This is a genomic window from Paenibacillus sp. ACRSA (assembly GCF_022346845.1).
In the GTDB taxonomy this organism is placed as follows: domain Bacteria; phylum Bacillota; class Bacilli; order Paenibacillales; family Paenibacillaceae; genus Paenibacillus.
On record NZ_JAKRNP010000006.1, the window covers coordinates 230686 to 287419 of the forward strand.

Sequence of the window (56734 nt, forward strand, 5' to 3'; positions counted from 1 at the left end):
CCTATCATACCCACTTCGATCGTTACCTCGAATATTACAGATTAAAAAGCATGATTCCCTTCTACTGGAAGTATGTCCAATGGTTCCACCGCGGAGCCGACGCTACATTCGCCCCTTCACTGGAGACTCTCGAATCGTTGCACAAACAAGGCATTCAGCGATTAAAGCAATGGTCGCGCGGAATTGACTGCAATCTATACACACCGGATAAACGAAATTCAGAATTCCGTATTCGTCATGGGATTACTGCTCCGCTCATCCTGCTCTACGTTGGACGAATCGCGCCTGAGAAGGATATCGGCACACTTACTATGGCGATGCAGCATTTACCGGCTGAGCTGCAATCGCGTATTCACTGGGTCATCGTTGGCGATGGACCACTACTCCCCAAAATGCGCCAACAAGCACCAGCAAATGTAACATTCACTGGTTATTTGCATGGGGATGAGCTTGCTCATATGTATGCTTCGGCAGATCTATTTGTATTTCCTTCCTGTACGGAAACGTTCGGCAATGTCGTACTGGAGGCCATGGCTTCGGGCTTGCCTGTATTAGCAGCTAATGCTGGCGGTGTAAGGGATCTTGTGGCTGACCATCGAAGTGGCATATTGTTTGAACCGGGGCGTGCAGATGCACTGATTCGTGAGATAGGTCTGTGGGCAAATCACCCTGAGCAGCTTCAAGTCATGGGCATACATGGGCGAAAACTTGCACAGCAGCGGTCATGGGAGAACATCTTCGACCAGCTCATTGAAGACTATGAGAAGATTATTGAGCAGCGAAATCGGCGCTTCAAAACAACCTTTTCCTCCGCCTAGGTTCACCCTCCAATCTACCTGCGGCAGGTTTGCATTCAAACTCCTGACGCAGGTACAGATTGGGCTATTATGTGTTTATTATGCCACCTATGTTGCAGGAACCGGTTGGTAGCCTGGCGTGGTGTAGATACGATTCAGAACCGACGTTTGCTGCGTACCGTTAGGGCCATTCACAACCGTTTGTCCCCAACCGGTCAGTGCGCCCGCTGGACCATTATTCAGATCAAGGTACTCCACACCACCACCATTTCCATACCAAGACCACGCGAGCCAGCCTACTCCTTTTTGCTGAGCATAACTCATAATAGTCGCCTCATCCACATCACCACTGGTATGCTGGAAGCCAAACTCTCCAACGATAACAGGCACGCCAATAGCGAGCGCTTGATCAATGTTATTTTTTACCGTTGCTGCATCTCCGCCTGCATATTCATACATGTGAATGGAGAAGATCGTGTTCGCGAGTGGATCGGAGTTAAAGACATCTAATCCTTTGTCAAAGATCGCCGCTGGATACTGTCCCCAACCCGCTGTATCTACCACAAGGGTATTGCGAATCCCCGCCTGACGAAGCTCAGGAATGACCTGCTGATATCCGGTGGCCCATACATCCGTGCCCCATGAACCATACCACTCATTGGCAATGTTCACGATGACACGATCCTCCTTACCAATTAGCGCCTGCTTGATGCTGATAAAATAATCCGAAGCCTTCTTAAGCTCCGCTATACTATCGGAACCCGTTGCATCATGAACTTCCAGCATAACTGTCAGCTGGTACTGATCACAGAGTGCTAGAATTCGCTCCACATCAGCAAGCGAGTCCGCTGTCCAACGGCTTCCATTCGACAGTACGACTCGTACAGTGTTGGAACCTGTCGCCGCCATGGCTGGGATCGCAGTTTCCAGATCGTTCTTAAACCAGGTATGCGCATGGTTTATACCACGCATAACAAACGGAGCTCCCGTAGCATCCAATAAATTGGTACCGCTTACATTAAATCCTTGCACAGGACTTGCATTTGCCGAAGCCGGATGGGGTGAATACGCGACAGATACTAACATGAACGATAAGGTCAACAGAACAGCTTTTCGTAACCAACAACCAATAGGCATCAACTAAAACCTCCTTCATGGAATGGGTTAAGCTCCGCTTACGGTATGCATGCACATAGAAGCCATACAGATCACTAACGTTGCATTGTTCCTCTATCACCTCCCGAATATCTTAAATATACTATAAAGTGACGAAAAATACTGGAATTATTTAGAATATTTTAAATATTTTTATAAAATTATGTATGTACTCGTTCTATCGCTCGTGCATTTCACTAGTCACGGAGCTGAAAATAATAAAAAAGCATGATTCAGTTAAGAACCATGCTTGGTTAAGCCTAGTTTCATAGTCGTCATCTTGACTCTTAAACCTATTTGCTTATTTTGCTATAGGGAACTTTAACATCAACGAATCCTGCAGCGTATGGGGCAACTTCATAAGGATAGAAGCGAATTACGATCCCCTTATCATAGAGGTAAAATGCAGGCTCTTGATCTAATGGGAAATCATTAATATTTTCTTCAAAGATACCTTGATTCGCATTATACATCGCTCTAAGGCTGCTTGAGATCGAGTCTTCTAAATTGGCTAGTTGGTCATCATTTTGCACAAAATTTATAAACTTCAGTTCCTTGCCCGTTCTAAGATCATAGTTGTAGGACGTAGAGGATGGAAAACCATGTGCTGCTCCTGCATAGATATAATCCTCGTACACAACAGATATCTTTTCTTTCTGATTGAATTTCACTGTAGCACTTGTGGTGCTTACAGAGTACTTTTTATTTTCCTTTTTAATCTTTTTGTCTGAACTCACAATGTTAACTGCATGTACCTTAAACATCTTATTAAGCTTCGCTGTCACACTCTTGTTTCCACCTGAAAGCTCTATGTACGGTTGGCCTTTGTAATAAAGCACTTTCGATTTCACTGCAATCGTACCTGCTGCACTTGCATCTGCTGTAGGTAAGATGATTGTAGTGATTAAAGCAAGAATAAGAACATACACCCATCTGAATTTCATGATTCACCTCTAGATTTCCACATCGGCTGTGGGATTGTCTACTTACATATGCCAAACGTAATTATATTAACCATTCCTACTTTTCACAAATGAGATATCCATTAATTCCCATCCCGATATTTACTCCGAAATCCAGAGTTCTACGCTCGTGCCTTGTGCGTTAAGCTTAGTCTTGCCCCCAATAGGGAAGGTAAAGTGTGGTGCGGTATGTCCAAAATCGACATCTGCAATAACCGGAATCTGCGATAATTCCCGCTTGCTGTGAATGATTTTCTCTAATAAATGCATTGTCATCTCGGATGCTTTCTGAAATCTACCAATGACTAACCCTCTCACTTGTTCGAATCCAGGCTGATGAATAAGTGATTGTAGATCACGATCGAATGTAGATGGGTCGGCCATATAATCATCCTCAACGAATAGGACTGTCCCTTCTAGAGAAGGCATATATTCTGTGCCTTGAAGTAAATTCAGTGTGCACAGATTCCCGCCAATAATGGTTCCTTCCACCTGTCCTTCGTTCAGAATCACAGGCCCTTGGTTCGTAATAAAATGACGATTCTCCTGATCCCGATACCACGCATCATCACTCCATGTTGTAGAGGGTGTAACATGAATTGAATCCGCCGATCCCATCATCATTCTCTCGAAGAACTCGACGGTATATTCATTGCCATGAAGTATAGCAAACGTCGAGAACGCAGGACCCGAATAGGTTACCAGCCCTGTCTTCGTATATATAGCGGTACTCAATGCAGTTATATCGGAGTAGCCACAGAACCGCTTCGGATTGGCTTGAATAAGTGAATAGTCGATATATTGCAGCAACTGATTGGAGTTGAACCCACCGATGGTTGCCAGTATTCCTTTGACTTGCGGATCGGCAAAGGCTGCATGCAAATCTTGAATACGCGATTCAATAGAGGACGAAGCAAAATCATCTATCTCATATGCATTAGCCGAAAAAGAGACGATTAGACCCAAGGCCTCCAATCGTTCTTTGGCTAGTTTAATATGCTCCTCTTCTATAATGGAAAGACTTCTCGATGGGGAGATCACACGAATTTCGTCTCCTGGTTGCAGCTTAGGTGCAATCATGGTGTATATTCCTCCTATCTCTTTTTATAACTACTTTTTTCATAAATTCACCTTTCGATCGCGCCCTATGCTTTAGGGCTTAGTAGATTCCACATCATTCTACATGAAAATCCATAATTAGGATATCATCAGATGAGCTTAAATGCCTTTAATGCATGCGTAATCCCGTCCTCACTTGCTTTTCGTGTAACATAGTCTGCACTTAACTTAATGCGTTCTCCCCCGTTCCCCATCGCGACACCAAGACCAACATACTCCAATAGATCGATATCATTCTCCCCGTCTCCAAACGCCATCGCCTCATCTCGGGAAATGTTTAGATACGTGAGTACTTTCTCTGCAGCGACTGACTTCGATACTTCATTCTCTTCTAACACATTGGATACATACGCATGGAAACGCACAAAATTCAGGGATGGAAACTGCCTATGATATATCTCCGCTTCTGCTTGATCTGCATATAGACAGAGACAATAAATTTCGCTCTCTAACGAATTAATTCTCCCAGGGTACTCCATAATGCCCAACGTGTCTCTTAATGCATCCGTAATACGTACATCGGTTTCAAAGTCCCCGTTCATCTCAAACGTCTCTGTAAAATAGGAAATACCATGACCATTCTCCTGTGCAAATTCACTAAACGTTCTTACCATGTCGGGTGAGAGTATAGACTTATGGATCACTTGCTCTCCACTCTTAATGAGGGCACCATTGGCTGAAATGATCGTATCAATGCCTATTCTCCTGAATTCCTCACATAGATTATAGGGTCTGCCTGTTACCAAGGCGACTTGGATTCCTCGGCGAAGTAGCTCTTGAATCGATCGCTCTGTCCGAGGTGATAGGCTTCGATCAACCTCACTTAATAAGGTTCCATCTATATCTATAAATACAATTTTAATCATTTCATGCATGTGCTTTGGCTTGTCCACAAAAGAAACCTCCTAACATTTTTAAATGTACTGTAACATAATTGACATTGCCCCGTTGTCTTAAGAGAAGGAGGAGGAAACTTGAAATGAGGAGTGATCTATATGCCGAACTATTCAAGCAGTACCAATCCTCCCTGCATCTCTATCTCTACCGCATGTGTGGATCTCAGGAGACCGCTGAGGAGTTAGTCCAAGAAACATTCTACAGAGCTATGGTATCTATGAAAGCCGAGCATGCAAGCTACGCCAGAGCGTGGTTGTACAAAGTAGCCCGGCACTTATTTATCGATTGGTATCGTAAACAACGTGGTGAAATGCAAATGAATCGAGAGCTGGAACAGCAAGGCGCAGAAAATACATACCGTTCTCCAGAGGAAGTGCTTAACGCTCGTGAACGAACCATTCGTATTCAACAGGTGATGAAGAAGCTTCCCGAACAGTATCGAACCATATTGTTACTACGAGAAATGAACGAGTTATCTTACAAGGAGCTATGCGAAATTCTGGATATGAATATGAACCAGGTCAAGGTCACCCTTTTTCGTGCCAGAGAACGATTCAAAGCAGAGATGCTTCTAATGAAAGGAGACGATTGAGAATGTCTAATCACACAGAACATGATGAGCAGCGTGTCCTTCAAGAAGAAGATTTCGAGAATCTTCATCCTGAATGGGGTCAAAAGCAGTTCAAACGCATGGTATGGAAGACGAGATGGAAATTTTTCCTTAACGCAGGAGGTGCTCTATTTCTCGTATTTATCGTCTACCACATCTATGTATCATCACTACACATCTACTTCGATCAATCAAAAGTACGCAATGACTTCCTACGTTCCATCGTATCTGTCGTAGAGATGCACGGTGACGGACTTCGTGTTGAGAAAACATATATCCAACCCTTTGAAGTCACTCCGTTTCTAACTCAGAAAGCTAATCTGAAAATATATCGACACGTGGGCTCATCGGAAGTAATCACAGGAGAGATTCAAGCTGAACTAAGCATCACGGGTAAGTTTAAATATTCCATAACAAATACAGGAGCGTATATGAATGGCAACAGCCCCGGCCCTTTTTATCTTCCCTACTCTCTTATATCCGATAAGCCTGTTGAGGAAGACGCTAACGATAGTATGAACTTGAACAGGCTTGCTAAAATTGATGATGGGCATGTCGCAGAGTTATCACTGTCCGTGAAAAATCTAATATCTCCAGAACAACTGATGAAGCTTCTTGCCAATTACGATGTTGGGGTAACCGCTATGCCAGTCTATGCAGGTGAATTGAAGGAATTAGATATCTCCTATTCACGCTCGGGTATGTACGACTATATGACGCCTCATCTCACGCTCAAACCTCTTACCTTATTCGGAGAAACTGGTTCTAGTTGGTATGCCTACTTTGCACCAGACGAGGCAGAACAGATGCAAGAGCAAGTTCAAGCGATGATGTCTGATCTGGGATGGATGACTCATAATGTACAATACAATGGTTCGGATGTGGATCAGCAGCGTCTTGCCTATTTGAAAAAAAATGGTGTGCAAGTCTATGGCGCTGTCGTTACAGGACCTGTACGTGAGTTGGAGAAAATAACAAAGCTGCCGGAATTTCATCAATTCCAACTAAATCGCGTAGAGATATGGAATTGGAATTAAGCCATTGTAAAAAAAGAGATGATTCCTGTTCGACAGAGGATCATCTCTTTCTTGTTTATGTGTTATTGGGCTGCGAAATCCTTTACGTCACACAGCCAGATCATATGATCTGTGCCTTCTCCCCAGTAGTCTTGCAATACCTTGTGAGGCTTACCGAATTTTCGTTTCCAGCGCTGTTGGGCATGTTTATAACCGCTATCCAGACAGAACTTTTCTAGACCACGCCGCTGAAGTTCACCGATTAACGCCTGAATTAGAGCAGAACCGATTCCCTGACCTTGTAATTTGGGTAAAATGTACAACGTACCCAGTTCACCGATATCTGCCAGTTCCTGATTAGTGCCCTTACGAATGATCTCACCACAAGGCGCAAAGGAAATCGTTCCAACGACTGTATCTTCCCTCTTCGCTAAGAGAAAAAACATCGTTTCATCCTGATTATGGCGTTGTTGCAAGGCCATTTGGAGCAGTCTTTTTTTTTCATTCACTTCATCCCAGAAGTCATCGTGTAGAGTATTCAGACCTTCGTCCTGAAACGCACCTCGAATGGCTGTCTCAAACACAAAACTCGCGCTATCCACATCTGATGCCGTTAACGGATGAATGGTAATCAGGTGATTCATACGCCTTGTTCTCTCCGTTTCAATTCAACATTCACTCGTTCAGCTTGCAGCTGTTCAAATAACTGCGCTAGGTCTGTATGAAGCGCTGGCTGCTCTTGAACGAGCAGATCAATATAGGCTGAGCCAGTTGCATAGAAAACAAGCCGACTAAACGGTTTCTCTGTTCCCACACGATTCTGTTCCAATTCGAACTTTGCTCGGATTAGGTTCTCGATATACCGAGCATAACCTTCATTCCACTCCAGCCAGTTCCAGAATTCACTAGCTTCTACGCTAAGTGAGCTGAATAACTGTGTTCGAATCTCTCTTACCTGCTGGATGTCCTTACTTTGCAGTGCAAGGATAAACTCATCTATAATTCCAACAACCGTCTCATCGTCATAAGGAAACTCATAATCAATTTCCCAGCTTACCCGTTTCCGCTGTTCCATTGTGCTCTTGATACCGATACGCCCGCCAACTTGCTCTCTGTACTGTTCATACACATAACAATGGACGAATTCATGAAACAGATAGACCTTCTGTTCAAAGCTTTGGAACACCGCATCGGTAACGACTGCACATACGCGCCAATCCATATGAGGTATTGGAAATGCTGCCATACATTCCTCTGGAATGTTCATGTCATCTGGAACGGTTTTGACCCATTCATACTGCTGTGTATCTATAGAATAATCGTAGATATATAGAAGAGATTCGTAGGCTACAACCACCGGATAATACTCTGCAAACATCGGGTGTATGCTTACCAGATCTTTCTGAATCACCTGTAGCTCATTAATTTGTTCTAAAAAGGTATCCATATCATTAACCTCTCTTAAATGGAGTGATAATGCAATCATACCAATAAAAGATCAATAAAACACTGAGAGAAAAATGATAATTCTATTTCTATTGTCGATCTCCACGCTTCTCGCTCAAGTAGATATCGAGTGCCTTGATTCCCCGATGCCCAAGTCTAATAAATACAATAAGACCATATAGAACAAGCCCAGCAACTGCAAAATAATATAACATGACCAAAGATGTAATAAAGTCAAAACTCATCATAGTACCTCCTGCTAAAATATAAATTAAATCGTAGTGTTATATATTAGCACATTTTTCCTAATCAGGCATTTTGATATATCCTGTATTCTGTAATACATATGCCGTAATCGGATTGATCTCTGGAATCGGTTGGGATAGATCAAAGTAACGTAGCTCCAATCCTTCATCGTCCATAATCTGAGGTTCCCCTTCTACGTCCAATGCTTCATATACAGCCATCACATTATAGATCTCGTCCCCGTGTGGATAGCGATAATACATGTCTTGTCCAGAAAACACCGTAATGAGTCGATACGCCCCCGCTCTCAAACCTGCTTCCTCATACAATTCACGTGCTGCTGTTTCCTCCAAGGATTCACCCAGCTCCATTGAACCTCCAATCGTTCCCCAGTCCAGACTGTCGGTGCGTTTCTGTAAAAGCAAATGCCCCTGTTCGTTAAACACCAGCACACAGGAGCCTGTTAAAATTAATGGTCGCGAGCCCAATAGTGTCCTTAGTTCCGTGATATATCCCATAGGCTGTCTCCTTCCTCTATACCAAAACTACGTTTATTCTGAGGAAACCTGAGGCGCTGACTTCGCTAAAATCCCTTGATCGACAGAATCCTGAACAATCTCTTGTACGTATGCCCACAGCGTCTCGGAACCTCTCTCGACTTCACGGTTTCGATTCAATACCTGTTCGCTGGTGATGTTGTTCTTCATCCAGGTATCTCCTTCATTCTGATGATTATGTATAACTGGTTGCATACGATCCAGTGATGAAGCAAATGCAGCTTCCGGCGTTTCTTTTGCTTCAAACTCTAACCATAGATTCATTAATTCTTCTGCTTGAGCCTGTGGCAGCAGTCCAAATAATCGGTTGGCGGCCTGAATTTCCCGCTCATATTTATCCGCATAGCCCACCGTATCATAAGCAAATGTATCTCCCGCATCGATCTCTACCAGATCGTGAACCAGTAACATCTTCATCACTTTAAGCAGATCCACATCCTGATTCGCGTGACCTTGCAAGATCAAGGCCATCATTGCGAGATGCCAGGAATGCTCTGCATCATTTTCACGTCGATCACCATGAATAATTCGGGTCTGTCGTTCAATCGTCTTCAATTTATCGATCTCAATTAGAAACTGCATTTGCTGTTGCAACAATTCATTCATGTCCAATCTCCTTCACATAACAAAATAACGATACGCCCAATTATGACGATAATGGATACCAATACACGCTGTAATCAAAATCGAAAACCATTCCTACACGTTCAGCCAATCGGACAGAACCTGTATTATCCGGACTACAATCCCAATACGGCTGAAGCCCCTCACGCCTGCATTCTTCTACAAAAGCTTTTGCTACAACAGCAGCATAGCCCCTATTCCTATATACCTCTACAGTTTCAATATCAATAGCATGTATCTGTCCTGCAACAAATCCTGAGAGACAAATACTCATAATCTCATTGTTCCGTTCATGAACTAACATATAACCGAACCCATGCTTCAAAAAGTCATCTATCGTACTCCAAAAGTAAGTAATCTTGTCCTCCAGAAAGAATGAATTGCCGAACTTGCGATTATGTATAAGTGCAGAATCTACTCTCACAAGCTGGACAGCATTCTGCTCTAGATGTTGAACATTAGCATCGGTCTCTTCATTTCCTGCCACACGTTCCGTTCCCTGTGGTGAATGGAATCGATATACATGCTGATTATCACTGGAGAGTTCTCGCTTGCCTGCCATGTTACGCAGTATCCCTGCCCAGCGGCCATCCTGTGTCCCAATTTCCACGGAATCAAGTGTTAACTCTGCTAATTCAGGTTCAATATGTGTTGTCATAAATGCAGGCAATTCCTTCATAAAAGGTTCGCTCTGCGGATCCCCGATTAACTGAAAGCCGCTTTGCCCCTGAATCCAAACGAGAGCAGCCGTGATATTCGAAATATCATCAACATAAATTCGTCCCGGATTATAGCCGGACACTACAGCCCGTACCTCAAGTGTGCTAAAAGCGTCGATAATATGCTGCACCTTATCGAAGTCCTGCCGTTGAAGTTCAGTAATCATCTCGATCTCTCCAATCCTTCCTTCACGATGTTGAGGAAATAGGTTTGGTGCTCTGGATGGCATGCAATGAGGTAGGGCTCAGGTTGGCTTTTCTCAAAAGGCTTTCCTTCAAAGTCCATAACGATCGCCCCTGCTTCTTGAGCCATAAGTAGCCCCGAATATAGATCGTCCCCTTCCGAATTATAGAGGATGATGCCATCGATATCCCCTTTGGCGAGCATACACCACTGTAGTGTCGGTGCCCACAGTCTCATCATCCGTTTGAAACGAACATCCAAATGCTGACGTAAGTTAACCGCTTGCATTTCATTCTGTACTTGATGGCCTTGAATCCAGCCGATTGTACCTCTATGAATATCTTCTCTCTTGCTTACGACTAACTTGACCTGATTACAATATGCTCCTTTTCCTTTTGAAGCCACATACAAACGATCCACCAAAGGCTCGTAAATCACTCCAAGGACTGGCTCTGCGCGATACATTAACGTGATCGAGATAGAGAACACAGGTAATCCTATAGCGAAATTATTGGTTCCATCTAGCGGGTCGATCAGCCATAACCATTCGTTGCTCTGACCATTATGACCTCGCTCTTCACTGTGAATCGCATGATTCGGAAAAGCTTCGGTGATCTCTTCCCATATGATACGTTCGCTTTCATAGTCTACTGCCGTAACGACATCACCATAGCTTCCCTTTTGAACGACACAGGTTAATTGGTCAAACGAATCTCTGACAACCTGCCCTGCCGTCCGAATCACTTTCTCTGCCAACATTTGAGCTACATATAGGGTCTGTTCGATGGTCTCACTCCGTTCCACAGTTGGAATCACAGGATACAATATATATAGAATCAATCAACTATTGCTGTTATCCAACGTTCTTAATCCGATCAACCGATCACAGCTCTTAGTGAACTAAATGTTCATACAACAAAGTTTGTAATTGATATTCATTTTGATGTAACCATTGTACATTTCTCTCTAATTGTTGGAGGATAAAAATGAAGTTGTGTTCAACTGTAATACCCGCATAGTGCTGACCAATATAAAAGTGTAAAACTGAGATATAATATATCTGCGTTAGCAGCATCAGATGTTCGATCTCTTGAGAAGAATGTTTGCGTTCAGACGAATAGCCTTTTAAAAATGATTCTATCATCTCAAATGAGCCTTCCGATTCATGAATTAGATGATTGAGGCTAATCATGCATTCCATAAACGCAACATCCCAAGAGATAAAATCAAAGTCCAATACCCCAGTTACTTTATTGTTCTGAGCCAACAAATTATAGATTAATAGATCATGATGAACGAACTGATGCGGCAATACTTCTAATGTCTGCCCCGAACCCTCAACAGCTTCAATTATATCGCGATAAAACGCAAGTAATTTCGGCGATAATGGGAAAGGGGGATTCTCCACAAACGACCTAATCGATTGACTAGTAGCTAACGGATGGATATCATACATTTTCGTAAATGATGTCCCACGGTAGATGTCTTTATCCACACTAAATTCACGAACTCGGGCAGAAAAACCACCCACCAGTCGACCAAACTCTCTAGCCTGCTCTGCACTCATTAATTGTGGTACATCTCCCTGAAGAAATGTCGTAACGGCTCCTAATGACCCTTCTTCCAACTCGATATACTTCTCATTAGTTAGTGTTCGAAGAAATATAGGCACTTCGAACAAATCTACATTACTATCCAAAGTGGTGGTTATTTCAGATTCAAGTTCAATGCCTTCTATCGACTTTGTGTACTTATTATAGATCCGCATAATATATTTATGTCCGTCAATCTCCAGGATCTTTGTCGTATTCGTCTGACCATAAGGAACATCCGTTATGTTATATTCCACATGATTGAAGTATGCACATATTAAGGTCTCAAATGGAGTATTCATAAATCCGTGTCTCCTCATCATCTAGCAAATAACCTTTGCCGATATGAGTCCAGTTATTTTTCTCATAGTAGTCGGTTAGATCTGTACAGAGATATAACTTATCGTATCCCTTAGCCTGCACTTCGCGAATCGCATGGTTCTGTAGTTGTTCGCCAAGCTTCTTCCCTCGGTATTCTGGCTCTACATAGAGACAGGCAAACCACGGAAATAGATCCTGCCTGCTGTTCAGATCACTACGTAATAAAGCGTAACCTCCAATGATTCGATCCCCATCCAACATTACATAAAATCGGGGTACATCACTCTCCGTTTCAACCGAACGCTCCATACAATCTCGGTAGAAGTGGTAGCTCGTTTCGGTTCCCCACTGTTTCCAGAAATACTGCACAGCATCCTGTACCCGTTCTGGCTTCTGTCTAATGTCAATGATCTCAAACATCCCTAACCACTCCTTAATCATCTTCTACTTTTGTTCATTATTTCTCGTCTTTATTGCTCTCCACGTCCACAAACCAAACCATATCCCACCTAGCGAAAATATGACGAGATTAATGAAGAGACCCTTATAAAACTCATTGTTTAATGCAAACGGCCGATCATTAAATAACACCTTAATTAATGTAAAGATCAACGCCGTCGGAATGCCCCATCCAATTACTCCGTGAATAATAATATAATGGAGCTTTCCTTTTTTTATTTGACGTTCCCACTTTTCCTGTTTCGTTTCCTTCATATTGTCAGACTCCTTCTACACCTGCGTCTGCAAAAAATTCACTCTTGAGCACCGAGAAGAAATACTGATCTACATATTGTTCATTCCAAAATAATTCATCTCTAAAGATACCTTCCCGCTTCATACCCACCTTCTCCATCAGAAGAGCTGACCGTGTATTTTTTGCATTACACATCCCTACCACTTTATGAGCCTGTACTTCGGCAAAAGCAAATTGAAGCAACAACCTGGTGGCTTCGCTCGCATACCCTCGGCCAGTATAATCCGGCAGCATGCCGAATCCTAGCTCCCAACTCTTCCTAAAGTCAACGTAGCTCCACATCTGCACAAGTCCAATCGGCGTGTTCTCCGCATCATCTATGCGGCTAATGATAAAATCGTAAGCATATCGATCTACATTTGTAGGAAATTGTTCTCGATACTTCTCCCTTACCTTCTCTGCGTCTGACTCTATACTCTCTTCGTACACCCAGATGCTCGGATCACACTCCAGCCTACACAGAAAATCAAGATCTTCCTCCGTTGCTTGCGTAATGCGTACATGCTTACCTATGTATTCCATTGTATCCCTCCTTGTGTACAACTAGGCCTTCATCTTCATCAGTTAGATGGCCGTATTCTATTGAATTCTCTCCCGAACATCCACTTTTGCAATTAACGCGCTGACACGCCTTCAGTCCATCCATCCATAAATCCAAATATAAACGCAGGCCCCATAGTAATTACCATCAATACAAGACTTGCAACGCCCCACCTAAATACAACTTTGTTCTTTCTCCATTTCCCTATAATTAACAATAGAGCAGTTGCTACGATGACACTTAGTGCATAAATTGACATAATCGAACCTCCAAAATGTTAATCTAATACATATGTACAAGTTACATATCCCTATTAGCGGAACATGCAACTGACTTGCTACAATTAATCAATCCCAGCAAACTGCCAACGAGCAGAGTCTCCCTCGCCCTTGATTTTAGTGAACACATACATGCTCGGTGATTTCTTGCCACCAAATCTAATTTCTTCGAGAAATACGAGTCCTTCGTATAATGTTCGCTGCTCCTTAATAGTAAGATCACTCGTGAACGTAACGGCCTCTATCTTATAACTTGGCATGCTAGAAACGCCTGATTGTTCTTGGAACAATTGTAAATACTGCTGTTCATCCTCTTCCCATAAATAACGTATCCGGGCGTTGATTAGTTGTATAATTTCAAGTTCATCGCCTGAATAGTTCGCTTCATCCAGATATACAGGTTCTTCTATTACCGGCTCAACAACCACTTCGCTGGATGATTCGTTCTCGGAAGTGATCTGCTCTGTTTCATTATTGGTCGTTGGCGTTGAGCTTGATTCTCGCACACGTTCGCTTGTAGATTGAACTTGACAGGCAGTTAATACGAGAACAACGAGTACCAGTAAAAGCACACTTACCTTCCGCATCTCTCGATTCCCCCTTTTATAAAATGGAAAAGGTAACTTACCCAATAGCACTTCCCCCAACTATGGAACACACATTACGACCGGATCTAGGAGAAACTCTGCTATTTATCATTGCTACTGCTAAATTTTCACTATAAAACATCATAACCCATAATGTGGAATTTGCGAATATCTATACGATCCTGCCATATATGCCTTAACAAAATACGCCACGAAGCATGATTGTAATCATACTAAGGGCGTATGGCAGTTAGCTCTCTTTTTCAGTTTCATAACTAGGAAAATAAAAAAATTTATTCACTCGTCATTGATTAATTTTATTACCAGGACAGATTAAGATCGGTTAAATAGCATTTTCAGAATACCGAACGCCTTGATAGTTATATCGTTGCCGTCAGCATCCGTATAATGCTTGTCATAGATGGTATAGATTCCAGCATGCTGGATAGCACCCCAACGGTATTCAATCTTCTGATCCACACCATTCGTGGACATCACATACTCTCTACCCATCTCGGGAGAACTCGTATAATGAATACCGTGTTCCTCCGCCAACCACTGCTCATAATCTGCTTCATTAGGATTCGTAAACACTAGAATTAAAATGGCAAATAGAACAACAAGGATAACGTTTCTACCTTTTTTATTCATGTAACCTCCTTATCACGAAATTCCATAATAACGCTTGTAATGGCTTACCCACTCCGCCTTGGAGAATTGCACAAAATCATATGGCTCACACTGCCGAAGATATTGTAATTCTGCTACTGCGAGCGCATCATCCTGTTGATCTAGGTAAGAGATCGTTTCCTCATAACCTGCACCACAAAGGAGCTGCACATCAATGTAGCTGCCCGTATCCTGATTTTTGCGTTTAGCCTGCCAGATGAGCTGGTTATCCTCCACGTTCCCCATACAGAACAACATTATGCAAAGTGTTTTGAGATATTCATGGTCTTCGACATCCTGCTGATGAATCTCTTCTTCTAACTTTTGCCTGATCTGATTTCTATACTTCGGGTTCGGATCTAAGCCATATAATGCAAGTAGTTCATCTTGACGCATTATTACTCTCCTTACCTACTTCAGTATTCGATTTAATTCTTCCACTTTTTTCTTGTTATCCATTTTAGCATAAAAATAAAAAGCAAGGATATGCAGCACAATGGATAGTAACCACATTCCAGGGAACCAAGGTGCGATCACATCAAACATGTCTGGCGAATATAGCCAAACCATCGCCATTCCACCGAGTATATTCAACGTAGATGTAATGACAATATTCCATACCGGCTTAAGGGTAAAGTAGTTCCATAATGCATCATACATCACCCCGAATATTAGCGCTGCGATAACAGCAATCCCAGCAACATTCCATAGATAAGTCAACCGAATGGAATGGTTCGGATCAAAAACCGTTAACAGAAGTGTCACCCATAACGAAGTCAATGTGAATACTTGAAAGAACGATTGGCGTAGTTGTTGTATCATACTAATTTCCCCCTGAATTGTTTGATGTAATACCGACTGACATAATAGCTGGATCCGTCCACAAGCTCGACTTGAATTCTGGCCTGCTGGGTTGCTGCGAATGTTTGGATACAAGCTGTGTTAATAATTGTTTGATTATTAATTCTCACAAAATGCTGATCACTTAGATCCTCTTCCACAAATTTTAAGCGTTTGGGGAGCAAGTAGTGCTCACCTGTGATCAGACGTACATTGCACAACCGATCTTCCGACTGGATGACGGCGATCGAACTGAGCTTAATTTGCACATTGCGGTTGTTTTTAGCATTGATGACCACAATCTTTGTATCCATTTGATGAATAGCTTCTCGGATCGAATCCCAGTGCTGTTGTTCCTCTGGATGTGTAACAATCTTGGCTGTACTTCGGTCAAGCAATGAACTGATTTCAAATATAAGCTTCACGTAAATGTCCCTCCTCTTACGACTCATCATACATGCCGAACTAAGCTATAACTACGATTCCGTGTTTTGTTGCAAGAACTTGCAGGTTTGTTGCACTTTGCTTGCTCTCTATACCACAAAAGGCCACTCTACAGAGCAGCCTCTTAATCCTCATTCTCATCAAAAACATAACGACGATCCACAAAGTTCATGCTCATAGCTATCTCATCAACTTTACTAGCAGACACGCCATCCTTAATTAACTTGCCAGAAGTATCGTATACGCGGACGTTAGTCCACATCAACTCCAGTGCTTTGGCACTGCGATCTGCACTGGCTCGATCCTCATATGACCAACGAACGCGATGCCTTATGTGCTCGGGAATCCACTGAGACCTGAACTTCTTGAGTTTCTTGTATGAGATATACTTCTCAATGCGCTTGCCACCTTTGGCCATTCCATAGACCTTAGGACTCTCAGCCATCCCATGACAATATAAAATAAACACCTTGGCACCTGTTCGGAGCTGGTTGTCTATAATCACATTAGCAATGACAGCGTACATGATCTCCCCCTCATGTCATCTTCATTAGTATTCTGAAATCCAACGTTCACCTCGTTAGTTCTGAACATATCTCTCTATTTGTGTAAATCCACTCTGAGGAAAATCTCCACTCCACCGCTTTTTATACTCATCAAGCCCTAAATCTTTCATTTTCTTAAGTTCTCTGTACATTAATTTATACAATCTCACCCTGGTTACTTCTTCTGACATTAAACGGCGTCCCTCATGGACTGCTTCTGAGCTAAAGTTATCACTCATTTCATACACTTCAAATTGAACTCGGCTAGCCGATTGCTTCTTAATCCAGAATCGATATTCCCCTGGTTCTGTCTGGATCGTAATTTCGACATCGTCTGCTCCCTTTCTCAGGGCAATAAGTTTATCTACTAGATCACGAATGGCATCCGTAAGAAATGAAGCCGGGATCTCAATACGTTCACCAAATGTCGGTGTGATGAAGATATCCAGCCAACCATGGGGTTCTAGATTCATGACGATATCTATCTTCCTCACTCCTATCTCATTTTATAATGAAAAATAAACTGGAGAACTTGCCCTTTCATCATTCGTCTGCCTGTATCCACAAACCCTGCTTTGAGATATAACTTCTGGGCTGCAATGTTATCCTCATTCACGGCCAGTATGATCTCATTCATATCTGGAACAAGCTGTTGCACAAATGACGGCAATACTTGCATAGCTTCAAGGCCATACCCTTTCCCTTGATATTCGGTTGAGATCGATAACGCCCGGATCAGAAGACTTGTCTCACGATCAACGTGTTCATCTGCATATTCAGAGTATCGGTGCAAAATAAAAAAGCCAACTACCGTATCTTCATGCAAAATAACGATGGGGTATTTATTTTCATTCTGAATCGCTTCCTCGATCACTTCCGCAGGCATTGCGGTAAATCGAAACTGTTCACCTGTGAGAGAAAAATTCGCTAATGCATCATCATACTGCTGATCATACCGTGTGAGACGTATTGAATTTTTCATATTCTTAATCAGCGCTCCTTTATCTGACTTTTATGCGTTTAGTGAATTAGCTGATAGATGAATGCGCCTATGTTTCTGCCTAACGTATAGATTAGATTAATTGCGATAGCAGATAATATAACTGCCGATACCCTTGGATATTTGCGCATTAGATCAGTAATTTCCGTTATGTATTTCGTCATGTTATTATTTGTCCTCTCATTTCATAATTCCCCATGGCTGATATAGCTCCCTAATCTCATGGGCGGTATTCGTGATAAACTCATTCACTAGACTTAACGATATAACGCTTGGATCTTCTATTGGTTCATGTTCCGGTGTCTTGAGAAATTGCAGTTTCTCCTCTCGATATTGGTAGACTTCATGCTCTCGAAGACCACCTAAGTCGAAGGCTCGACCTACTTTTAGCTTATCTAGCCATTCGTTGGCACCATCCTGCTGTAGAATAAGGAATTCCAGCTTCGTGACATCTTGGGTATAGATCTTTCTCCCATCTGGAAGAGTCTCATATGGCGGATAGATATTGAATGTCCAGACCCGATCTGTGTAAATATGCGCAATGTACCCGCACAAGTAGTCCATAAATCGTTTATCCTGCATCGCTTGTTGTCTGTTCATCTCAAAATAATCCTTCAGTTGCTCATCCGTAACAAATACATGTTCTTCAATCATCAAGTGTGTTTTGGCTTTGTCAGCTCTAGTGATATTGCTTCTAACATGAATCGAATCTGGCGCAATACTGCCTAATAGAAATTCAGGTGATGGATTCGCTACTAGACGAGACGCAACGGCAAAATGAACCATCGGCCAAGGCATAGAACCACTCCTTTGTTCATAAATTATACCTTCTGTACAATGATATATCTTAAACTATATTTCTCAGTTTCCGTCTCACTATAGGTGATCTCTTCATCTAACAATCCCGTTTCAATAACTCGCATCCCAGCAAAATGCTGAATTAGGTCCTGTTCTGTAAAGAAATGAGCTGCTTTTCCCTCTTTATATTCATATGTATTGTCCTCCAGCACGCTTCCACGCCCATTGCGTTGATCCTGATCAGAGAAACATGTGAAATACATGATGCCTTGATCACGTAATTGTTTCATACTATTGCGGATCAGTTTCATCCGATCTTCCATTAGAAACAGATGTAGCACATTGTAGCAGTAAATTGCATCCCATTGAGTCTCTAGATTTATCGGTTCTAGAATAGAACACTCAATCATTCGGGTTTTCTCATCCCAATCCTTGGACATTTCAATTGCTGACTTAGAGAACTCCAGACCCACAACTGAAAAGTGGGAAGACAAATGTCGGGTATTGCGACCATATCCCGATCCGGGTACTAACACCGTTTGAACGTTATTTCTTGCAAATACGTCCGTCGCATGATAAACCGTTTGGCTTGGCTCCTCTCCCCATACCATCTCTTTGCTCTCGAATCTTTTGTCCCAGTATCCTTTCATTATTGATCTTCTCCTTTCTTGGAATTGCAGATCACACAACCCAAACAGGACAGATACACATCATGTTGTACACACTTAGGATAACCTACAGGAATTGTCGGTTCGTATTCATCTTCTTCATCAAGCGCAGTCCATTCTATATATTGTTGTTCATCGACATGACTCTGGTCGAACGCCTGAATCATTGCGGAGAAATGATCAAGTTTCACATGGCACCAATCTTCACTAGGCTCATAGTCTAACATCTGCCACTGGGTTTTCTTTCTCGCCCCATCAATCATCCGCAACGTAAACTGCTTCATAGGTTCAAGATCATGTTCTAACCAGGGCATTTCGTCCAGATCGAATCCCACTGTTCCACGTCCAACGATATTCTGATCTCGCTGAGCCAACCAGATGACAAATTCCTTCTCCCGATCTGTTTCCGCGATATAAGAACCACTGAGGACTAGAATTTCGATAAAAACAGAAGTTCCAGTATTGGTCATTCGCAACGATTCAACCAGATATGCTGCTGATCGGGGCATTGCAATTTCATTCATGCTATCCCGTCCTCCTCAGGTCTATTTCAGTTCGTGTAGGCTCACAATAAATTGCTGAATCTCCATTGCATACTTCTTCTTTTGTTCAAATCTTGGGAAGTGACCACTTTCTTCAATAGTAATGTAAGTTCTTTTCTCCCCACCTTGAAGAAAACAATTCACTTGATGGTCAGTTGTTACCAGATCACTGGTTCCATGAATAAGCAGCATGGGACCGTCGATCTGGGCTAATTGATCAGTTAACGATTCCAGTATGGCACCTTCGGATATCAGTTTACTCTGATGCACACTTGCTCTGCTCCACTCTTCTTCCGACAAAGGAGACGCACTAATCATTTGATCAAAAAAGTGCTTATCTGGCCCGTAAACATATAATTCATCTCGCCGATGACCTAACTGCTGTAATATTTCGGTACTCGCATGCCATAGTTCATACGAATTCTGCAATGCTATCACTTCCCTGCATCGCTCTGCTTCCACTACTCTATTATCTTGTTCAAATAGACGCGAGCTAGCATTCAATAAAGAACGCGACGAATCTACTAAGTCAAAGGTAGGACACTCCAAAATAATGCTATGTATTCGATCCGGATGTAGAAGCTTATACTTCACCGCCAGATAACCGCCAAAAGAGTGACCAATTAGTCCCCACTGCTGCAAGTTAAAATGCTCACGCACAGCTTCGCAATCTGCGATAATGTCCATAAGTCCGAACGATTCCTCGTTTGTAATTGCATCAGATCTCAGTACACCGCGTTGATCAATAGCAATAATCCGTATAAATTGAGAGAGCTGTTCTCCCTGGGTTAATAAGAAATCATAACATCCTGTACCCGGCCCTCCATGCAAATATAGAAAAGTAGGCAGATGTTCCTCGCCCATGGCTTCGACATATATCCTTTTCCCTTGATTCATAATATACGTAGTTATCTTAATCACCTGATCACTTTTTTCTTCATCATAACCCATGTTATGGAAAATGCGAAGTGGTTCTATCATCAACGTATACGATGAATGGAGAGTTTAGCATGCTTATATTACATAAAAAAACCCTCTAATGCTGCAGTTGGATGTTACCTCAAACTGCCCACTTCAGAGGGAAAGATTTCTATTACATATAAAGTTAGGATGTAACCTTAGACAATATTTATTTCGCGTTCAGTTTCCCATTCTCCAGATAGAGAACCCGATCACAGAGCGATAGGATGCGCTCATCATGAGTTACCATGACAGCACTTTTCTGTTGCTCCTTCGCTTGCTTCGCAATCAGGCTAACAACATCGTGCCCTCGCTCTGCATCTAGACTAGCTGTTGGCTCATCGGCGAGCAAAACCGCTGGATCATTCATTAAGGCTCGCGCAATGGCAACACGCTGACGCTCCCCACCTGACAACTTGTCCGGATATGCGGTTCTCCTTGCTGACAAGCCCAGCGTATCAAGTAATGCGGCTGCCCGCTTAGAAGCTTCACTCTTATCCACTCCCGCCAGCTTGGCGACCAAAATTAATTGTTCTTCAACTTTCAGATACGGAATTAAGTTAGCACTTTGAAAAATGAATCCAATGTTCCGAAGTCGAATATCTGCAATGTCTTTCGAATCTTTACTCGTAATTGACTTTCCATCTAACAATACCTGACCCTGCTGAGGTTCCAGAAGCGCACCCGCTATGGATAGGAATGTACTCTTACCAGAACCAGATGGCCCCATAATCGCAACCAATTCCCCTTCGGCAACCTCAAGATCTAATTCATTCAGTATTACTCGCTCACTTCCACCATCTTCAAAGGTTTGTCTAATTCCCTGCAGTACTAGTCTATTTCTCATGCTGCTGTCCTCCCAATCGCATCCAATGCATCAATCTTGGCTACTTTCCATACTGAAAATAACGAGCCTGCCAGTGACATAACGACAAAGGATATACACGTCAAGGCCAGCGTAGAGAAACCTAATTGGAATGGCATAGTAGCTGGTAAAATGGACTCAAAGGCTTGAACCAAAAGCACGCTTATCAACAAACTACCGACAGATAAAACCAATACCTGTAGTGCCACGCTTTTAGCCAAATAAGCAGTACCTGTACCAATTGCTTTTAAAATGCCGAATTGACTCGTTTTCTGAATCGTAATTACATAGAAAAACACCGCCAGAACAAAAGCAGAGATGACAAACAAAAAGGCAATCATCATCACTAGTGAACCCTGCTCTTCTTTGTAACCTGGAATAGCCGATATTGCCTCGGATTTTGTAATCACTTCTGTTCCGGGCAAAACTTTCACTACGTTTTCAATTTGATCCGACGAAGTGTTCTTAAGCGCGATGGCATTGTAAACGGGGTTCTCTGCAGATTCAGCACCTTGAGGTGCGGTTGATTTTGTTTGTAGGTTAAGCCAGTCCTGCTTATTCAAGAACACAACCGGAGAATGACTGAAGGACTCATTTTCCACGAATCCACTCACTTTCCATTGCATACCCGAAGCTTGATCCTCAATAATGCTACCAAGTTGAACCCCTGATTCAGACAACTTCCGGTCAACCATCACTTGTCCAACCTGCTGCTCAGAAATAGAAGATCCTTCGCTGACGGTTGGAGACAACCAACCATTGGGATTCACCATGAACAAGGTCACATCAACCTTCTTCGTATCTCCTGCCGGAATGACGGTCGTCATTTTCACACCTAGTGGCTCTGCATTCCCCTCACCTACGGCAAGGCGAGCTTGCTCTAGTTGGTTCTGGTTCAGTTGAGACCTGGTGAATCGATGATTCGAATTCTGCTCCAACACAAAATGAGTTGCAGTCATATTCTTAACAGAGGCTGCATTATCATATGCCAGCCCCTGTGCAAGACCAGTGACAAACAAAACCAGAAAAGCAACAAGCACCATAATGGTAGCAATTAAGGCATACCGCCCTTTAGCAAATCTCATTTCTCGAATAGCCAAATACATTCTGCTTCCCTCCCTCGTAATGAACTCAGTATAGGAAGCGAAAATGAACGGCAAATGAACAACATGTTACAGTTGGGGCAGCGTAATTATGAAACGGGTTCCCTCCGTTGTACTCTGTGCTTCAATCATTCCTCCATGGATTCGAACAATCTTGTGGACAATAGCTAGTCCTAGACCTGTATGACCAGAAGCACGTTCACGCGCACGATCTACACGATAGAAGCGATCGAACAAAAACGGTATATGTTCTGGAGCGATGCCATCGCCCGTATCTTTAATGATAATGATGCATTTTCTATCTACTTCTTCAGCATAGATTTCAATGCTTCTCCCCTTCGGTATGTGGTTTACCGCATTGCCGATCAGATTCATCCAGACCTGCATAAGCAACACATCGTTCCCCTGAATCAGAATCGAGTCAGGCACAGACATTTTTATAAGTAATTCCTTTTCTTCAAGCTGCCATTGTAACACTTGAACTGCTTGGCGAATGTGATCCCTTAGGGAGAATGTACTTTGAGTCAACGTTTCTTGCCCTTGTTCCAGTGAAGAAAGTAATAACAGTTGTTTACTAAGCAAGGAAAGATGACGACTCTCCTCCTCAATAATAGATGCATAGTGATTACGTTCCTCCAGCGAGAGATCACGTTCAGCAAGCACCTTGGCGAATCCTTGAATCGAAGTAAGTGGTGATTGAATTTCATGGGATACGTTGGATACAAACTGTTGACGTCCCTGCTCCACTCGTTCCAGTTCACCACTCATCGTCATGAAATGTTCAGCTAATTGTCCAATCTCATCCCGTCGTTTAGTTGGTAATCTCAGGTTGTAGTTTCCTTGCGCGATTCGTTTGGTTGCATCGGTTAAACTTTCAATTGGCTTGACTAAATACCTTGTACTAATTAAGAAAAGGGCAACACTTAATCCTACCGTCAACAATCCAATCAAGGCAAAAAATATGCGTAACTCCCCAAATTGCAGAATGACATCTGGACGCATAAATAAGGCATACTGTTGATTATCGATCTGAATTGGCACACCCACAGTATTACTTAATCGATTATCGAAGAAACCTGTTATAAACGGTTGATTCGGGAACTGGGCGACACCATGATAAACACTACCAGCAAGCACCAGCTTGATTGATGACTCGTCCAGATCCCTCTCCCGGAACTCACGACCATAAAATCGCTCATCCGCTCGACCATCTGTCATATAGATTTCATAACCAAGTGCTGCGGCATTATGCAAATAAGAATCCATGCCTTCAGGCTGCTGTTCAGCAAATCTCTTCATTTGTTGCGCAATGCCAACCAACTTTTCATCATTAAAGGGCTTTAATTTGACATGATAATAGATATTAGAGAACAGAAAACCCAGGATGCCACTAACTACAATAACTGCGATGGTAATTATAAACACCCGAAAGTATAACGATGACCTCAAGGAGTCTTCACCTCAATCTTATAACCGATCCCACGTACTGTTTGAATAACAAAATCATCCACGTATTCAGCAAAACGCTGACGAAGCCGCTTAATATGTACATCTACTGTACGATCGTCTCCCTCATAGTCCACTCCCCATACGAGGCGAATTAATTCATCTCTGGAGAACAGTCGACCCGGAAATTGAGCAAGCTGAGAAAGCAATTCGAATTCCTTCATTGGCAAGAAGAGAATAGACTCTCCATCCGTAACCTCTACATTTTTTCGATCAATGACGATTCGGTTCATTCGGATGATATCACTAGAAGTACGATTGTAGCGACGGAACAATGCCTTAACTCGAAAGACCATCTCTTCTGGTTCGAATGGTTTGGTGACATATTCATCTGTGCCTTGCAGATAACCCTGCTTTTTATCCAAGAGTTGGTCTCTTGCGGTGAGCATGATGATCGGAATGTCGTAATTTTGCCTAATGACATCGCATAGTTCGAGTCCATCCATCCGCGGCATCATAATATCAATGATGGCTAGATCAATGCTGTTTTCTCGTAACCTTTCAATGGCTTCTACACCATCCTCTGCCTCAATCACTTGATATCCTTCTTTTGTCATGACATACCTCAGAAGTGCCCGTATATGGGCATCATCATCAACTAAGAGCAAATGCTTCATAATTAAAGTTCTCAGACCCCTTACCTATCAAATTTACGCATACTTATTACTTTGAATACAGGATACCTCTTCGATATAAGTAGTCTAATCCCTCCACCTTATACCTCTGAATAAGTTCATTGGTCACATGTTCATGCCTTAAGATGCCCATATAGTCGGTGCCCGGCATTCTAGGCTGATAATCTGATTCAATGGTATAAAGGTTAAAATGAACTTCATCTTCATCCTCTGTAACTTCCGTCTGCTCCAATACTGCAATAACTTCATCTTCGGTTAGAAATTGAAATCCATCTCGTTCTACGATATAAAACGGATAGTTGAGATTATTTATGACGATCCGTTGCTGGAACTCTTTTAATTCATCTGGAATTGTATCTATATACTGTTCTGCTGTGGTCTCATTATCAAATATACCCGAGATCCAACTTCGCATGCCCTTACTAGCCACAATAATAAACATGACGCTCCTCCTTGGCTACTCTTATATAAAATGCCCCTGTTTCATTGCATAGCACATACCCTTGTTCCTACAAAAAAGGAACCGACCAAGGTCGATTCCTATCAAGTCTACACTTATTTCACCAAATAATCGATCACAGGATAGGACACCACATTCCGATCCCGAAGCGCTGAAGTTATCGCATCTGGGTGTGAACTTAGAATTCCATTCTGTAATAGAACCGGAGTAAAGCCCCGTTCCCCTGCTCCATGATACGTAAATGTCACGCATTCTTCTGCCGCAAATCCAGAGATAATGACAAGCTCTACATTCTGGCTGCTGAGCACTTGCTCCAGTTCCGTCTGCCAGAACGCATTCGAATTTTGTTTAGTGATGGTTAGGTCGCCATGCTTCACATCTATCTCAGGAATACAGCGGTATTCCTCTGGTTTAGCCTCATCCATACCTTCTACATCCTGAATCTGAATCACCACATGATTCTGTGAACGAAGTACATCAGCAACATGATTGATGTACTCACATGCGTGATCTATCTTTGATTTTTCCACCTGATTCCGTACAATATGCTCTTGCATATCGACAATCAACAAACCTATTTTCACTAAAGCTTCCTCCTTAACGTCCATATGTACTAATCACTAATCTCTAAGTAGCTCCCTCAGCATCCGGTCTCGGTTCTCCAAGAAACTACGGGTAATCTGAACATGCTCGGTATCCTCGTACTCCACTTCCTGAATGGAACCATGATCGAAGCTCAGTATGCTTGCTCCAGGGTAACCCAGAATAATTGGAGAATGCGTTGCAATAATGAACTGAGAGGTGTCCGAAAGGTCATGCAAAATACGCAGTAATGACAGCTGTCTCGCCGGGGATAGTGCTGCCTCTGGCTCATCTAACAAATAGATTCCTTTGGAGTTGAACCGGTTCATGAACAAGCTCAAAAAGGACTCTCCGTGCGACTGCTTATGTAAGGATTGGCCACCATAATGCCTAAGCGCACCAACCTCCTCGACATGTGAAGCAAATTGATAGAAGGATTCGGAGCGCATGAAGAAACCATTGGATATTTTGGGCAACCACCCTAGCCGCAAGTAATGACCTAATGAAGATTCGGACGCATGTGTATCATAATAATTGTTGCGCCCGCCTCCAGCCGTATTGAACCCGCATTGATAAGCAATACCTTCTAGTAGCGTAGATTTACCAGAGCCATTTTCACCTACGAAAAAAGTAATGTTGCGCTTGAACTCAAGCCGTCCCAAAGAAGCGACAGTTGGAATATCGAACGGATGCTGGTTCTTTTGGCTAACTTGATCGTGCAACAACTCTACACTTTTTAAATACATAGATAAGCTCCTTTATAAGAGGTTTACTTCTGGCTTATTACATCGTAACCTATATTGTAGTCGATAAGAAATGCTTTTGACCAAAAAACCAAAAAAGGTTAACCAGTACGTACTGGCTAACCTGGTGTGATTCATGATGCGCTTAGGAATAAACAAATCGACGCTGTGCCCAATAACTGAATAGGAAGATTGACGCCTCAGTCAACAATTTTGCCGCAATGAGCGGAAGAATTAACGTTTCGTTATAGAAGTACAGCAGACCATAATTTAATAGTAGTACGAGAATGACCAGTGCAAAATATTTGGGAAACGATTGGCGAACCTTGGACGGTTGTCCACCTGTGAACACATACTTCAGGTTGACTGTATAGTTGAAGATTGAACTGCACAATCTCGCGGTAACCACGGCCAGAAATAGATGATGTGTGAAATATTGAATAATGAATAATAGGGCAAAATCGATGAGCGCGGATACCACCGAAGATGTGCTGAACTTTAGGATCGGCAGATAGATCCGTAAAGAATCCACCAATGGCCGGAAATGAGACGAACGATTATGATCCAGGTACACCGTATCAATATACTCCTCCGTGATCACATATCCTTCTTGGTGCGCAGCCAGCAACATGTTCATCTCATATTCGAATCGTTCCCCAGGAATCTGAAGTAACCAGCCCAGCATGGAATAAGGGCATCCACGTAGACCTGTCTGAGTATCATATACTTTGGTTCCTGTCGTTAGCGCGAACACACCTCGGGTAATCGTATTGCCGAAACGGCTGCGCAGCGGTATCTTTCCACTAAACCGACGGCTACCAAGCACGATGCCCGGTGTCCGTTGCTCCTGCAACACATCAAATATGCACTTAATATCATGAGGAAGATGCTGTCCATCACTGTCGGCACAGACGACATAGCCTGTCGTGTTGCTCTCCTGAATGTGTTGGAATCCCGTCTTGAGTGCGCGCCCTTTGCCCAAATTAACAATATGTGTGAGCACGGTGCATCCATACGCTTCGGCCGTTTCAAATATTCCTCGGTACGCTGGCCCGCTACCATCATCCACGATCACAATGGAGCCAAGACCAAATGTCTGTAATTGCAAAATGAGATTCAGTAAACGAACATCCGGTTCATATGCAGGAATTAATACGGTCATGACGCTTCACCCTCCTTAAGATACAGGATGTCACTGACGCCGCGTTCCTGATCTCTCCCCAGCGGATTATTGACCACTCGCCCCATAAAGTACATTGTCGACGAGCCGCCACCATCCAAATTGTACGCTTCCGTTGCTCCTAAGTTTTTCATAACAGTAGCAAGTTCAGCCAGCGTCATGCCGCGACTCTCATCCTGGCGTCCATCCACCACGACGAACACATAGTGATTCGGAGCAATCATACCAATGGCTGTGCGAGGATTCGCATCCTGTATAGAGCGGTTACCGAAGTTAGTATCGATTTTCACACTACTAAAATCACTCACAATCTCACCATTCTGAATTAAAATGGGACCAAAAGATAACGTATTGGTCACGCCTTCAGCTAGTAGCTCTGAGGAAGAAACTTCTGTCTCGTTATATGTCTTGATCGTACCGTTATTGAACAATGCGAGCGCATCCCGCGTTGGACTATCCCGGTATACTGTACCGTTACGGATAATAACGCCATCATCTCGGAAACCGTAATAATCACCATTGATGGCAAAGACCGCGTTGTTCGCAGCAGCAATATCAGATGTGTTCTCAATAATATTCGTGCCAAAACTGTTATCCGCCAGTGCCGTGCGCAGACTGCTTGCGTCAGCTACAGTCACATCCGCTACATAATAAGTAATCTGATCCGAACCTGTCCCGGTCTCAACCTTCTCAATGTTAATCTGCATATCGTCACTGGAATAATTCCAATCATCTGATGTTGCATTCACTTCACTGCTTGTCTGTGCGGTCTGACTGGATGTGAAAGACGTAGTGCTTGTTGTATTGTCAGCAACGACCACTTCCACGTGCCTGATTAGATAACGGTCAGCTAAACTATAGAGTATGGAACCAATCGTTATGCTAATGACCAGCGTAAGGATTAACCATTTACGCAGTCGCTTCGGAGGATTGTGTTCGTTCGAACTTGCTGGGTCATTTTCTCTTCTATATGAATCCTGCTTAGTTGGTTTCTCATAGATCTTCAACATGGAAGCTCACCTCTTCATCTAAGTTCTTACAGCCATCATAGGCTGATTAGCTTAAATGAATCTGAATATAGATTTGCAAAAAAAGAAGATCACCTTTTCCCCAGTTTAGGAGTCCAGACAATCTTCTACTTGTATGATGACGAATGCATTTTATCATTTATAGTACGTCAGTGATGAGCGATAAGCAACATGCCATTTGCCACTTGCGCTAGCTTCAATTATGCGTTTTGTTCATTGGGAAAAAGCGCATCGTATGCCGGACAAGGCAGCTTTTCTAGATAATCCGATAACGCACGGGGTTGGTTCGCATAGATATCTTTTAAGGATGTACCTTGATAAATATTACCGATGACCACCGGATGGCATAATTCACAGATGAGGATATCTCCATTGCCATGTAAATGCAGCTGTTTGGTTCCGTCCACACAATTCGAGAAATAGACGCCCGGTTCCTCACGGAAACCTAATTGATCGGCGAAGCGATCCATACACGTGAAATACAGAGTCGTATCGGGCTTCTTATGTGTAATAAGTTCCGTAACCGAACGAACAAGGGATTCCTTGGGTGTAATCTGACTCCAATTGCTATGTGGCATCACAATGCTGTTCTGAATCTCGTGAATGCGAACCCCCATGTCGTAGACCTTTTCACTAATGGCTTGCATATTCGCTTGAGTGCCTTCAAATAGCAGGGTCTCCAGCACTGTCTCTAATCCTACTTCGGTACACAGACGGATGTTCTGCTCCAGACGTTCATACATGCGTGGATGTACTCGGTAATAAGCAGCATACGCGTCTGGTTCCGTGTAGTTAAACGAAATATGAATATTGGATAATCCTGCATCACGCAAAGCATGTATTCGTTCTTCTGTCAGCAGGGTTGCATTTGTATTCAACTGTGTGTCAATGCCATGGGCTGCACAGTACGTCACAATATCCAGACAGTCCTGATATTTCAGGGTCACCTCTCCCCCAGACAAACGCACTCGTTTGAGCCGTGGAAGTTCACTGATAATCCGGATAACCTCCTGAGCACTAATACATTCTCCATCATCTCGATTATACGCACAGCAATAGTCACATTTGTAATTACAATTGGATGTCACACCTACTTCCAATCCTTCTAGCTCATATACGCCGGGCGTTTCAAGTTCGAGTGATTTATACCTATTTTTAGCTGCCAATTCGGTGTACCTCCTGATTGCGTTAGTCCATGTTTTTCAACTTGGAGATTATAACGGATTACAGGGGATGTTCGATATGACATTATGTACGTTATTGATGTTTAGGTTTATATAACTAGTATATCTACCTCTTACCGGATAAACGTGTTACGAACTCGTTCTGACTTAATAAAATAAGGAATCCATATTGCGCAGGTGATAACCAACCTCACAATTCCGGTTAAACCACTTCCATCTTCAAGCTCTCTCGCAATAGGTATCTGAAGCAACAACAGATAATCAATGATGCTCACAGCTAAACTAATACTATAAAATATGATCATCAGACGAGGAAATACAGATTTCTTTCGATAAAACATTACAAGCGTAACTATGCTAAATATGAAGAACAGCACATTATAGGTCACTTCAAAAATAATGATTGCTCCCCACCAAGGGTGGTAAAAGCTTGATTGATCTGACGTTAAGATCTCCCATGTCCCTGGATTCAAAGCTGTTAAGGAGTACTGAAATAATTGGACCAGAACCATAATCATTGTAAGATAAAGTCCAATCTGTACAAAAACTAGCCACCCACCAAGCCCTGATATACCTAACGGGCGAGAATCTACTTTTTGCTCTTCTATCTGTGCTTGCATTACACTAACACTTCCTATTCTATGTAGTTATTTTCAATCACCTGAGGTACCATCAATCATAAATTGCTTTATAGCTTTCTGCTTCTTAGGGTTAAGACTCTCGTACTCTGCCCATAATAAATAAAATATCCCCACTACTAATGCTATAATGCTTAAATTCCGAGGAGCTGTCCCGACATAATCCAACATAGAATGAAACAGATCGGAGTCCCACGATGAAACATTGGATGCAAAAATAGCAGCACTCAAATATCGGATACCATATAAAAATGCCGCTATCAATAATAATAAAGTTCCTGTTGTTCTACGGCTCAAGTTAATCACCCCTTAGCGATCTGTAATCTTCGATGGTAATAGCGTACATGTTCAAGTCGTGGAGCTCTTGCTTCAACTTGGCATAATTCCGCAGAACACCTTCGAACTTCATACCCGTTTTCTCCATAACCTTCGCGGAACCTGTATTGTTGACCATACACATTGCCTGAATTCGAACAAGTCCAACTTCTGTGAAGCCAAATTCAATGATTTGATTCACAACTTCGGTCATAATACCTTTATTCCAGTATTCATGTGAGAGAACATACCCAATTTCAGCTTTCATCGTATGGCTATCACAATTCAGATAATTGCAGCTACCAATCAGCTTTCCAGTTGGCTTATACTCGATCCCCCAAGGTCCCAACTGATCAGCTTCATACCGACTTAAGACAAAATCAATAAAGGCCTTTGTATCCTCCTTGCTCTCATGCTTATCCCAAGTGGTATAGCGCGAGACATCCGGGTGCGAACAGTAGCCGTACATATCATCCAGATCTAAATACGTAATGGGTCGTAAACGTGTGCGTTCTGTTTCTAGGATAGGAAATGGATCAAAGTAACCCGCAATCGTTTTCATCGGTATCGCCCCTTATTAATTAGATGGTGTTGAGACTAATCTTTGAACCGTAGCCCCTCTTCCTCCAAGAAGTTGCGAAGTTTCGGCATTGAGGAAGGGCCGATACCATGCAGCTTCAAGATATCCTGCTCACGATAGTTTGCAAGCTCCTGCACTGTCCTTATCCCTTCATGCTCCAATGCCCGTCGAGCCGGTGCACTAAGAAGACTTAGAAATCCGGTTAGGGGTTTGCGTTTCTTCTCGCATTCTGGACATGTAGGACAGTCACTGCTTTTATAATATTGGTGACCTTGTTCACATGTTCGTAATGTCTTATTGATTTCTGCCAACATGACTCACCCTTTCATTGGACTTTATAAATTACGAAGCTAAACGAACTGAGGTGCAACCCATCATTCGCTGTATATCACTCTCTTGTTTTTCGTCCGATGTATTCCTGAATCGCACTGTTCAGTAACTTTTGATTAAAATCAGGCCAATAGGTTGGCGTAAACCATAGCTCGGAAGTGGCTGACTGCCATAGTAGAAAGTTACTCAGACGGATCTCCCCACTCGTACGAATAATGAGTTCAGGTGAAGGTTGACCTTCGGTATACAAATACGATTCGAACAACTCTTCCGTTATCTCATCAGGATGAATGCCGGATGCCACAATTTGTTCCATGGCATGCATAATATCAGCCCTACCTCCATAATTCATCGCAAAATTCAGAATCATTCCATCATTGTTCTTGGTTCGTTCCACAGTTGATTGCATCATATCCGTTAACCCCGTCGAGAACTTACGAATGTCTCCCAAAAATTGGACTCGGATGTTATTTTCATCAAATTCCTGTAATGTTGCTTCATCAAAAAATTGCGCTGGTAAACTCAGAATATAATCCACTTCATCCTTAGGACGCTTCCAGTTCTCAGAGGAAAATGCATACAGTGTGAGATATTTCAAATTCATCTTGCAACAGATCCGAATAATCTTCCGCATCGTTTTCATACCAGCGTAATGCCCTGCCGTTAGTGGTAATCCACGCTGTTTAGCCCATCGACCATTGCCATCCATCATGATGGCAATATGATTAGGAAAATGATCATTTTGAATTTCTTGACCTAGCTTCTTCTTCGTTATCATGTTAAATTCCCTCCATATCAAGCTCATCCATAAAAATCATTCATCCTTAGCTCTCAAACGGATTGATTCCAGTCTTCTTATTCGTATAATGATATCTAAGGGAGATGATTCTAAATTAACAAGCAAAATATCAGCACAACCATTTCAGGAGATTTAATCGTTACCCACCTAACTGGTAAGATTACAACAAATGATGTTAACGAATGGTTTGTAGGCTTTGAGCAAGCTTGTCAGCAATTTATTTCCGAAGGTCGGACATTTAAATTGTTGGTCGATCGAAAAGGATACATTCCAGATCATTTTTCTGTGCAGAAGGCTTGGAAAGATAAGTTCTTCAACAAACACCTTCTGCAGCACACTCAGGCTATAGCGTTTCTTCTTGAAGAAGGCCAGATCATGAACTATTTAGAACAATCGAATCAAACCGAATCCGTTAAATTCTTTGCTGATCATGAACAAGCTTTGCAATGGTTGATGGAATACTCCATATAAATTTAGGAAGAACCAGTTGCTAACTATCAACTGGTTTTTTTATATGCCCTAAATGTTAAAGTCCTTCTCTCAGAAACTCGTAAACTCGTATGTGCAATAGAAATCATCATTTTAGAGTTACTTCTTACTGCTTGTTACCTACCGCAATCCATCTTCGATCAATATCCTCAAACACAAATTCCTTATTGTTATAATCCGTGGTAGATAGCGGTCGTACAATATTCACACCTAACTCTCTTAACGTATTCTCCATCTGCTCTTGGGCATCTGTGATGAAATACGCATCGTACCCATAACCGTGCACTTCTCGATTAGGAACAATTGCTTCTTGGTTCGATTGAGTTAATACGATCTCAATCTGATCCATATATAGACACACATGAGGTTCACTCGCATCTAGATAACGTACAACCCGGAAGCCGATACGTTCGTAAAACCCTGCTGTAGCGGCCATATTCACACTCGGAAACATCTGCAAACAATGTGTAAAGCCCTGTTTCACCATGGAATTCATCTCCCTTCTTCAGACATGTTCAAGCATTAAGCCAGCCTTCAATCTCAGTACTCATATTTTCGTACCTTTGCAGACTTTCTAACGTTCCACTGACTTGAGATGTTCCCAGCTGTTGTTCTGCTTGATCTGTGCATTCAATCTTTAAGGATCGCTTCAAGCTATATTCCAGCCATGCTAACTTGCCTTCATAACCATGATTCAACACCATGCCCCAATCGGCCTTTGGTTCACCTGCTTGCTTCCGATATGCACGGACAAATGCCATGAATTTAACTTGACTGACAATGCCCGTATCAAGCACAGACCAATAGATTGCAGTTTCAACGAGATCATGCAGCGGATTAATCCGTCCCGCAGATTCCCAATCAATAATAATAGGCTTATTATGCCGCCACATGACATTTTTGGGCTCTAGATCCCGGTGGCTGATCACCTGATCTATGCTCAGTATTGTTGAAGCAGTGTTAGCCTTTGCAGTCCACTCATAGAGCTTCTGCACATGGTTTCTCAATAGCGCAGCCCATTCTATATTTTCGTGCAGACCTCTTTTCACATAACCGTTCCAGTCGATCTCTAATTGTTTGGCTGGCTGAAGACTTGTATCAAGTACGGAAGAACAATCCGTTCTATGAATCTGTCCGAGGATCGTACCCATCTGTTCACAATGAAGTGGAGTAATGTCCATAGACTGAAAAGTCTGCCCATCAATCCATTGAAATACGAGATAGTATTGATCCTCAATATGGTGTACAGCATTACCATTGAAGATCATGGCTGGTTGTGCAGCAATAGATGCGACTAGTTTATTCGCAATTCGCTCCGATTGTCTATAATTCGTAACCGCTTTAGGTCTGAGCATAATTTGAGGATTTAGTGCCTTCACTGCATATTTATCTAGGTTAGTTACTAAGGCATACGTTCTATGTAACAAGCCTCCTGAGATGGCTGTAGGCGTTCCTACTAAGTTGCCAAGCTCCAGTTCACTGCACAATTTCTCAAAGTTTAAATTATACGGAATCTCACTCATAAGTTGACTACCTCTCTATTGTCAGCGTTAACAAAAAGACAGACAACGACCTGCCTTAGCAAAGTCGTAAAGCAACACTTAATCTATCGGCCCTTCGATCGCCTTTCCTAATTTCAACTGAAATTGTACAGATTCAGGCGATAGATTGTTCACGTATATTCGGTACATCCCACTTTCGGGTACTTTGATCGTTACGCTGCCTGTTCCGGATTTTACAATTTCACTATAGATTCGCTCATTCGCAATCGACATAAGTCCAATTTCAAGTTCGTTTACTTTTTCACTCGTTACAACCATTTTGAATGATTCATCTTGCTTGAATGGAAGTTGTCCAAAGTTATTGCTTCTTGAAGCACTCATGTAAATGTCCAGATTCTTGCTATCTTTTGTTTCAATCATTCCGATCATGTTGACTTCTTCTTCCGCTTCTAACGGAGTCTCATCTTCAGACGGCAGGGTATGATTCACAGCTATAGAATCAGCTGTTGTTGGATTCCCCCCGTTATGCTCCATGACATCACTGTTCATAACATAGATGATGATACCAACTGCTACAGCACATAATATTACACTACTGCTCCACACCCACATCTTCTTTCGCCGATCTTGCATACATGTCCTCCACGTAATTGATCTCTTCCTTTAAAGAATTAAAATCTCGTTCTATATGTACGAACACCCATTTTTTCATGTTTTTCCCTTATACTTCATTCAATCATACCACAAGCTTTACTAACTTCACTCAATAACTTTCCATTTTATAACTCATAATTCTGATGAAACGGGTTGACACTAGTTTGAGGTGCTTTTATAATAAAACCATATAACATATGAGTGATTGCTCATATGTTCATAATTAAATCATTAATATAGCTTATTAATTTCATCAACTGCTTCTTAATGAGATATTTTTGCAAAAAGGAGAGAACATCGTATGTCTGGACATCATCACAACCACGACCATGGTCATAATCACGCACACACTAATAACAAAAAAGTACTGCTCATTTCCTTTATCATCATTACCCTGTATATGTTCGTTGAAGCCGTTGGTGGGTTTATAACGAACAGCCTAGCATTAATATCAGATGCAGGTCACATGCTCTCAGACTCGATTGCCTTGGGAATTGCTCTGTTAGCATTCACATTTGGTGAGAAAGCTGTGAACACAGGTAAAACCTACGGTTATCGGCGTTTTGAGATTCTAGCGGCTACACTGAATGGGATTACCCTTATCGGTATTTCCCTATATATCTTTTACGAAGCCATTGGTCGCTTCATTAACCCACCCGAAGTAGCAACCGTAGGCATGCTGATCATCAGTACGATTGGATTGCTCATCAATATACTGGTTGCCTGGATTATGATGCGTGGCAGTGACACGGAGAAAAATCTGAATATGCGCGGCGCATACTTACATGTCATCAGTGATATGCTCGGCTCTGTTGGGGCTATTGCTGCCGCTCTGCTTATGATGTTCTTCGGCTGGGGCTGGGCAGATCCATTAGCAAGTGTAATTGTCGCTGTATTAGTGTTACGCAGTGGTTTCTTCGTTACCAAATCGTCCTTACATATCCTCATGGAAGGTACACCTAAGAATGTAGATCTGAATGATCTTGTACAAACGATCCAAAACGTAGACGGCGTGCAAGGTGTCCATGATGTGCATGTATGGTCGATTACCAGCAACCTGAATGCACTCACCGCTCATATTGTCGTAGATGGCAAGATGGATGTATATGCATCCGAAATGTTGGTTCAGAAGATTGAACATCTGCTGGAGCATAAGGAAATTAAACATGTGACTTTACAGGTTGAATCGGAGAAACACATGCATGATCGTTCTGTATTATGCACCGTCAAAGGCGACGCACCAGATGCGCACGCGCATCATCATCATTAAAATGGACAGCCAACATGTCTATTCCAAAAAAAGGGCTTTTCCCGCAAGTGGGAAAGCCCCCTTTTCTTTCTTATGCTGATTTTATGCTGATCCGTATACTCTACTCTTCTCAATATCCGTATCTTAATCTCCACCACCGCCACAAGATGAGCAACTGGACGAGCTGCAAGAGGAGTCTGAAGATGAGCCTGAAGAGGAATCGGAATCTCCAGAAGAATGATTGTGATGATCGCTGGAATGATCTGCATAACAACTTGAACTGCTCGAGCACCCGCTACTTGACGAAGCACTCTTCTCTCTCGGGAAAATGTCTTGTTCCAGACTCTCCATGTGCATTTCATACGTTGACTCATCTTGTATGGAGTAATACACCATTGCACTTGCCATGAGAAGAGCCACATTGCTCGTACCTGAACCTGTCTTGTCAAGAGATAACTCTTTCTCGTTCAGGTTAGCTGATCGCTGTAACTGCTCGATTAGGTAAGTAACCACTTGTGCTGTCTCGGGCTCTTCCTGCGTACGCCTAGCATGGAAAAGCTGGTTCACCAGTTCAGAACGGTCCCCCTGTACGATCAGCTTCTGTACGTCGCCAGATAACGGATACCTGAAGAAATCACCCCAGATCGCGGAACTATAGGGAGTAAACTCAAAGAGCTGACAATACACCCAGTCAAACCAAGCACGCGCACCTGGCGTATCACTGCGATTAACTGCTGGCTCATGGTGTACCATGGCACCCATGAATTCTGCACAAAAATCGGCGTACGATCTTGTAAACATCAGCATTTCATGCCACAACTGATCCACTTGTTCACTGAACATAGGCACCTGCTTCAGCAGTGAGGCCATAATGAAATACCGCTTGAGCTCCAGCAGCTTCCACTGATACTCTAGCTTGCTCATGTAAGGATGCTCCTGTTGCAGCCGTAATTCTAGTTTGTCTTCAGAATGTGTATAGAAATGTGTTTGGAAGCTAGCCTCCAGTCTCTGAATGGTCTGGTTATATGCAATCTCTTTGCGTAGTCCAAGATTCTGAGGTAAATTGGTGCTTCTGTACATGTTCTTCCGACGTCTTCTTCGGCCTCTTATGGAACGATTTCCTTTCATTTTACGCCCTACTACAATTCCTATGATAATGAATATAGCTGCTCCAAAGTAAACCATCCACACCACAACACAGTCTCCCCTTCCTGCTTCTCTCTATGTCTGTTCACAACTTTCATCTAGTATAAATGAGGATCATTAACAATGAAAAGAGCCCTTTGGCATACATGCCAGGGCTTTATCGTTGTTATGTTATTGCTACACATCATCTTATGACAATGCAATAACTAGGCTCGTTATAAGAAGTAGAAGGGTTACAGGTGTCCAGATTCTTCGTTCCCACACACTTGGTGTCATAAGATTCATTATCGTGCCCAGCACCAGGTAGGCAATGATAAACCAAATCGCTGTATCGGCAAAAGCTGACCATGCAGGCATTAGCAAACCTGATTTACTTAAAACAATGACACCGATCAGAACCAGAACGGCGATCTGAAACAAACAAATAATACGCATAAACCGAGGGTATCGACCGGGGAATTTTCCACCCATTGCGTATTCGCCCCATGGCACACCAGCAGCTAATGCAGCTTGGAAGAGAATGACGACAACGATCAATATAGCAAATATGATCTCTGACATGATAATCAATACAGCCACTCTCCCCGATGACTAGAGACAATACGTTGTTGCCTCTAGAATGCAATCCTTTTACAACACTATATGCCCAAGTCCTTCACTAAATACAGCAATAATTCATCATCTACCATCACAGGTTGTCCAGGTACCACTTGAACATTGTTATACATGATCCCTTTCCCATCCATGACATAACCACGCTGGGTGTACATCCTTTGGGCATTACCATAATCTTGATACAGCCCCACACCGAGTCCAATACGTGTATAATCTCGGGCTGCAATTTTCTCCATCTCATCAAGCAATGCACTGGCAATTTTCCTTCTTCTGAACTCAGGGAATACGTTAAGATCATTAATTTCTGGAATATTTTCATGACTGAAAAACGGATACTCGGAGTGATGTAACAGGTGGCAAGCACCTGCAAGTACCTCGTTACAGAATGCCAACAGGGTTACTCGCTTTCCTTGTACATTCTCCTCCAAACATTTCGCAAAGTAATTGCCCGAACGATACCATGGAAAATGATTAACGAATTCACGATCAAGCATAGCTGCTTGATCCTGGGTCGAGAGTTGTTTTAGCGTAACACTGCTCATCTTTACTACCTCCGCTTCTTGGTTATGCTCCCCAACTAAGCTCCTCTTGATATGTATACTGATTCCCGCCTTCATAGGCGACTTGACCATAATATACTTTCACACCTAATTCTATTGAAATCCCTAATCCAACCGTATGAACATCTACCTCTGAGTTATGATACTTTAATCTGACCGGACATTCGTAACTAGCTTGTGCCCCGTTGTGCTCTCTTGAAATATTGATGTATACCTCTGTATTGTTCCGGTCGCTAGAGCCATATTCGTACCATTCCCATGTATCTTCATAATCTCGATGAGAATCATCCAAGCCACTGAACAGGTTAACGTCCTGGATAAAATCCGTCATCTCTCGTTGGATATAAAACCAGAACTGCTTCTGTCCCATATTTCTTCGCTCCTAATTCAATGCTATCCTCTATCTATAGAGAAGCTCTTTCATATATTTCAGTGAATACTGAATCATAATCATATCGTTATTCATGTTGTGGAATTTTCCTACGCATATAGAATGCGACCTCTTCACTTCCTGTATCGTTATTGGAGTATAGCGAGAGGTCAATTCCTTCGATCTGAAATCCACATCGCATATAAAACTGTACTGCGGCTACATTAGTATTTTGCGTCTCGACAGTCACCGCTCGTAGCCCGTTGTCTCTAGCCAAGTTGGTCATCTTATCGATAAGGATCTTGCCGTACCCTTTCCGCTGATGACGCTCATGAACCTGAAGATGCCAGATTAACAACGTATTATTCCAGTATTGAGGCTCAGCAATCGAAAGTGCTACTAACTTCTGATCGACGTACACCCCATATGAATATCCCAATGTAACAAGCTGGTTGTATCGCTTCAGATCCTCTTCATCATTCATTTCTTCCTTCACATACGGCGGATCTACATCAATGAGATGGATTCGTACGGTGTAAGAGTATGGTATCTCCGTCTCTTCTCTTGAACATTCGAATTTACGTGTGGATACGTATCCAAAATGACCGAGCTGAGTAAATTCATCCATCGTCATCGATGTAATTTGTCTTAATTCCACGAACAGTCCTCCTATAACTTGATCACACACCCATTCATAACACTAATTTGTTGCAATACTCGCAACCACACCTTCTCCCACATGGTAATAAAATGTACTTTCATCAATATATAAGCAATCCCATTCTCTGTATATAGGTTGGTCGAACATCATCACTACTTTCTTCATGGTATGATTGATTGCTTGAACTCGAATGACCTGACGATTCGGCACTGTTCCCTGTTTCTTCGCTTTATTAAACCAAACCCTGCATTCTTCTTCCGTCAAATCTTCTGCGTACATCCCAATCTGGTTCTCCAATAGTGTTTCGAGCGAATGCGTATCATGCCGTTCTGGTGAATATGATCTTGAACCATTGATTCTCCACAGATCATAGACATCCTCACTCTTCAAATAACGCTCTCCATCCACATGTACTGTTCTCCCTAAGGATTGGATCTCTTGCTGCAATGCATTGTATAATTCTCGACTCCAAAATATACTTCCATATCGAATGCCCGAGGCCGCCATAAATTCTCGGTTCAAAGATGAATATTGATTACGGAGTGGTTCTTTCCAAACAACATATTCACCGAGATCCAGAACCTCTACATATCCCGAATCCGAGCATCCGGGGTAAAAACAATGTTCACACACATCAATTTGGATCATATTGAGTTCTGCGTCCAGATCGTACAGATTTTGAGAGATCAATTGACCATTAACATAAAAATGGAACGTGTCATTAGGTGTTGGTACGATTTTATAGTTCTGCGCTTTAATAAGCTCACCCCTCCAATGGAACATCTAATGTAAAATAAAATCTGACACCATTAGGCGTATTTCCAACCCCATACGATTGCTGGTGCAATTGCATAATTTCCTTCACGATGGATAATCCTAGACCGGTTCCCCCTGCTTGGCGACTGCGAGCATCCTCTTCCCGATAAAAACGATCCCATATCAGGGATAATTCATGCTCTGCAATAGTTGACCCCTCATTTTCTACCGAAACACAGACATTCTGCTTCTGTACATCATGCTGGATGAGAATCTGAATTGGGCTTCCTTCGGTACCGTTACGAATGGCATTACTGAGATAGTTGAGGAGTACCTGTTCGATTTTCTCGGGGTCCGCCCAAGCGCACACGTTCCGATCTCCCTGAATTTGAATCTCCATGCGCTTCGCCTTCGCAAGCTGCTCCATCTTCTCCATGGACTCTAATGCAAGTTGATTCACCGAGAATAACTCACCATGTAGCTTCACCGCTCCGGCTTCCAGCCGAGTAAGCTCCAACATGTCTAGCACTAATTTCTCCATCCGATCCGCTTCTCGTAAAATGGTACGGATGTATCGCTCTCGTTTATTTTCGGCGATCTGGTCCAGAAGCCCTTCGGCATACCCCTTCACGACACTAATCGGTGTCTTAAGCTCATGAGAAGCATCAGAGACAAAGCGCTTTTGCAGTTCTTCCATCTTGCTTTTGTATTCCATCTCCAGCACTAATTTCTCATTCGTTAGTTGAAGCTCCTTCAATGTGCGATCCAGATTCGAAGAAAGGCTGACCAGGCTCTCTGACAGACTGCCCAGCTCGTCTTTACTTTCAATAGAAGAGATCGCAGTGAAATCAAGCTTCGCCATACGTGCTGCATTTAGGTTCAGCTGTATGAGCGGACGTGAGACCATTTTAGAGAACAAGAACGAAAGAACTACAATGAGTAACAATCCCCCGGTAATACTGAAAAAGGCATAATACACCTCAAGTGCGCCAAATGCCTCACCAAGCTGGGTTAATGGTGTTAATGCAAATAAATACTCGGTCACCTTTCCATCACGCAGGATCGGCTGAACAAATACGAGATTATGTACCCCGCTAATGGGTTCCTTCCACTCGATATGAATGGCTTCTCCCCGGTTCACTTGCTCGTTATACTCTGCTGGCAGAGGGAACCACACCTTGAGTGCAGCAGCCATGATGCCTTCTCTGTTATTCCACTGCCCCGGTGCTGGCAACAATACAGAATCAATGGTTCCGCTCACCTCGATAACACCTTCTCGATTCGCATTATACGGCAGTGATCCTACCGCAGACGAGCCATTCTTACGGATGACATACGGTGAGAATAACGAATGCCCTTGCTCCACATAATACTCTCCCTTTACCGTTATACGATCACCGGGTTGCAAGCCATATGCAGTCAGTGCGGACATGTCGGGAAAAAAGGATACCGCAATGGATAACGGCTGCCCTGCGTCTGTACTCAGTTGAATCCGAAACGGGTTATCGTATCGCACCTCTCCATCTGTATCCAAAATCGCCATTTGCACATGATTTTGCGTAATGAAACTGCCCATAACAGTCGGTGTCTTCTCAGCAGGCCATTTCTGCTGGGTGTAATCCGAAGCGAAGGATGCTAACTTTTTCCCGAGTTCAGTCGTACGCTCATGCTGGTAGAAACGTTCGAAGAACCAGAAATGTCCCGCCACGACTGCCGCGAAGAAGACAATATAGAATATCAAGTTCGCCACAAACAGCTTAAATACGATGCCTCTTGGCTTCATGACTCAACCTCAAATTTGTAGCCGATGCGAAACACCGTACGAATATAACGAGCGTCTGACTCCAGCTTTTTGCGCAGATTTTTGATATGTGTATCCACCACACGAGGGTCACCGAAATAATCCACACCCCATACCTGATTTAACAAATGCTCACGCGTTAAGGGAAAGTTCTTATGTTTCAGCAAATGCAGCAGCACATCGTATTCTTTATAAGACAGCTCAATAGGCTGTCCGTTGATCTCCACAAGACGTCTTCTCTCATAAATGACCGTATTGCCAAAAGAAATCATCGGCTCCTCCTGACCCACCGTGTGCTCGACACGCTTCATCAGCGTCTCTGCGCGAGCTACCAGCACTCTTGGACTGAAGGGTTTGGTCACATAATCATCCGCTCCCAATTCAAATCCAAGCAGCTTGTTCTCTTCCTCGGATTTGGCAGTCAGGATAATGATTGGCACCGTGGATTGTGAGCGTATCTGCTTACATACATTCCAGCCACTTACTTTCGGAATCATCAGATCCACAATGACGAGATCGACTGGACGAGTCTTAAATAACTCCAGTGCCTCTTCCCCGTTAGCCGCTTCGATCACTTGCCAAGAGAATTGCGTGAAATAATCGCTGACCAATTCACGAATGGATTCCTCATCTTCTATTAATAAAACGGAACGTCTCACAGTTCTCCCCCTAAAAACACATGAATCACACAACTGTAATGTATTATAGCAACAATGATAATCATTTTCATTAAAATTGAATGTTGAAAAGGAGATGAACGTATTCCAGCATGTCTCTCTCTCTTCATAGCACATCTCATCACTCTCCTGCTCGGAAGCGCTGGGGTCTCTCGAAACGGGTAGGGATCTACCTATCATTGATTGTGCTACTTTTGTGTGGTTGTTACTTAGCCATGATATTTCATTTGCAGCCCAGTCGCAAAGACCCGATCTTGTTCAACTGGTTTGGCTGGTATGATAACGAATCACTGATTCGCTCAATCACTACGATTCGTCTGCCACGTATCATCTCAGCGGCTATAGTCGGAGCAGCACTTGGTATTGCTGGTTGCCTGCTACAGTCGTTAACGTCTAATGATCTGGCTGATCCTGAAGTCATGGGCATTAATCAAGGAGCTAATATGGCAATTGCGGTACTGCTCGTATTGCTGCAATTCCAGACGTTTCGTTTTTTTACCGTTACAGCCTCCATGCTTGGGACAGCACTTAGCGGTATAATCATCTATTTTCTCAGTGTGCGCAGTCGTTTCAGTTCCAGTAGTGTGGTGCTAACTGGGCTTGTGAACAGTCTGTTCTTCAGCTCAATGACAACTACCCTCATCATCTTTCATGATACGGATCTGTACCAGCTTCTTCGCTGGATGGCGGGCGATCTATCAGGTATGTCCTGGGATGATGTTATCTTCTCTTTGTTCACGCTTGTCCCCATGAGTATCGTTTGCTGTTTATTTGCCGCGCAGTTAAATGTGTTATCCATGGGTGAGGACACAGCCATCTCTGTCGGACAACGACTAACGGTTGTTCGTAGCGGAATTATGATAGCGATTATCGTACTGGTAGGTGCAGCGACTGCCATATGTGGCCCGATTGGATTTATCGGTCTCATGGCCGTACATATCATTCGTACACTGGTAGGTATAGATTATCGTATCATTCTGCCGCTCGCAGCACTTATGGGTAGCGTTCTGCTGGTATACGCTGATCTGGTTGGGCGAATGTTGTTCTACCCGATTGAATCACCTGTTGGACTGATTACTGCATTCATTGGAGCACCCTTTTTCATTGTCCTGATGCGTATGCGTGGGAGGAAGAACGCATGAGACATATGATAAGTTTATCTTTCCGCAGCAAAGGTAGTTACTCTTTTCTAATGACTACCGTACTGGTGATGATTGTTGTGGTCTTTATCCTGTCACTTCGTTTCGGGGCTACACCGGTTACCTTTGGCGAGATTGCTAACCAGTTCCGTGCGCATGCCGGCACCATCTATGAACTTCGGTTACCCCGTGTACTCTGTGCTCTGCTTGTAGGTGTTTCTGCCTCTGTGGCAGGAGCTATTCTGCAAACGGTGCTTCGTAACCCACTCGCTTCACCCGATGTGATTGGCGCTACCGCGGGTGGTGGGCTTGTAACTGTGCTTATTATTCTGCTTGCGCCGTTAACGCCAGCGATCTGGCTGCCTGTGTATTCGATGGCAGGCTCCGCAGTAGCAAGTATACTTATTTTTCTTTTGGCTTATCGGCGTCAGGGGAACTCCATGATTCGGCTTGCACTCGTGGGGATCGCTGTCAGTGCAGCTCTACAAGCCATCATCAAGATGTTAATTGTCAAATACGCCATGAGCTCCAGTCAGGCACTCGTCTGGCTCAAAGGTAGTCTTTATGCACGCAATTTGCAACATGCCGAGTTGTTATGGCCATGGACGGTAGCTGGATTAATCGCCGCCATGTTGCTTGTTCGGTACCTGAATGTTTTGAAGCTGGATGAGTCTGTGCTTGTGTCCTTAGGCACCCGAGTTCGTACTGTCCGAACATTACTGCTACTTGTGGCATTGGCTTTATCCGCAAGTGCTGCCAGCATCTCAGGCAATCTCAGTTTTGTTGGACTAATTATTCCACATCTGTCACATAAGCTGACTGGGGAAAACTTCATCCGTTCCCTACCTTTTACGGCAGCTCTGGGCGGATTACTTGTGATGCTCGGCGATCTTCTGGGTCGCGTCATTGTGCCACCGATGGAGATCCCTGTCGGCATCATTACGTCACTTATTGGTGCACCTTATTTTGTATACCTCATTATCAAGCAAGGACACAAAAAATAACGCATATGGAGGAAACATACCTAATGAACCGTAAATCACTACTCTGGAGCTTCATCTTAATCATGACACTGATTCTCGCCGGTTGTGGGGGACAGACAGCAGGAAACACTGCAGGGGAGACAGCAGATCAGGAGCAATCTACAAATACGGCTGATACAGACAATAGTCAGACGACCTCTGCTTCTGATACAACAACTGATCAAAGCTCAAGTGAAGACAATGCAACTAATGCACCGTCCATTACTTCGAATTCCGATGGTTCCTATGTTGTAAAAAGTGCATGGGGAGAAACTACATTGCCTCGTTCACCCCAAAAAATTGTAACGCTGCACTTCTCCTTTACGGATGAAGTAGTCTCACTGGGGATTACACCCGTTGGCATCGCTGGCTCTTACAATGCAGAGGTACTCGGATACTTAAAGGACAAAGTGAAGGACTATACCTTCGTAGGTAATCATCAGCAGCCTAATCTGGAAGTCATCTCTTCCCTTAAGCCTGATCTCATTATTGCAAATGCCGATGTCCATGGAGCGATTCGTGATGATCTGGAGAAGATCGCACCAACGATTGCCCTATACACCAACGGTTATGGTGACATGGAGCAGAACTTCGCTGTGCTTGGAACTTTGCTCGGTAAAGACAAAGAGTACGAGCAGGTGATGAGTGAGTTCAATTCGAACATAGACCAAACAAATTCGAAAATTACCGGAACTCCTAAAGTTATGGTTGTGAAGGTGCTGGAGAAGAACTTTTATATCTGGATGAAAACATCCTATATCGCCACACTGCTAGAGAAAATCGGGGCAGAATACAGCTTCGATGAAACCAAATCCAGTCAACAGCAAACACCAGGTAAAATCGATGTTGCCGACGTTGATCTGGAGACACTAGTACAGGAAAATCCAGATTATCTGGTGATCTATGGTGCTCAGGCTGACCTTGATAAATGGATGGACAACAGCACTTTCCAAACGATCAATGCAGTGAAAAACAACCATGTGCTAGTTGTAAATGATGAAGTATGGGCACTGGGTAAAGGTCCGTTGTCCGGAGCAGAAGTCTTGAAAGAGGCTTTGCCATTCTTTACGAAATGAAACTAGGAAGAAAATATATCGATCATTAAAATCGGAACTTTGGAACGACTCGCATAATAGTTCTAACAGGTGATTCGATCACACACAAATGTATGTAGCTCACGGTGGATTATAACTTGTGGATAGAGTGATGATGAAATTTCTAATTCACAGATGTCCGCCGTGGGCTTTTTTGTTACGTTCTAGCAAACTTTTTTATCTATCTCGTAATGCCATATATTTAATAAACATCTTCGAACCGCAATATGAACCAACATCTGCGTGTTGCGTAAAACACAATATAGAAGCAGGATAATGTTGCCTCCATTGAAGCTTTCGACCAGCCTGGATTTCCTAACTTAAAGACAACCCATTGATCCAATCCAACTCTCAGATCTGAGAGCAATGCCCGCGCTAATTCCCTCGCCTCGTTCTCATCAGCTACAACGGGCTCTGTACATGTACCTCGGAGGAACATATCGATTAGCGAACCTTCGAACTCATAGCGATTCAGCAACGTTGCTTGATCCAGTTCATCAACATGGACTGGCAAAAAATCAGCATACTCTTCCATGAATTCTTCACTGGAAAGAAGGCATTTCAATAGTTCAGCTTTCTCATTATGTAATGCAGAATCCATGGGCTTAGTATGTCTAAACAATGAAAAGTAAAACTGACTCGTACCTGTGTATTTTTGTTTCAATACATCTATCGTTTGGTATGAAATCTTCATGTAAACCTGATCACCTCATTACAAGTAACCTAGATAATTCCTTCTCTTACGAATTCGCTTTTTTTGATATAACCATAGATGCTCATCATTCACCATTCTTTCTATTCCCAATCTTCTATATCGCGATGCCTACCCAAACCTACAGTATCAAACTCATCTTTGCCCTGTAATTTGCATACTCCCAAAATTTCAAGTGATCGGTTGATTGCAGACTGACTTAACGTTTCCTCGAAAATAACCTGACTGGAGTCCCATACCATTGCATTCTGTGAGCCGGTTCCTCCGAAATATTCTGCTTCAATATAAGCAACCAAGCCAAACTTAGAAATTTCTATACAATAGTAACTAATGGTATCAGTCAAATACTCATAGTTAGGCATGGTTGTACCTTGATTCATATTTATCTCATCATATAGCTCATCTGTTAGGGGGATAACGATTAATTCATTGTAGAACGGGATAATCTTAGTGCTCGTATACTTCTCCTTTAATCGTTTCATAGCATCAAATGATGTGACTATTCCTCTAAAATCGTATCCCACGGGTTCACCTTCCCTACTTTTTTATATTATTACGCAAAGAAACAGCAACATTAAGACATGCCTAAACATCTGCTTGGATCAAACGATACTCATCATCAAAATCTGTATGGATACGATGTCCACCAAATAGGTCTCCGTCCGAGAACTTCTACTAGAAAGAAAAGTCTACCTTTTGTAATAAATCAATGGAAAGCATGGATCATTAACAACTAGCGTGTAATCCGTACCTATACTTGGTGAAGTCCAACGTATGATTGATTTTGGATTGAAAGAACTCTTGATGCGCTTGCGTTATTCTAAAATACCCAAAAACAGGATGCTCTTCGGATAAACCCAATACATTACGGTATTCCCATATGGTCACATCTCGAATTTCCTCTTCACCAATAACGATAGCCACCTCAGCGTCTACTTCACTCCATTCTATCGATCTAGTTACATCTTTTTCCTCATAATAATAAGGAGAGATGCACTCTTCCACAGATAAATTTTTGCTCCTAGCAAATTCAATGGCCTGGTATGAATCATGACTACTACCGATGAACATATAATAGTCCCAACCACAATGCACAAAAAAATGATCTTTGGCGTACAACTGACAATCCGCATAATTTCTGAGTATCATCTTGCAGATTGTGCGAATTTCATCGGTGTTATATACCCCATCTTCCTGAATTAAAATTTGACTGAATTCCTGTTCATATAACACAGAATGTTGATCTTCTTGTGAGATTGATCGATCCGATACTTGAATAACCCGTAGAGTCTGCAGTTCTGCTTCCTTTAAAAACACCATGATTGTGTCTATATATGCTTCTTCAACAAGAAGGTATTGTTCCAATGTGAATATATTCCCTTGAATGACTTTTCCAATCTCGGATGGGCATGTCCATTCATCTAGTACATTGTTGATTTGCCATTGATTATTCATTTTATTCTCTCCTGGGTACAAATTGTTCCATGCTCTTAGCCCAATAAGGAACACTTTAAACTCTCACTACATTGCTCCCTAAATATTAATCTCATCCCAGTTCAGAATGACGTAGCCAATTTGAATGACGATCAGAACCAGATAACTTATCCCTATAACGAGGCTGAACTTAATACTTTTCTGGCTAATCTTATACTCTGCTGTACTGACCGTATCGTGATGAAGTCGGGATTGAAGCCTGTTCTTTGTTTTCATGATCAAGTGCAACTCAATGATTCCGAATACTGCCCAGAGCAATGTACACATCAATAATACAGCATTTGAAACAGACAATAGAAAGAGTACGCCCACATCCGAAGTTGTACTATATTTAAAACTCAAATTGACGATGAAGGTTAAGATAAATAATCCAATACCAATGTAACTATAATACGGTGTGTATTTGGAAATTCTCAGAACTAATCCTCCTCTCTGATTGTTGTGACCCATTTTCTAAAACCAAAATTCATAGAATTCCTCCGCAAACCAAAACCATACAATCCCCAGGATCATCATAACGCTTCCGCATATTTTTAACATCACTTCTACCCATATTGGAATATCACCACTCGGTGGGTTATCCTCGAATTCCCAATTGGGTTTGACCGTTCTGTATCTCCAGAAAACAAACCACTTATATAGAATATCTGGAAAAAAGCAAAAGACCACACCCATGAAGAACACCGGAATGGAGATATAACCAAATGTACTGCTGTCCCATTCCATATCGATCATTTTCATTTTATTTGCGTATAGGTTTATACGATTTTTATTTAACAAAATGTGCCCGCTCTTCCTGCTGGGAACTAAATATAACATTAGGGTAGTGGTTAGCCATGGGAGGAATCTGATGTTCAGAGAAAAATTGAAGCTCCTTCATCTCGTCATGATCGGGAGAAAGTTGTCCAGACTTAATGCTGCATTCAAAAACTATCGTTAAGTATTCGACCTGATGGCCGTTCGCATAGGTAAAGCGTTGATCCTCGCCACCATAGACCCCGTTGATTCTCTCTGGTTCTATCACAAGTCCTGTTTCTTCCATCGCCTCTCTAACCATCGCTTGAGCTGGCGTCTCACCTAGTTCAATAGCTCCGGCAATCAGTCCCCAAGTGGACTCCTTATGCTTACGACCAAATAATATCTCCCCTTGCTCATTACGGATAATTCCAGCGACACCTGGCATAAAAACAAGCTCGTTTCCAATCTTTTCTCTTAGATTTTGATAATAATCCGACATGCCCATATTCTCAAATTCCTCCTCTGAATAATTCGACTAGAATTCAACCGTTGAACTTAACTTATTAAAAAGAACGTATTTACCTTTAACTAAGTTTCACTTTTATTCCATCTATGGCGAACATTTCTTTCATCATTACATTTTACTTCATCCCTCACATTGCTTGTTTCATGAAGTATTAGGATCGTTTAAGGAATTAGAGGAAAATAGTACTAAATTTATATTTTTAGGAGGTCACTATTGAAGAAAAGATTATTTACTGCAGCGCTGATTCTGACCCTATTATCTGCTTGTGGCACAAGCACTACTGACGAGAACACCGCTATGAAAAAGGAAACGTCCAGTGAACAAACGAATAGCACAGCAACGAATACTGAACAAGTAGACAATGAGAACTCTGACGCATCGACTGAAACTGTCATTTCTGCTACATTATCCGAGGCTGAGGACATCCCAATCCAAGAGTATGATAACAGCTTGTGGGGTTCCCTCACGGAGCATCAGGATGAGATGAACGGTAGAGTCTACGAAGAGAATGGCATCTTCTATATGAAGCCTTTGACACGAGTTAATACTCCCTTTGATTCCACTACAGGTGAATACACTTGGGAGCATGATTTTAGACCAGGTACAATCGTTAACCCTAACTTCAACGTGGATGATCAATTAATATACCTGACCACAAGAGAGATTACAGGCCTGCGGAAATCGGATGGTAAACAGCTGTTTTCCATCGACATTCCCGAATATGAACTCATGTCAGACCTACATCTCACGAATAATTATTACGTGATCGCTCAACAACCCAAGGGTGCTGACGCCAAAGACTATAAGCTCTATGCTTATGATCGCCAAACCAACAAGCTTGCTCACGAACAGGAACTGAGCCTGAATACAACTGTAGTCCTCTATCAATTTGCTTCGCATGGTGATCTCCTCTATTATGTCGATAATGACAATATTCTCACTGCAATTGATCTTGCAAGTGGCGAGCAAATGTGGACGCAACAGGTACCTCAACTTCGATTAGTGCATCCACTCGTGCGTGAGGATCATGTCTATGTATTTGACTATGATCATACGATCTACAGCTTTGATGCAATAACAGGCGAGCAGCAGCTGGAACTTGAAACAGAAGGAAGCACCATCGGTGTTAACATAGCCAATCCCATTGTTACGGATAACAGGGCTTATATCCTTTCAGAAGAGGAAGCCTTCTACCTTTTGAGCTATGATACCGAAACAGGTCAAGAACGCTGGAGACTAGATACTTCTGGTTATCATGTCTTTGGGATATACTTGATGGCGGGTACACTCTTCGCACTGGCAGATGATCTGGAAGATGAAAGTGATGATCCGATGACGTATATTGTCAAACTCGAACCCGAATCTGGCGAGATCCTAGAAAAAATTAAGCTTGAGCACAAAATCTCCAAAGGGCCACGTAGCAGCCGTGAAGCTGTGTTAACTTACGTGGACAATGATCGAATCTATATGAAATATAAAAAAAACATGTACTATATCTCAAAGGATATTTAAGATATTAAAAGTGGGCGATTCTACGTAGCTAGAGTCGTCCACTTTAGATGCTATGGTATAACATAAGTACATCTACTTACTACATAGCTACAGACTGATCTGAACAAATTTCTACACTTTTTTATCAAAAATATGGTTGTTGTCATCTGAATTATCTTGATTCTGTCTTTTCACTTCTGCTCTTAAGTACCTAACTTCTTGAATCAGAACATCAAGTCTTCTCGAGGTTTGGGATGAATCTATGGCATAACGTATAACAAAGGCAATGATTAGAAACGCAAAGATACTCACGAATATTATCAATAAAACGCCGAATAATTCCATACAAGTACAACTCCTTACTAACTGAATCAATTTCATAATACCGTTAGCTGCTTAAATCAAGGCGAGATATAGATCAAAACGGTTTAATTGGTCTATATCTCGTTACAAAAAATTCCGTTTTTATGAGTTATGAAATTGATTCAACTGAAACTATATATCTGTGATTGCACATGAGTGCTTATTTCAATTTTTCTAAACAGATCGCATTCAATATGCCCCTACTCGATCTCTACGAGAAAATCCTTACAACAAACAATCAGTTCAGGCATACCTTCACCTTCAAACAGAATATGAAGCTCATATCCATCATCGATCCGATAAAGTTCTTCATATAGCCAGGATCTGCCGACAATATCTCCTTCTTGTTTGATGATTTCGGGTGCAATCAGTGTGAGCTTGTTTATATTCGTAAAGCCTCCGCGAGTATCGAATCGAATGACAAGTTCATCACCTGTTACGAGTTCCGTTACCGTACAATCGTGGAAATGCAATCGTCGACGCACCTCGACTGGAATGTCTTGCGCTACGTTCACTTCTCTGTACTCCTTCAGCACAAGCTGCATTTGTTCTTCATTTCGTTTGCTCTGTTTCTTCAATTGGCGCATTATGCCTCTCGTGCAATAGCCTAAAGTAAATAAACGAATATCCGCAATTCGGTCATAGATTTCTTGGGGTAATCGCTCAGCCTGTTGTTTATAATTCCACTCCATCATTTCTTGGTACTCTTCTTGGCATTTCTTCTCGTCAAACGGAGGGCGGGCATCATACGCTGCAATGAGCTTCTCGATATGTGCTCTTTCTTCCGGTGGCATGGAATAAACGATCTGATCTTCTTCTGTTACCTCTGCTCCGCTAAAAAACTGGTCAGCCCGTGTTAAGACCTCACCATCATGCTCTAACATGAACCGAGGGTCAGTATTGTATATTTCGCGCTCTTGTTTTACATGTGCTTGTTCTTTTCTCTCATACAGTCGTTGAAAAAGGGCTTCGTCCAATTCATAAGCTCCGCTATGTACTTTCATCCCAAAATGAAGTCCTGTCCGTTGGCACAGTTCATACCATTCATCCGTTAAATATTTCATAGATAATCGCTCCTACTGGTGTTATAAATCTCTCTCATAGCCCGCTCTGTGGCTCTATCTCCATTTGGATGTCCTTCAATGATCTATTGGGCTATGGATGCATACACCTCCTTAATCTGTGACGAAAATTGTGCTGCACCTGGAATTCGTGTCCGTTTATAATAAGCTGTTAACTGCTTAGGGTGATTTTTGACAAAATCATATTCAATGATCGTACTCGCGATGACCGATCTTGCAAATCCCAAAATCTCCACAACTTCAGAGCGATCACCTTCTTCAAGCTCCTCGCCCTCAGGAAACTCTCCATCAGGATCATCATCTAATTCTTCACTAAATGTGATCCGAGCTACCACAAAAGACATGATGTTATCCTTATCATTGTTGTATTGCTCTAGTAACCATTGAATGCATTCTTCTTCTGTTGGCAGAGAAGCGCCAAACCCTTCAAGCACATACTTCCGTTCCTTGAAATCATCCATTAATAAGCTCGCTTCATAGCTGCCATGCTCCACAAATTGGATCCGAGGTTTAAGTTGCAGCAGTTCTGTTATAACGGCCTGATACCAATCACTTGTTAGCAATTGTTCGACTGTCTTCATTAGAAGGCCCTCCTTATAATTAGACGCACAGGTCTACGTTAAGGTTTGAAAAAACTTATTTTTCACCTCTTTTTGGTTCCGTGCTGCCCACTCATATAACTCTTCTAACCCTGCGTTCTCTTGGCTAGAGTCAAAATAAAAACATAGATCCGCTGGCACAAGCCTGCGCCCATAGAGCTTGATACCGATCCGCTTGTAATTGATGTAGACACACTCGATCTGAGAGGCTTCATATCTCCGATTTTTAGTCGATATTACATCATCGGCACCTAGAGTAATGCTTGGTTTGGCAGATAATAAACGTCTGATCGTGATGATGATATTAGTAAAAGTAACAGCCATTAGAAATAGAATGAAATACTTAGAAAAACCTTCTTGGTTAATGTGAAAAATTATAAATAGGATAACTCCAAGGAGTAACATCATAATTAAATTCAACCTAGCTCTAGGATAGATCGTCAAATAACTCATGAGTTATTTCTCTCCTCCATTCGTTGAGATGATTATTTATATGCCATTGACCTATCAGTTAGCCACACCTCTCCTACTCTATCACTTTTCAAATATTTCCTTCTTTTACATAGTACCTTATATACTTTTTAATATTCAAATGAAATCTTCGCTACTCCGCTCGATCCTCACATGAATAGGAGATAAACCTGTCCTATAAGAGCTATTCGCAGAATAAGCTAGTAAAGTATGCGAAAGGAGGAGACATCTATCTCGATCTTATTAGGCTATGTTTTTCTTGGGCTAACCCTGTCGGCGCCTATGGGACCCATAAATGCAGCACAATTGGACAAGGGTGTCCGTGGAGGTTTCATGCCCGCCTGGTTTGTTGGACTGGGAGCAATCGCAGCAGATATCCTGTACATGTTGCTCGTATACTTTGGCGTTGTGCACCTACTGGAACTGCCTTTTGTAAGGGTATTCTTGTGGCTATTTGGCTGTTTTGTGCTCGTTTACACTGGCGTAGAAAGTATGAAAAATGCAGGAAACCTCGCTCTCAATGAGACGAGAGGAGGTCATTCCGAACTATCGAAGTCATTTGTTCAAGGGTTCCTAATGTCTCTATTCAACCCTCTATCCATCATGTTCTGGCTTGGCATATACGGATCTGTTCTGGCTAAAGCGGTCAATGACTCACCACTAGATCAGATGTTGATCTACAGTGGTGCTATCATCTTCGGTGTTCTACTGTGGGACTTGTGCATGGCGACAGCGGTCAGCTTTTTCCGCAAATATCTCACGTCTGCGGTGCTTCGAGCCATCGGACTGATCTCCGGAGTTTCCCTGATTGGTTTTGGCATTTATTTTGGCGTCAAAGCCATACAAGTTCTGTTGGTTTTATGACCGTAGTTGCCCGTCACTTCACCTTACTTCTGCGAAGACGTATGCCGGTGATGTGATAACCGGCTGCTTCCTCGGTACTTGGTTCATCCGCTTCATTCTCTTCCTTCCCAGCGCTTGCCGATTGAGCCGAGGACTTTTTCTTGCGTTTGCGCTGAACAATGATATCACTGATTCCAATAAGCAACACCAGCAGGAGACTTATGAATAAGCCCGGTCTACTGAGTGCGTGGAAGAGCGTACCGGTCACGGCTAACGTAATGAGCACCAGTCCAATCCAACGTTTGACGACATCGAACTTTCCTGATTTCAATAGTCGACCAGAGGACAACAAGATAAACGACCAGTTATATAACAGCATTAATCCAGCTGCAGTCGTAATATATTCATACACTTTACCAGGCAGTAGCAGAGACATAACAATCGTTCCAATAAGCCCACACCCGATGAGTGAGAGTGCGAATAAGGGATATTTCTTCTTCCACTTACGCGAGAATAACGTCGGTGCATCTCCCTCCTTCGCCAGTGTAATAATCATGGAGGTCACCGCATAGAGCGATGCCGTCATGGTCGAGAAACCCGCCACAATCAGCACGCCATTGAACAGGTGCGGAACAAAGGCTAGATGATCGCTGCTCAATGCCAGGACAAACGGACTTTCTTTGGGATTAAATGCATTCAGTGGTACCATGATTAACGCAAGACCAATGGAAACGACATATACAGTCGATAGGGAAATGAGCATCACCTTGCCTGCCTTGGGTGCGTCCTCGGGCTTTTCCAACCGATAAGACATAATTCCCAGCACCTCAATCCCTCCATAGGCATAGAACGCAAACAGAAATGCAGCCCACAAGCCTACTCCACCCTTGGGAAAAATCGCTGCCATGTCCATTGGTACTTTATGATCGTACTTCGTTCCTCCAATCCAACCGGCAAGGAGCGCAATAGCTAGGATCAGGAACATAATAATGGCTGCAATCTTAATGATTGCGAGCACATTCTCAACCCGGTCAAATCCTTTGTTGCCAAAAAATACGATACATAGGCCGATTACGCCAAATCCTGCGGCAAAGACCCACAGCGGAACATGGGGAAACCAGAATCGAGAAAATATCGACAGAGCCGTCAACTGACTCCCCATAATAAGCAACTCAGAGAACCAATATACCCATCCGCTGGCAAAACCAGCCCAATTCCCAAAAGCCTTCTTCGCATAGGAACGGAATGAACCCTCCTCTGGATGATCTGAAGTCATTCGGGCCAAAGCATCAAACACAACATATGTACCCAGAGCAGCTAAGGCATAAGCGATTAATACCGCAGGGCCGCCAATGGATATCGCAAGACTTGAGCCTAAAAAGTATCCTGTTCCAATCGTTCCTGCCACACCAAGCAGACTTAACTGCCACCATTTCAATTTCTTTTCCTCTGTTGACGATTTGGATGCCTTACTCATGTTGTCAGTCCTTTCTACATCATTTCCAAGCTGCTTCAAGTAGCCTGCCCCATTCGCGTGGAAACATGTTAGGACTGTGTCAATGAAATAAATTGTGAGACATCCTTCTACATATTTAAGGTGAGGTGTGGACAGTCACCATTTCGACGCTAGGTTATATCCTAGTAGTAGTAAAAAGGAGGACTGTTCATGCCGCTGTTGTTTTCTTCTGTCGAGATTGAAAATCATGAACTGACGCTTGATCCCTGGATGAGGGATGCGCATCGTTTATTTTCTGCCAAAATGAGCGACCGGGAAGCTCGCTTTCCGTGTATTCCGGCTACACAGGCTCATGCGCTGGGTCACCTCCGATATGGATTCATCTCCTGTTCTGAGCACGATCTC

The 56734-nt window shown here is 42.7% G+C and carries 75 protein-coding genes and 1 pseudogene (2 of these 76 running past the window's edge); 11 read left to right on the forward strand and 65 right to left on the reverse strand.

What is annotated here, in order from left to right; all coding sequences use genetic code 11:
• Positions 1-818 carry the 3' portion of a glycosyltransferase family 4 protein gene (locus MH215_RS18810; protein ID WP_239292613.1) on the forward strand. The gene continues 340 nt to the left of window position 1, outside the view, so only the last 818 of its 1158 coding nucleotides appear in the window; the start codon falls outside the window, past its left edge; its stop codon occupies positions 816-818.
• A gap of 87 nt (positions 819-905) precedes the next feature.
• On the opposite strand, the gene MH215_RS18815 is transcribed toward MH215_RS18810, so the two are convergent.
• The 4 genes from MH215_RS18815 to MH215_RS18830 form a co-directional block, all read right to left on the reverse strand.
• Positions 906-1934, reverse strand: a complete 1029-nt coding sequence (locus MH215_RS18815) for a glycoside hydrolase family 5 protein (RefSeq protein ID WP_239292615.1) — start codon at positions 1932-1934, stop codon at positions 906-908.
• Between the two features lie 311 nt (positions 1935-2245).
• Positions 2246-2896, reverse strand: coding sequence for an RsiV family protein (locus MH215_RS18820; protein WP_239292617.1), 651 nt, complete (start codon positions 2894-2896; stop codon positions 2246-2248).
• Positions 2897-3016: 120 nt separating this feature from the next.
• On the reverse strand, positions 3017-3994 hold the full coding sequence (locus MH215_RS18825) for a S66 family peptidase (RefSeq protein WP_239292619.1): 978 nt from the start codon (positions 3992-3994) through the stop codon (positions 3017-3019).
• Between the two features lie 128 nt (positions 3995-4122).
• Positions 4123-4899, reverse strand: a complete 777-nt coding sequence (locus MH215_RS18830) for a Cof-type HAD-IIB family hydrolase (protein ID WP_239292880.1) — start codon at positions 4897-4899, stop codon at positions 4123-4125.
• 113 nt (positions 4900-5012) lie between these two features.
• On the opposite strand from MH215_RS18830, the gene MH215_RS18835 reads away from it, so the two are divergent.
• Positions 5013-5522, forward strand: coding sequence for an RNA polymerase sigma factor (locus MH215_RS18835; protein WP_239292621.1), 510 nt, complete (start codon positions 5013-5015; stop codon positions 5520-5522).
• Positions 5523-5524: 2 nt separating this feature from the next.
• Positions 5525-6577: an anti sigma factor C-terminal domain-containing protein gene (locus tag MH215_RS18840; protein ID WP_239292623.1), complete on the forward strand. Its 1053-nt coding sequence runs from the start codon at positions 5525-5527 to the stop codon at positions 6575-6577.
• A 62-nt stretch (positions 6578-6639) separates the two neighbouring features.
• Here MH215_RS18840 and MH215_RS18845 read toward each other — a convergent pair whose 3' ends face one another.
• From MH215_RS18845 to MH215_RS19040, 40 genes are all read right to left on the reverse strand, one after another.
• Positions 6640-7200: a GNAT family N-acetyltransferase gene (locus MH215_RS18845; RefSeq protein ID WP_239292625.1), complete on the reverse strand. Its 561-nt coding sequence runs from the start codon at positions 7198-7200 to the stop codon at positions 6640-6642.
• Complete coding sequence (locus MH215_RS18850; protein ID WP_239292627.1) at positions 7197-8003, reverse strand: hypothetical protein; 807 nt, start codon at positions 8001-8003, stop codon at positions 7197-7199. Before MH215_RS18850 ends, MH215_RS18845 begins: the two co-directional genes overlap by 4 nt.
• A gap of 88 nt (positions 8004-8091) precedes the next feature.
• On the reverse strand, positions 8092-8250 hold the full coding sequence (locus tag MH215_RS18855) for a hypothetical protein (protein WP_164848649.1): 159 nt from the start codon (positions 8248-8250) through the stop codon (positions 8092-8094).
• A 57-nt stretch (positions 8251-8307) separates the two neighbouring features.
• Positions 8308-8766, reverse strand: coding sequence for an NUDIX hydrolase (locus MH215_RS18860; RefSeq protein ID WP_239292629.1), 459 nt, complete (start codon positions 8764-8766; stop codon positions 8308-8310).
• 33 nt (positions 8767-8799) lie between these two features.
• A complete protein-coding gene (locus MH215_RS18865) occupies positions 8800-9411 on the reverse strand; it encodes an HD domain-containing protein (protein ID WP_239292631.1) in 612 nt (203 codons plus the stop codon).
• A 40-nt stretch (positions 9412-9451) separates the two neighbouring features.
• Positions 9452-10315 (reverse strand): GNAT family N-acetyltransferase, encoded by an 864-nt coding sequence (locus MH215_RS18870; protein ID WP_239292633.1) that lies wholly within the window; start codon positions 10313-10315, stop codon positions 9452-9454.
• Positions 10312-11136 (reverse strand): inositol monophosphatase family protein, encoded by an 825-nt coding sequence (locus MH215_RS18875; protein WP_343224596.1) that lies wholly within the window; start codon positions 11134-11136, stop codon positions 10312-10314. The genes MH215_RS18870 and MH215_RS18875 overlap by 4 nt, the downstream gene beginning before the upstream one ends.
• A gap of 88 nt (positions 11137-11224) precedes the next feature.
• Complete coding sequence (locus MH215_RS18880) at positions 11225-12226, reverse strand: phosphotransferase enzyme family protein (RefSeq protein WP_239292635.1); 1002 nt, start codon at positions 12224-12226, stop codon at positions 11225-11227.
• Positions 12210-12665 carry a GNAT family N-acetyltransferase gene (locus MH215_RS18885; protein WP_239292646.1) on the reverse strand — a complete coding sequence of 152 codons (456 nt, stop codon included), beginning with the start codon at positions 12663-12665 and terminating at the stop codon, positions 12210-12212. Before MH215_RS18885 ends, MH215_RS18880 begins: the two co-directional genes overlap by 17 nt.
• A gap of 24 nt (positions 12666-12689) precedes the next feature.
• Positions 12690-12959: a hypothetical protein gene (locus tag MH215_RS18890; protein WP_239292648.1), complete on the reverse strand. Its 270-nt coding sequence runs from the start codon at positions 12957-12959 to the stop codon at positions 12690-12692.
• Positions 12960-12963: 4 nt separating this feature from the next.
• On the reverse strand, positions 12964-13521 hold the full coding sequence (locus tag MH215_RS18895) for a GNAT family N-acetyltransferase (RefSeq protein WP_239292650.1): 558 nt from the start codon (positions 13519-13521) through the stop codon (positions 12964-12966).
• Positions 13522-13613: 92 nt separating this feature from the next.
• A complete protein-coding gene (locus MH215_RS18900) occupies positions 13614-13799 on the reverse strand; it encodes a hypothetical protein (RefSeq protein ID WP_239292652.1) in 186 nt (61 codons plus the stop codon).
• 84 nt (positions 13800-13883) lie between these two features.
• Complete coding sequence (locus MH215_RS18905) at positions 13884-14405, reverse strand: hypothetical protein (protein ID WP_239292654.1); 522 nt, start codon at positions 14403-14405, stop codon at positions 13884-13886.
• 333 nt (positions 14406-14738) lie between these two features.
• Positions 14739-15056 (reverse strand): hypothetical protein, encoded by a 318-nt coding sequence (locus tag MH215_RS18910; RefSeq protein WP_239292656.1) that lies wholly within the window; start codon positions 15054-15056, stop codon positions 14739-14741.
• Between the two features lie 12 nt (positions 15057-15068).
• The gene (locus MH215_RS18915; protein ID WP_239292658.1) at positions 15069-15470 is read right to left on the reverse strand and encodes a hypothetical protein; all 402 of its coding nucleotides are present in this window, start codon (positions 15468-15470) and stop codon (positions 15069-15071) included.
• A 15-nt stretch (positions 15471-15485) separates the two neighbouring features.
• Positions 15486-15896 carry a hypothetical protein gene (locus MH215_RS18920; RefSeq protein WP_239292660.1) on the reverse strand — a complete coding sequence of 137 codons (411 nt, stop codon included), beginning with the start codon at positions 15894-15896 and terminating at the stop codon, positions 15486-15488.
• Entirely contained in the window at positions 15893-16339 is a 447-nt protein-coding gene (locus tag MH215_RS18925) for a LytTR family DNA-binding domain-containing protein (RefSeq protein WP_239292662.1), read from the reverse strand. The genes MH215_RS18920 and MH215_RS18925 overlap by 4 nt, the downstream gene beginning before the upstream one ends.
• A gap of 143 nt (positions 16340-16482) precedes the next feature.
• Positions 16483-16884 (reverse strand): hypothetical protein, encoded by a 402-nt coding sequence (locus MH215_RS18930; RefSeq protein WP_239292664.1) that lies wholly within the window; start codon positions 16882-16884, stop codon positions 16483-16485.
• 54 nt (positions 16885-16938) lie between these two features.
• Complete coding sequence (locus tag MH215_RS18935; RefSeq protein ID WP_239292666.1) at positions 16939-17376, reverse strand: hypothetical protein; 438 nt, start codon at positions 17374-17376, stop codon at positions 16939-16941.
• 23 nt (positions 17377-17399) lie between these two features.
• Positions 17400-17885: a GNAT family N-acetyltransferase gene (locus MH215_RS18940; RefSeq protein WP_239292668.1), complete on the reverse strand. Its 486-nt coding sequence runs from the start codon at positions 17883-17885 to the stop codon at positions 17400-17402.
• Between the two features lie 38 nt (positions 17886-17923).
• Positions 17924-18067 (reverse strand): hypothetical protein, encoded by a 144-nt coding sequence (locus MH215_RS18945; RefSeq protein ID WP_239292670.1) that lies wholly within the window; start codon positions 18065-18067, stop codon positions 17924-17926.
• 16 nt (positions 18068-18083) lie between these two features.
• Positions 18084-18701 (reverse strand): zinc dependent phospholipase C family protein, encoded by a 618-nt coding sequence (locus MH215_RS18950; RefSeq protein WP_239292672.1) that lies wholly within the window; start codon positions 18699-18701, stop codon positions 18084-18086.
• Between the two features lie 23 nt (positions 18702-18724).
• Positions 18725-19351: a class I SAM-dependent methyltransferase gene (locus tag MH215_RS18955; RefSeq protein ID WP_239292674.1), complete on the reverse strand. Its 627-nt coding sequence runs from the start codon at positions 19349-19351 to the stop codon at positions 18725-18727.
• Positions 19351-19893, reverse strand: a complete 543-nt coding sequence (locus MH215_RS18960; RefSeq protein ID WP_239292676.1) for a hypothetical protein — start codon at positions 19891-19893, stop codon at positions 19351-19353. The genes MH215_RS18955 and MH215_RS18960 overlap by 1 nt, the downstream gene beginning before the upstream one ends.
• 21 nt (positions 19894-19914) lie before the next feature.
• Positions 19915-20775: an alpha/beta hydrolase gene (locus MH215_RS18965; protein ID WP_239292678.1), complete on the reverse strand. Its 861-nt coding sequence runs from the start codon at positions 20773-20775 to the stop codon at positions 19915-19917.
• A gap of 265 nt (positions 20776-21040) precedes the next feature.
• Positions 21041-21718 (reverse strand): ABC transporter ATP-binding protein, encoded by a 678-nt coding sequence (locus MH215_RS18970; RefSeq protein WP_239292680.1) that lies wholly within the window; start codon positions 21716-21718, stop codon positions 21041-21043.
• Positions 21715-22842, reverse strand: coding sequence for an ABC transporter permease (locus MH215_RS18975; protein WP_239292682.1), 1128 nt, complete (start codon positions 22840-22842; stop codon positions 21715-21717). Before MH215_RS18975 ends, MH215_RS18970 begins: the two co-directional genes overlap by 4 nt.
• 66 nt (positions 22843-22908) lie before the next feature.
• Positions 22909-24288 carry a sensor histidine kinase gene (locus MH215_RS18980; protein WP_239292684.1) on the reverse strand — a complete coding sequence of 460 codons (1380 nt, stop codon included), beginning with the start codon at positions 24286-24288 and terminating at the stop codon, positions 22909-22911.
• A complete protein-coding gene (locus MH215_RS18985; protein ID WP_239292686.1) occupies positions 24285-24962 on the reverse strand; it encodes a response regulator transcription factor in 678 nt (225 codons plus the stop codon). Before MH215_RS18985 ends, MH215_RS18980 begins: the two co-directional genes overlap by 4 nt.
• 46 nt (positions 24963-25008) lie before the next feature.
• Positions 25009-25422: a hypothetical protein gene (locus tag MH215_RS18990; RefSeq protein WP_239292688.1), complete on the reverse strand. Its 414-nt coding sequence runs from the start codon at positions 25420-25422 to the stop codon at positions 25009-25011.
• 113 nt (positions 25423-25535) lie between these two features.
• Complete coding sequence (locus tag MH215_RS18995) at positions 25536-26024, reverse strand: cysteine hydrolase family protein (protein WP_239292690.1); 489 nt, start codon at positions 26022-26024, stop codon at positions 25536-25538.
• A 36-nt stretch (positions 26025-26060) separates the two neighbouring features.
• Entirely contained in the window at positions 26061-26768 is a 708-nt protein-coding gene (locus MH215_RS19000) for an AAA family ATPase (protein ID WP_239292692.1), read from the reverse strand.
• Between the two features lie 142 nt (positions 26769-26910).
• A complete protein-coding gene (locus tag MH215_RS19005) occupies positions 26911-27927 on the reverse strand; it encodes a bifunctional glycosyltransferase family 2/GtrA family protein (protein ID WP_239292694.1) in 1017 nt (338 codons plus the stop codon).
• A complete protein-coding gene (locus MH215_RS19010; RefSeq protein WP_239292696.1) occupies positions 27924-28955 on the reverse strand; it encodes a phosphodiester glycosidase family protein in 1032 nt (343 codons plus the stop codon). Before MH215_RS19010 ends, MH215_RS19005 begins: the two co-directional genes overlap by 4 nt.
• A gap of 218 nt (positions 28956-29173) precedes the next feature.
• The gene (locus tag MH215_RS19015) at positions 29174-30139 is read right to left on the reverse strand and encodes a radical SAM protein (RefSeq protein WP_239292698.1); all 966 of its coding nucleotides are present in this window, start codon (positions 30137-30139) and stop codon (positions 29174-29176) included.
• Between the two features lie 131 nt (positions 30140-30270).
• On the reverse strand, positions 30271-30777 hold the full coding sequence (locus MH215_RS19020) for a DUF2569 domain-containing protein (protein ID WP_239292700.1): 507 nt from the start codon (positions 30775-30777) through the stop codon (positions 30271-30273).
• A gap of 33 nt (positions 30778-30810) precedes the next feature.
• Positions 30811-31092, reverse strand: coding sequence for a hypothetical protein (locus tag MH215_RS19025; protein WP_239292702.1), 282 nt, complete (start codon positions 31090-31092; stop codon positions 30811-30813).
• A gap of 1 nt (position 31093) precedes the next feature.
• Positions 31094-31672, reverse strand: a complete 579-nt coding sequence (locus MH215_RS19030) for a GNAT family N-acetyltransferase (protein ID WP_239292704.1) — start codon at positions 31670-31672, stop codon at positions 31094-31096.
• 35 nt (positions 31673-31707) lie between these two features.
• Positions 31708-32004, reverse strand: a complete 297-nt coding sequence (locus MH215_RS19035; RefSeq protein WP_239292706.1) for an RNA polymerase alpha subunit C-terminal domain-containing protein — start codon at positions 32002-32004, stop codon at positions 31708-31710.
• 74 nt (positions 32005-32078) lie between these two features.
• Positions 32079-32798 (reverse strand): isoprenyl transferase, encoded by a 720-nt coding sequence (locus MH215_RS19040; protein WP_239292708.1) that lies wholly within the window; start codon positions 32796-32798, stop codon positions 32079-32081.
• Between the two features lie 88 nt (positions 32799-32886).
• Between MH215_RS19040 and MH215_RS19045 the strand changes: the two are divergent.
• Positions 32887-33290 (forward strand): annotated as a pseudogene (locus MH215_RS19045) (STAS/SEC14 domain-containing protein).
• A gap of 124 nt (positions 33291-33414) precedes the next feature.
• Here MH215_RS19045 and MH215_RS19050 read toward each other — a convergent pair.
• From MH215_RS19050 to MH215_RS19060, 3 genes are all read right to left on the reverse strand, one after another.
• On the reverse strand, positions 33415-33792 hold the full coding sequence (locus tag MH215_RS19050; RefSeq protein WP_200956173.1) for a VOC family protein: 378 nt from the start codon (positions 33790-33792) through the stop codon (positions 33415-33417).
• A 31-nt stretch (positions 33793-33823) separates the two neighbouring features.
• The gene (locus MH215_RS19055) at positions 33824-34831 is read right to left on the reverse strand and encodes an aminoglycoside phosphotransferase family protein (RefSeq protein WP_239292710.1); all 1008 of its coding nucleotides are present in this window, start codon (positions 34829-34831) and stop codon (positions 33824-33826) included.
• Positions 34832-34909: 78 nt separating this feature from the next.
• Entirely contained in the window at positions 34910-35443 is a 534-nt protein-coding gene (locus MH215_RS19060) for a hypothetical protein (RefSeq protein ID WP_239292712.1), read from the reverse strand.
• Positions 35444-35765: 322 nt separating this feature from the next.
• Here MH215_RS19060 and MH215_RS19065 point away from each other — a divergent pair, with 322 nt between their 5' ends.
• Positions 35766-36734 carry a cation diffusion facilitator family transporter gene (locus MH215_RS19065; protein ID WP_239292714.1) on the forward strand — a complete coding sequence of 323 codons (969 nt, stop codon included), beginning with the start codon at positions 35766-35768 and terminating at the stop codon, positions 36732-36734.
• Positions 36735-36857: 123 nt separating this feature from the next.
• Here MH215_RS19065 and MH215_RS19070 read toward each other — a convergent pair whose 3' ends face one another.
• The 8 genes from MH215_RS19070 to MH215_RS19105 form a co-directional block, all read right to left on the reverse strand.
• Positions 36858-37637: a glycine-rich domain-containing protein gene (locus tag MH215_RS19070; protein WP_239292716.1), complete on the reverse strand. Its 780-nt coding sequence runs from the start codon at positions 37635-37637 to the stop codon at positions 36858-36860.
• A 411-nt stretch (positions 37638-38048) separates the two neighbouring features.
• On the reverse strand, positions 38049-38420 hold the full coding sequence (locus MH215_RS19075; protein ID WP_239292886.1) for a hypothetical protein: 372 nt from the start codon (positions 38418-38420) through the stop codon (positions 38049-38051).
• 77 nt (positions 38421-38497) lie between these two features.
• Positions 38498-39016 carry a GNAT family N-acetyltransferase gene (locus tag MH215_RS19080; protein ID WP_239292718.1) on the reverse strand — a complete coding sequence of 173 codons (519 nt, stop codon included), beginning with the start codon at positions 39014-39016 and terminating at the stop codon, positions 38498-38500.
• Between the two features lie 22 nt (positions 39017-39038).
• Entirely contained in the window at positions 39039-39404 is a 366-nt protein-coding gene (locus MH215_RS19085; RefSeq protein ID WP_239292720.1) for a hypothetical protein, read from the reverse strand.
• Between the two features lie 88 nt (positions 39405-39492).
• Positions 39493-40062 carry a GNAT family N-acetyltransferase gene (locus tag MH215_RS19090; RefSeq protein ID WP_239292722.1) on the reverse strand — a complete coding sequence of 190 codons (570 nt, stop codon included), beginning with the start codon at positions 40060-40062 and terminating at the stop codon, positions 39493-39495.
• A 42-nt stretch (positions 40063-40104) separates the two neighbouring features.
• On the reverse strand, positions 40105-40713 hold the full coding sequence (locus tag MH215_RS19095; protein ID WP_239292724.1) for a hypothetical protein: 609 nt from the start codon (positions 40711-40713) through the stop codon (positions 40105-40107).
• A 115-nt stretch (positions 40714-40828) separates the two neighbouring features.
• On the reverse strand, positions 40829-42604 hold the full coding sequence (locus tag MH215_RS19100; RefSeq protein WP_239292735.1) for a sensor histidine kinase: 1776 nt from the start codon (positions 42602-42604) through the stop codon (positions 40829-40831).
• The gene (locus tag MH215_RS19105) at positions 42601-43281 is read right to left on the reverse strand and encodes a response regulator transcription factor (protein ID WP_239292737.1); all 681 of its coding nucleotides are present in this window, start codon (positions 43279-43281) and stop codon (positions 42601-42603) included. Before MH215_RS19105 ends, MH215_RS19100 begins: the two co-directional genes overlap by 4 nt.
• A 233-nt stretch (positions 43282-43514) precedes the next feature.
• Here MH215_RS19105 and MH215_RS19110 point away from each other — a divergent pair, with 233 nt between their 5' ends.
• Genes MH215_RS19110 through MH215_RS19120 form a run of 3 tightly spaced genes read left to right on the forward strand, consistent with a single transcriptional unit; the run spans position 43515 to position 46536 of the window.
• On the forward strand, positions 43515-44441 hold the full coding sequence (locus MH215_RS19110; protein WP_239292739.1) for a FecCD family ABC transporter permease: 927 nt from the start codon (positions 43515-43517) through the stop codon (positions 44439-44441).
• Positions 44438-45442: a FecCD family ABC transporter permease gene (locus MH215_RS19115; RefSeq protein ID WP_239292741.1), complete on the forward strand. Its 1005-nt coding sequence runs from the start codon at positions 44438-44440 to the stop codon at positions 45440-45442. The genes MH215_RS19110 and MH215_RS19115 overlap by 4 nt, the downstream gene beginning before the upstream one ends.
• 23 nt (positions 45443-45465) lie before the next feature.
• Positions 45466-46536, forward strand: a complete 1071-nt coding sequence (locus MH215_RS19120; protein ID WP_239292742.1) for an ABC transporter substrate-binding protein — start codon at positions 45466-45468, stop codon at positions 46534-46536.
• Positions 46537-46756: 220 nt separating this feature from the next.
• Here MH215_RS19120 and MH215_RS19125 read toward each other — a convergent pair whose 3' ends face one another.
• From MH215_RS19125 to MH215_RS19150, 6 genes are all read right to left on the reverse strand, one after another.
• Complete coding sequence (locus MH215_RS19125) at positions 46757-47248, reverse strand: hypothetical protein (RefSeq protein ID WP_239292744.1); 492 nt, start codon at positions 47246-47248, stop codon at positions 46757-46759.
• A gap of 101 nt (positions 47249-47349) precedes the next feature.
• Positions 47350-47790, reverse strand: coding sequence for a hypothetical protein (locus MH215_RS19130; RefSeq protein WP_239292745.1), 441 nt, complete (start codon positions 47788-47790; stop codon positions 47350-47352).
• Positions 47791-47992: 202 nt separating this feature from the next.
• The gene (locus tag MH215_RS19135; RefSeq protein WP_239292747.1) at positions 47993-48721 is read right to left on the reverse strand and encodes a DUF7683 domain-containing protein; all 729 of its coding nucleotides are present in this window, start codon (positions 48719-48721) and stop codon (positions 47993-47995) included.
• Between the two features lie 78 nt (positions 48722-48799).
• Entirely contained in the window at positions 48800-49054 is a 255-nt protein-coding gene (locus MH215_RS19140; RefSeq protein ID WP_239292749.1) for a hypothetical protein, read from the reverse strand.
• Between the two features lie 159 nt (positions 49055-49213).
• The gene (locus MH215_RS19145) at positions 49214-49540 is read right to left on the reverse strand and encodes a hypothetical protein (protein ID WP_239292751.1); all 327 of its coding nucleotides are present in this window, start codon (positions 49538-49540) and stop codon (positions 49214-49216) included.
• Positions 49530-50003, reverse strand: coding sequence for an NUDIX domain-containing protein (locus tag MH215_RS19150; protein WP_239292753.1), 474 nt, complete (start codon positions 50001-50003; stop codon positions 49530-49532). Before MH215_RS19150 ends, MH215_RS19145 begins: the two co-directional genes overlap by 11 nt.
• Positions 50004-50237: 234 nt before the next feature.
• Here MH215_RS19150 and MH215_RS19155 point away from each other — a divergent pair, with 234 nt between their 5' ends.
• Positions 50238-51536, forward strand: coding sequence for an outer membrane protein assembly factor BamB family protein (locus MH215_RS19155; RefSeq protein WP_239292755.1), 1299 nt, complete (start codon positions 50238-50240; stop codon positions 51534-51536).
• Positions 51537-52078: 542 nt separating this feature from the next.
• Here the strand turns inward: MH215_RS19155 and MH215_RS19160 are convergent.
• The 3 genes from MH215_RS19160 to MH215_RS19170 form a co-directional block, all read right to left on the reverse strand.
• Positions 52079-52942 carry a DUF4085 family protein gene (locus MH215_RS19160; protein WP_239292757.1) on the reverse strand — a complete coding sequence of 288 codons (864 nt, stop codon included), beginning with the start codon at positions 52940-52942 and terminating at the stop codon, positions 52079-52081.
• Between the two features lie 83 nt (positions 52943-53025).
• Entirely contained in the window at positions 53026-53541 is a 516-nt protein-coding gene (locus tag MH215_RS19165) for a hypothetical protein (RefSeq protein WP_239292759.1), read from the reverse strand.
• A 33-nt stretch (positions 53542-53574) separates the two neighbouring features.
• Complete coding sequence (locus tag MH215_RS19170; protein WP_239292761.1) at positions 53575-54012, reverse strand: hypothetical protein; 438 nt, start codon at positions 54010-54012, stop codon at positions 53575-53577.
• Between the two features lie 249 nt (positions 54013-54261).
• Here MH215_RS19170 and MH215_RS19175 point away from each other — a divergent pair, with 249 nt between their 5' ends.
• Positions 54262-54894, forward strand: coding sequence for a LysE family transporter (locus tag MH215_RS19175; RefSeq protein ID WP_239292888.1), 633 nt, complete (start codon positions 54262-54264; stop codon positions 54892-54894).
• Positions 54895-54907: 13 nt separating this feature from the next.
• On the opposite strand, the gene MH215_RS19180 is transcribed toward MH215_RS19175, so the two are convergent.
• Entirely contained in the window at positions 54908-56350 is a 1443-nt protein-coding gene (locus MH215_RS19180; protein WP_239292763.1) for an amino acid permease, read from the reverse strand.
• Between the two features lie 189 nt (positions 56351-56539).
• On the opposite strand from MH215_RS19180, the gene MH215_RS19185 reads away from it, so the two are divergent.
• Positions 56540-56734 carry the 5' end (the start) of a YqcI/YcgG family protein gene (locus MH215_RS19185; RefSeq protein ID WP_239292765.1) on the forward strand. The gene runs 552 nt beyond the window's last position, so the window shows 195 of its 747 coding nt (coding positions 1-195); the start codon lies at positions 56540-56542; the stop codon falls past the right edge of the window.

Coding starts and splice junctions, on each gene's coding strand:
- MH215_RS19095 (WP_239292724.1), bottom strand. CDS start 40,713: ATGATCCAAATTGATGTGTGTGAACATTGTTTTTACCCCGGATGCTCG.
- MH215_RS18865 (WP_239292631.1), bottom strand. CDS start 9,411: ATGAATGAATTGTTGCAACAGCAAATGCAGTTTCTAATTGAGATCGAT.
- MH215_RS19010 (WP_239292696.1), bottom strand. CDS start 28,955: ATGTTGAAGATCTATGAGAAACCAACTAAGCAGGATTCATATAGAAGA.
- MH215_RS19165 (WP_239292759.1), bottom strand. CDS start 53,541: ATGAAGACAGTCGAACAATTGCTAACAAGTGATTGGTATCAGGCCGTT.
- MH215_RS18935 (WP_239292666.1), bottom strand. CDS start 17,376: ATGAATCTAGAACCCCATGGTTGGCTGGATATCTTCATCACACCGACA.
- MH215_RS18975 (WP_239292682.1), bottom strand. CDS start 22,842: ATGTATTTGGCTATTCGAGAAATGAGATTTGCTAAAGGGCGGTATGCC.
- MH215_RS18845 (WP_239292625.1), bottom strand. CDS start 7,200: ATGAATCACCTGATTACCATTCATCCGTTAACGGCATCAGATGTGGAT.
- MH215_RS18970 (WP_239292680.1), bottom strand. CDS start 21,718: ATGAGAAATAGACTAGTACTGCAGGGAATTAGACAAACCTTTGAAGAT.
- MH215_RS18870 (WP_239292633.1), bottom strand. CDS start 10,315: ATGATTACTGAACTTCAACGGCAGGACTTCGATAAGGTGCAGCATATT.
- MH215_RS19120 (WP_239292742.1), top strand. CDS start 45,466: ATGAACCGTAAATCACTACTCTGGAGCTTCATCTTAATCATGACACTG.
- MH215_RS18890 (WP_239292648.1), bottom strand. CDS start 12,959: ATGAAGGAAACGAAACAGGAAAAGTGGGAACGTCAAATAAAAAAAGGA.
- MH215_RS19085 (WP_239292720.1), bottom strand. CDS start 39,404: ATGGGACAGAAGCAGTTCTGGTTTTATATCCAACGAGAGATGACGGAT.
- MH215_RS19030 (WP_239292704.1), bottom strand. CDS start 31,672: ATGAAAACGATTGCGGGTTACTTTGATCCATTTCCTATCCTAGAAACA.
- MH215_RS19040 (WP_239292708.1), bottom strand. CDS start 32,798: ATGATAACGAAGAAGAAGCTAGGTCAAGAAATTCAAAATGATCATTTT.
- MH215_RS19135 (WP_239292747.1), bottom strand. CDS start 48,721: ATGAATAATCAATGGCAAATCAACAATGTACTAGATGAATGGACATGC.
- MH215_RS19125 (WP_239292744.1), bottom strand. CDS start 47,248: ATGAAGATTTCATACCAAACGATAGATGTATTGAAACAAAAATACACA.
- MH215_RS19110 (WP_239292739.1), top strand. CDS start 43,515: ATGATATTTCATTTGCAGCCCAGTCGCAAAGACCCGATCTTGTTCAAC.
- MH215_RS18950 (WP_239292672.1), bottom strand. CDS start 18,701: ATGCCTTGGCCGATGGTTCATTTTGCCGTTGCGTCTCGTCTAGTAGCG.
- MH215_RS18985 (WP_239292686.1), bottom strand. CDS start 24,962: ATGAAGCATTTGCTCTTAGTTGATGATGATGCCCATATACGGGCACTT.
- MH215_RS19005 (WP_239292694.1), bottom strand. CDS start 27,927: ATGACCGTATTAATTCCTGCATATGAACCGGATGTTCGTTTACTGAAT.
- MH215_RS18885 (WP_239292646.1), bottom strand. CDS start 12,665: ATGTTTGAGATCATTGACATTAGACAGAAGCCAGAACGGGTACAGGAT.
- MH215_RS19055 (WP_239292710.1), bottom strand. CDS start 34,831: ATGAGTGAGATTCCGTATAATTTAAACTTTGAGAAATTGTGCAGTGAA.
- MH215_RS18840 (WP_239292623.1), top strand. CDS start 5,525: ATGTCTAATCACACAGAACATGATGAGCAGCGTGTCCTTCAAGAAGAA.
- MH215_RS19000 (WP_239292692.1), bottom strand. CDS start 26,768: ATGTATTTAAAAAGTGTAGAGTTGTTGCACGATCAAGTTAGCCAAAAG.
- MH215_RS19080 (WP_239292718.1), bottom strand. CDS start 39,016: ATGAGCAGTGTTACGCTAAAACAACTCTCGACCCAGGATCAAGCAGCT.
- MH215_RS18955 (WP_239292674.1), bottom strand. CDS start 19,351: ATGAAAGGATACTGGGACAAAAGATTCGAGAGCAAAGAGATGGTATGG.
- MH215_RS19035 (WP_239292706.1), bottom strand. CDS start 32,004: ATGTTGGCAGAAATCAATAAGACATTACGAACATGTGAACAAGGTCAC.
- MH215_RS19065 (WP_239292714.1), top strand. CDS start 35,766: ATGTCTGGACATCATCACAACCACGACCATGGTCATAATCACGCACAC.
- MH215_RS19020 (WP_239292700.1), bottom strand. CDS start 30,777: ATGCAAGCACAGATAGAAGAGCAAAAAGTAGATTCTCGCCCGTTAGGT.
- MH215_RS19115 (WP_239292741.1), top strand. CDS start 44,438: ATGAGACATATGATAAGTTTATCTTTCCGCAGCAAAGGTAGTTACTCT.
- MH215_RS18895 (WP_239292650.1), bottom strand. CDS start 13,521: ATGGAATACATAGGTAAGCATGTACGCATTACGCAAGCAACGGAGGAA.
- MH215_RS19150 (WP_239292753.1), bottom strand. CDS start 50,003: ATGGGCATGTCGGATTATTATCAAAATCTAAGAGAAAAGATTGGAAAC.
- MH215_RS18920 (WP_239292660.1), bottom strand. CDS start 15,896: ATGATACAACAACTACGCCAATCGTTCTTTCAAGTATTCACATTGACT.
- MH215_RS18945 (WP_239292670.1), bottom strand. CDS start 18,067: ATGACGAAATACATAACGGAAATTACTGATCTAATGCGCAAATATCCA.
- MH215_RS18990 (WP_239292688.1), bottom strand. CDS start 25,422: ATGTTTATTATTGTGGCTAGTAAGGGCATGCGAAGTTGGATCTCGGGT.
- MH215_RS19160 (WP_239292757.1), bottom strand. CDS start 52,942: ATGAAATATTTAACGGATGAATGGTATGAACTGTGCCAACGGACAGGA.
- MH215_RS19180 (WP_239292763.1), bottom strand. CDS start 56,350: ATGAGTAAGGCATCCAAATCGTCAACAGAGGAAAAGAAATTGAAATGG.
- MH215_RS18940 (WP_239292668.1), bottom strand. CDS start 17,885: ATGAAAAATTCAATACGTCTCACACGGTATGATCAGCAGTATGATGAT.
- MH215_RS18825 (WP_239292619.1), bottom strand. CDS start 3,994: ATGATTGCACCTAAGCTGCAACCAGGAGACGAAATTCGTGTGATCTCC.
- MH215_RS18815 (WP_239292615.1), bottom strand. CDS start 1,934: ATGCCTATTGGTTGTTGGTTACGAAAAGCTGTTCTGTTGACCTTATCG.
- MH215_RS18915 (WP_239292658.1), bottom strand. CDS start 15,470: ATGCGTCAAGATGAACTACTTGCATTATATGGCTTAGATCCGAACCCG.
- MH215_RS18835 (WP_239292621.1), top strand. CDS start 5,013: ATGAGGAGTGATCTATATGCCGAACTATTCAAGCAGTACCAATCCTCC.
- MH215_RS18820 (WP_239292617.1), bottom strand. CDS start 2,896: ATGAAATTCAGATGGGTGTATGTTCTTATTCTTGCTTTAATCACTACA.
- MH215_RS18830 (WP_239292880.1), bottom strand. CDS start 4,899: ATGATTAAAATTGTATTTATAGATATAGATGGAACCTTATTAAGTGAG.
- MH215_RS18850 (WP_239292627.1), bottom strand. CDS start 8,003: ATGGATACCTTTTTAGAACAAATTAATGAGCTACAGGTGATTCAGAAA.
- MH215_RS19070 (WP_239292716.1), bottom strand. CDS start 37,637: ATGAGCAAGCTAGAGTATCAGTGGAAGCTGCTGGAGCTCAAGCGGTAT.
- MH215_RS19060 (WP_239292712.1), bottom strand. CDS start 35,443: ATGCAAGATCGGCGAAAGAAGATGTGGGTGTGGAGCAGTAGTGTAATA.
- MH215_RS18965 (WP_239292678.1), bottom strand. CDS start 20,775: ATGGGCGAGGAACATCTGCCTACTTTTCTATATTTGCATGGAGGGCCG.
- MH215_RS18900 (WP_239292652.1), bottom strand. CDS start 13,799: ATGTCAATTTATGCACTAAGTGTCATCGTAGCAACTGCTCTATTGTTA.
- MH215_RS18960 (WP_239292676.1), bottom strand. CDS start 19,893: ATGAATGAAATTGCAATGCCCCGATCAGCAGCATATCTGGTTGAATCG.
- MH215_RS19170 (WP_239292761.1), bottom strand. CDS start 54,012: ATGAGTTATTTGACGATCTATCCTAGAGCTAGGTTGAATTTAATTATG.
- MH215_RS18860 (WP_239292629.1), bottom strand. CDS start 8,766: ATGGGATATATCACGGAACTAAGGACACTATTGGGCTCGCGACCATTA.
- MH215_RS18910 (WP_239292656.1), bottom strand. CDS start 15,056: ATGAATAAAAAAGGTAGAAACGTTATCCTTGTTGTTCTATTTGCCATT.
- MH215_RS18880 (WP_239292635.1), bottom strand. CDS start 12,226: ATGAATACTCCATTTGAGACCTTAATATGTGCATACTTCAATCATGTG.
- MH215_RS18930 (WP_239292664.1), bottom strand. CDS start 16,884: ATGTACGCTGTCATTGCTAATGTGATTATAGACAACCAGCTCCGAACA.
- MH215_RS19100 (WP_239292735.1), bottom strand. CDS start 42,604: ATGAAGCCAAGAGGCATCGTATTTAAGCTGTTTGTGGCGAACTTGATA.
- MH215_RS18905 (WP_239292654.1), bottom strand. CDS start 14,405: ATGCGGAAGGTAAGTGTGCTTTTACTGGTACTCGTTGTTCTCGTATTA.
- MH215_RS19075 (WP_239292886.1), bottom strand. CDS start 38,420: ATGTCAGAGATCATATTTGCTATATTGATCGTTGTCGTCATTCTCTTC.
- MH215_RS18855 (WP_164848649.1), bottom strand. CDS start 8,250: ATGATGAGTTTTGACTTTATTACATCTTTGGTCATGTTATATTATTTT.